Source organism: Paraburkholderia sp. EG287B (assembly GCF_040965595.1).
Classification (GTDB): domain Bacteria; phylum Pseudomonadota; class Gammaproteobacteria; order Burkholderiales; family Burkholderiaceae; genus Paraburkholderia.
Map to the genome: position 1 here is coordinate 1 of NZ_JBFRCG010000033.1, position 57,671 is coordinate 57,671.

At 64.1% G+C, this 57,671-nt stretch carries 49 protein-coding genes, 1 rRNA gene and 2 pseudogenes (1 of these 52 running past the window's edge); 37 read left to right on the plus strand and 15 right to left on the minus strand.

Annotation, left to right across the window (positions count from 1 at the left end):
- Positions 1–114, plus strand: a 5S ribosomal RNA gene (rrf, locus tag AB4Y40_RS39020).
- A gap of 228 nt (positions 115–342) precedes the next feature.
- On the opposite strand, the gene AB4Y40_RS39025 is transcribed toward rrf, so the two are convergent.
- The 3 genes from AB4Y40_RS39025 to AB4Y40_RS39035 all read right to left on the minus strand — a co-directional run bounded on the left by AB4Y40_RS39025 (position 343) and on the right by AB4Y40_RS39035 (position 1,989).
- The gene (locus AB4Y40_RS39025) at positions 343–1,185 is read right to left on the minus strand and encodes a GGDEF domain-containing protein (RefSeq protein ID WP_368692396.1); all 843 of its coding nucleotides are present in this window, start codon (positions 1,183–1,185) and stop codon (positions 343–345) included.
- Between the two features lie 3 nt (positions 1,186–1,188).
- Positions 1,189–1,338 (minus strand): hypothetical protein, encoded by a 150-nt coding sequence (locus AB4Y40_RS39030; protein WP_368692397.1) that lies wholly within the window; start codon positions 1,336–1,338, stop codon positions 1,189–1,191.
- 93 nt (positions 1,339–1,431) lie between these two features.
- On the minus strand, positions 1,432–1,989 hold the full coding sequence (locus AB4Y40_RS39035) for a hypothetical protein (RefSeq protein ID WP_368692398.1): 558 nt from the start codon (positions 1,987–1,989) through the stop codon (positions 1,432–1,434).
- Between the two features lie 413 nt (positions 1,990–2,402).
- On the opposite strand from AB4Y40_RS39035, the gene AB4Y40_RS39040 reads away from it, so the two are divergent.
- Positions 2,403–2,609 carry a transporter substrate-binding domain-containing protein gene (locus AB4Y40_RS39040; protein WP_368692455.1) on the plus strand — a complete coding sequence of 69 codons (207 nt, stop codon included), beginning with the start codon at positions 2,403–2,405 and terminating at the stop codon, positions 2,607–2,609.
- Between the two features lie 100 nt (positions 2,610–2,709).
- Here AB4Y40_RS39040 and fdxA read toward each other — a convergent pair whose 3' ends face one another.
- Together fdxA and AB4Y40_RS39050 are read right to left on the minus strand one after the other, a co-directional pair.
- Positions 2,710–3,048 (minus strand): ferredoxin FdxA, encoded by a 339-nt coding sequence (gene fdxA, locus AB4Y40_RS39045; RefSeq protein WP_368692399.1) that lies wholly within the window; start codon positions 3,046–3,048, stop codon positions 2,710–2,712.
- Positions 3,049–3,079: 31 nt separating this feature from the next.
- Entirely contained in the window at positions 3,080–4,486 is a 1,407-nt protein-coding gene (locus AB4Y40_RS39050; RefSeq protein ID WP_368692400.1) for a KamA family radical SAM protein, read from the minus strand.
- Between the two features lie 281 nt (positions 4,487–4,767).
- Here AB4Y40_RS39050 and AB4Y40_RS39055 point away from each other — a divergent pair, with 281 nt between their 5' ends.
- On the plus strand, positions 4,768–5,652 hold the full coding sequence (locus AB4Y40_RS39055) for a LysR family transcriptional regulator (RefSeq protein WP_368692401.1): 885 nt from the start codon (positions 4,768–4,770) through the stop codon (positions 5,650–5,652).
- Between the two features lie 33 nt (positions 5,653–5,685).
- Here AB4Y40_RS39055 and AB4Y40_RS39060 read toward each other — a convergent pair.
- A pseudogene (locus tag AB4Y40_RS39060) lies at positions 5,686–5,997 on the minus strand (cytosine permease); the annotation flags it as partial.
- A 45-nt stretch (positions 5,998–6,042) separates the two neighbouring features.
- On the opposite strand from AB4Y40_RS39060, the gene AB4Y40_RS39065 reads away from it, so the two are divergent.
- The 8 genes from AB4Y40_RS39065 (at position 6,043) to AB4Y40_RS39100 (ending at position 13,122) form a co-directional block, all read left to right on the plus strand.
- Positions 6,043–7,788: a recombinase family protein gene (locus AB4Y40_RS39065; RefSeq protein WP_368692402.1), complete on the plus strand. Its 1,746-nt coding sequence runs from the start codon at positions 6,043–6,045 to the stop codon at positions 7,786–7,788.
- The gene (locus AB4Y40_RS39070; protein WP_368692403.1) at positions 7,785–8,309 is read left to right on the plus strand and encodes a helix-turn-helix transcriptional regulator; all 525 of its coding nucleotides are present in this window, start codon (positions 7,785–7,787) and stop codon (positions 8,307–8,309) included. Before AB4Y40_RS39065 ends, AB4Y40_RS39070 begins: the two co-directional genes overlap by 4 nt.
- Positions 8,310–8,430: 121 nt before the next feature.
- Positions 8,431–9,780 (plus strand): hypothetical protein, encoded by a 1,350-nt coding sequence (locus AB4Y40_RS39075; RefSeq protein WP_368692404.1) that lies wholly within the window; start codon positions 8,431–8,433, stop codon positions 9,778–9,780.
- Positions 9,781–9,789: 9 nt separating this feature from the next.
- A complete protein-coding gene (locus tag AB4Y40_RS39080; protein WP_368692405.1) occupies positions 9,790–10,167 on the plus strand; it encodes a hypothetical protein in 378 nt (125 codons plus the stop codon).
- 79 nt (positions 10,168–10,246) lie between these two features.
- Positions 10,247–10,552, plus strand: a complete 306-nt coding sequence (locus AB4Y40_RS39085) for a hypothetical protein (RefSeq protein ID WP_368692406.1) — start codon at positions 10,247–10,249, stop codon at positions 10,550–10,552.
- The gene (locus AB4Y40_RS39090) at positions 10,527–11,210 is read left to right on the plus strand and encodes an HK97 family phage prohead protease (RefSeq protein WP_368692407.1); all 684 of its coding nucleotides are present in this window, start codon (positions 10,527–10,529) and stop codon (positions 11,208–11,210) included. The genes AB4Y40_RS39085 and AB4Y40_RS39090 overlap by 26 nt, the downstream gene beginning before the upstream one ends.
- 8 nt (positions 11,211–11,218) lie before the next feature.
- A complete protein-coding gene (locus AB4Y40_RS39095; RefSeq protein ID WP_368692408.1) occupies positions 11,219–12,379 on the plus strand; it encodes a phage major capsid protein in 1,161 nt (386 codons plus the stop codon).
- 170 nt (positions 12,380–12,549) lie between these two features.
- Positions 12,550–13,122, plus strand: a complete 573-nt coding sequence (locus AB4Y40_RS39100; RefSeq protein WP_368692409.1) for a phage terminase small subunit P27 family — start codon at positions 12,550–12,552, stop codon at positions 13,120–13,122.
- 495 nt (positions 13,123–13,617) lie between these two features.
- On the opposite strand, the pseudogene AB4Y40_RS39105 reads toward AB4Y40_RS39100, so the two are convergent.
- The 4 genes and pseudogenes from AB4Y40_RS39105 to AB4Y40_RS39120 form a co-directional block, all read right to left on the minus strand.
- A pseudogene (locus AB4Y40_RS39105) lies at positions 13,618–14,742 on the minus strand (cytosine permease); the annotation flags it as partial.
- Positions 14,743–14,870: 128 nt separating this feature from the next.
- Positions 14,871–16,487, minus strand: coding sequence for a phospholipase D family protein (locus AB4Y40_RS39110; protein WP_368692410.1), 1,617 nt, complete (start codon positions 16,485–16,487; stop codon positions 14,871–14,873).
- Between the two features lie 166 nt (positions 16,488–16,653).
- Positions 16,654–16,959 carry a hypothetical protein gene (locus tag AB4Y40_RS39115; RefSeq protein ID WP_368692411.1) on the minus strand — a complete coding sequence of 102 codons (306 nt, stop codon included), beginning with the start codon at positions 16,957–16,959 and terminating at the stop codon, positions 16,654–16,656.
- Positions 16,960–17,212: 253 nt separating this feature from the next.
- Positions 17,213–18,076, minus strand: a complete 864-nt coding sequence (locus AB4Y40_RS39120; protein WP_368692412.1) for a LysR substrate-binding domain-containing protein — start codon at positions 18,074–18,076, stop codon at positions 17,213–17,215.
- 154 nt (positions 18,077–18,230) lie between these two features.
- On the opposite strand from AB4Y40_RS39120, the gene AB4Y40_RS39125 reads away from it, so the two are divergent.
- From AB4Y40_RS39125 to AB4Y40_RS39135, 3 genes are all read left to right on the plus strand, one after another.
- Entirely contained in the window at positions 18,231–19,868 is a 1,638-nt protein-coding gene (locus AB4Y40_RS39125; protein ID WP_368692413.1) for a gamma-glutamyltransferase family protein, read from the plus strand.
- Between the two features lie 100 nt (positions 19,869–19,968).
- Entirely contained in the window at positions 19,969–21,297 is a 1,329-nt protein-coding gene (locus AB4Y40_RS39130; RefSeq protein ID WP_368692414.1) for an MFS transporter, read from the plus strand.
- A 108-nt stretch (positions 21,298–21,405) separates the two neighbouring features.
- Complete coding sequence (locus AB4Y40_RS39135) at positions 21,406–21,756, plus strand: hypothetical protein (RefSeq protein ID WP_368692415.1); 351 nt, start codon at positions 21,406–21,408, stop codon at positions 21,754–21,756.
- Positions 21,757–21,801: 45 nt separating this feature from the next.
- Here the strand turns inward: AB4Y40_RS39135 and AB4Y40_RS39140 are convergent, their stop codons facing one another.
- Complete coding sequence (locus AB4Y40_RS39140) at positions 21,802–22,761, minus strand: D-2-hydroxyacid dehydrogenase (protein WP_368692416.1); 960 nt, start codon at positions 22,759–22,761, stop codon at positions 21,802–21,804.
- Positions 22,762–23,159: 398 nt separating this feature from the next.
- Between AB4Y40_RS39140 and AB4Y40_RS39145 the strand changes: the two genes are divergently transcribed.
- From AB4Y40_RS39145 to AB4Y40_RS39160, 4 genes are all read left to right on the plus strand, one after another.
- On the plus strand, positions 23,160–24,350 hold the full coding sequence (locus AB4Y40_RS39145) for a CaiB/BaiF CoA transferase family protein (RefSeq protein WP_368692417.1): 1,191 nt from the start codon (positions 23,160–23,162) through the stop codon (positions 24,348–24,350).
- A gap of 15 nt (positions 24,351–24,365) precedes the next feature.
- Positions 24,366–25,343, plus strand: a complete 978-nt coding sequence (locus AB4Y40_RS39150; protein WP_368692418.1) for a hydroxymethylglutaryl-CoA lyase — start codon at positions 24,366–24,368, stop codon at positions 25,341–25,343.
- A gap of 13 nt (positions 25,344–25,356) precedes the next feature.
- A complete protein-coding gene (locus AB4Y40_RS39155) occupies positions 25,357–25,749 on the plus strand; it encodes a VOC family protein (protein WP_368692419.1) in 393 nt (130 codons plus the stop codon).
- 183 nt (positions 25,750–25,932) lie between these two features.
- Positions 25,933–26,838, plus strand: a complete 906-nt coding sequence (locus tag AB4Y40_RS39160; protein WP_368692420.1) for a LysR family transcriptional regulator — start codon at positions 25,933–25,935, stop codon at positions 26,836–26,838.
- A gap of 69 nt (positions 26,839–26,907) precedes the next feature.
- Here AB4Y40_RS39160 and AB4Y40_RS39165 read toward each other — a convergent pair whose 3' ends face one another.
- Positions 26,908–28,353, minus strand: a complete 1,446-nt coding sequence (locus AB4Y40_RS39165) for an MFS transporter (RefSeq protein WP_368692421.1) — start codon at positions 28,351–28,353, stop codon at positions 26,908–26,910.
- Between the two features lie 239 nt (positions 28,354–28,592).
- Positions 28,593–29,444 (minus strand): hypothetical protein, encoded by an 852-nt coding sequence (locus AB4Y40_RS39170; RefSeq protein ID WP_368692422.1) that lies wholly within the window; start codon positions 29,442–29,444, stop codon positions 28,593–28,595.
- Positions 29,445–29,964: 520 nt separating this feature from the next.
- On the opposite strand from AB4Y40_RS39170, the gene AB4Y40_RS39175 reads away from it, so the two are divergent.
- From AB4Y40_RS39175 to AB4Y40_RS39210, 8 genes are all read left to right on the plus strand, one after another.
- Positions 29,965–31,533, plus strand: a complete 1,569-nt coding sequence (locus AB4Y40_RS39175; protein WP_368692423.1) for a multicopper oxidase domain-containing protein — start codon at positions 29,965–29,967, stop codon at positions 31,531–31,533.
- 180 nt (positions 31,534–31,713) lie between these two features.
- Positions 31,714–33,234, plus strand: coding sequence for a multicopper oxidase domain-containing protein (locus AB4Y40_RS39180; protein WP_368692456.1), 1,521 nt, complete (start codon positions 31,714–31,716; stop codon positions 33,232–33,234).
- A 17-nt stretch (positions 33,235–33,251) separates the two neighbouring features.
- Positions 33,252–41,528, plus strand: a complete 8,277-nt coding sequence (locus AB4Y40_RS39185) for an Ig-like domain-containing protein (RefSeq protein WP_368692424.1) — start codon at positions 33,252–33,254, stop codon at positions 41,526–41,528.
- Entirely contained in the window at positions 41,525–42,019 is a 495-nt protein-coding gene (locus AB4Y40_RS39190; RefSeq protein ID WP_368692425.1) for a hypothetical protein, read from the plus strand. Before AB4Y40_RS39185 ends, AB4Y40_RS39190 begins: the two co-directional genes overlap by 4 nt.
- 43 nt (positions 42,020–42,062) lie before the next feature.
- Complete coding sequence (locus AB4Y40_RS39195) at positions 42,063–42,989, plus strand: outer membrane lipoprotein-sorting protein (protein ID WP_368692426.1); 927 nt, start codon at positions 42,063–42,065, stop codon at positions 42,987–42,989.
- A 30-nt stretch (positions 42,990–43,019) separates the two neighbouring features.
- Positions 43,020–43,856, plus strand: coding sequence for a hypothetical protein (locus tag AB4Y40_RS39200; protein ID WP_368692427.1), 837 nt, complete (start codon positions 43,020–43,022; stop codon positions 43,854–43,856).
- Positions 43,857–43,858: 2 nt separating this feature from the next.
- Positions 43,859–45,571, plus strand: a complete 1,713-nt coding sequence (locus AB4Y40_RS39205; protein WP_368692428.1) for a c-type cytochrome — start codon at positions 43,859–43,861, stop codon at positions 45,569–45,571.
- A 69-nt stretch (positions 45,572–45,640) separates the two neighbouring features.
- On the plus strand, positions 45,641–46,150 hold the full coding sequence (locus tag AB4Y40_RS39210; RefSeq protein ID WP_368692429.1) for a DUF1269 domain-containing protein: 510 nt from the start codon (positions 45,641–45,643) through the stop codon (positions 46,148–46,150).
- Between the two features lie 158 nt (positions 46,151–46,308).
- Here AB4Y40_RS39210 and AB4Y40_RS39215 read toward each other — a convergent pair whose 3' ends face one another.
- Entirely contained in the window at positions 46,309–46,887 is a 579-nt protein-coding gene (locus tag AB4Y40_RS39215) for a lytic transglycosylase domain-containing protein (protein ID WP_368692457.1), read from the minus strand.
- A gap of 606 nt (positions 46,888–47,493) precedes the next feature.
- Here AB4Y40_RS39215 and AB4Y40_RS39220 point away from each other — a divergent pair.
- Positions 47,494–48,273 carry a response regulator gene (locus AB4Y40_RS39220; protein ID WP_368692430.1) on the plus strand — a complete coding sequence of 260 codons (780 nt, stop codon included), beginning with the start codon at positions 47,494–47,496 and terminating at the stop codon, positions 48,271–48,273.
- A 17-nt stretch (positions 48,274–48,290) separates the two neighbouring features.
- Here the strand turns inward: AB4Y40_RS39220 and AB4Y40_RS39225 are convergent, their stop codons facing one another.
- The gene (locus tag AB4Y40_RS39225) at positions 48,291–49,625 is read right to left on the minus strand and encodes an ATP-binding protein (RefSeq protein ID WP_368692431.1); all 1,335 of its coding nucleotides are present in this window, start codon (positions 49,623–49,625) and stop codon (positions 48,291–48,293) included.
- Between the two features lie 83 nt (positions 49,626–49,708).
- Here AB4Y40_RS39225 and AB4Y40_RS39230 point away from each other — a divergent pair, with 83 nt between their 5' ends.
- From AB4Y40_RS39230 to AB4Y40_RS39275, 10 genes are all read left to right on the plus strand, one after another.
- The gene (locus AB4Y40_RS39230) at positions 49,709–50,332 is read left to right on the plus strand and encodes an SCO family protein (protein ID WP_368692432.1); all 624 of its coding nucleotides are present in this window, start codon (positions 49,709–49,711) and stop codon (positions 50,330–50,332) included.
- A 30-nt stretch (positions 50,333–50,362) separates the two neighbouring features.
- A complete protein-coding gene (locus AB4Y40_RS39235) occupies positions 50,363–51,031 on the plus strand; it encodes a response regulator (protein ID WP_368692433.1) in 669 nt (222 codons plus the stop codon).
- A 187-nt stretch (positions 51,032–51,218) separates the two neighbouring features.
- Complete coding sequence (gene gspG, locus AB4Y40_RS39240; protein ID WP_368692434.1) at positions 51,219–51,680, plus strand: type II secretion system major pseudopilin GspG; 462 nt, start codon at positions 51,219–51,221, stop codon at positions 51,678–51,680.
- 41 nt (positions 51,681–51,721) lie between these two features.
- Entirely contained in the window at positions 51,722–52,924 is a 1,203-nt protein-coding gene (locus AB4Y40_RS39245; RefSeq protein WP_368692435.1) for a type II secretion system F family protein, read from the plus strand.
- A gap of 18 nt (positions 52,925–52,942) precedes the next feature.
- Positions 52,943–54,667: a GspE/PulE family protein gene (locus AB4Y40_RS39250; RefSeq protein ID WP_368692436.1), complete on the plus strand. Its 1,725-nt coding sequence runs from the start codon at positions 52,943–52,945 to the stop codon at positions 54,665–54,667.
- A complete protein-coding gene (locus AB4Y40_RS39255) occupies positions 54,648–55,538 on the plus strand; it encodes a hypothetical protein (protein WP_368692437.1) in 891 nt (296 codons plus the stop codon). The genes AB4Y40_RS39250 and AB4Y40_RS39255 overlap by 20 nt, the downstream gene beginning before the upstream one ends.
- Entirely contained in the window at positions 55,535–56,065 is a 531-nt protein-coding gene (locus AB4Y40_RS39260; RefSeq protein ID WP_368692438.1) for a hypothetical protein, read from the plus strand. Before AB4Y40_RS39255 ends, AB4Y40_RS39260 begins: the two co-directional genes overlap by 4 nt.
- Positions 56,062–56,628, plus strand: coding sequence for a hypothetical protein (locus AB4Y40_RS39265; protein ID WP_368692439.1), 567 nt, complete (start codon positions 56,062–56,064; stop codon positions 56,626–56,628). The genes AB4Y40_RS39260 and AB4Y40_RS39265 overlap by 4 nt, the downstream gene beginning before the upstream one ends.
- Positions 56,625–57,224, plus strand: a complete 600-nt coding sequence (locus AB4Y40_RS39270; RefSeq protein ID WP_368692440.1) for a hypothetical protein — start codon at positions 56,625–56,627, stop codon at positions 57,222–57,224. Before AB4Y40_RS39265 ends, AB4Y40_RS39270 begins: the two co-directional genes overlap by 4 nt.
- A protein-coding gene (locus AB4Y40_RS39275) for a secretin N-terminal domain-containing protein (RefSeq protein ID WP_368692441.1) crosses the window boundary here: on the plus strand, positions 57,225–57,671 show its 5' portion. It continues 1,809 nt past the right edge of the window; 447 of the gene's 2,256 nt are visible here — the first part of the coding sequence; its start codon is at positions 57,225–57,227; its stop codon lies beyond the right edge, outside the window. It abuts the gene before it with no gap.

Here is a 57,671-nt window from a genome sequence, read left to right on the forward strand (position 1 = left end):
CCTGATGACCATAGCGAGCTGGTCCCACCCCTTCCCATCCCGAACAGGACCGTGAAACAGCTCCACGCCGATGATAGTGCGGATTGCCCGTGTGAAAGTAGGTAATCGTCAGGCTCCTTATGCAGTAACGTCCAGAACCCCGGTGGCTCCGAAAGAGCACCGGGGTTCTGGCGTTTGGGCGTCGCGAATCCTGGTTTTACGCGCGACCGAAGACGGCCGAAATCCTGGTTTCGAAGCTTCGTGAGAGTGTTGCCACGGCTATCGGAGCGGACCAGCCGATCGGCTGACCGTCCTTTGTTTCGGGGTGAGAGGAGAAAATTCGCCGACTGCGCTATTTGCGATTCACTTGCTATCTCCGCCTGTCGCACGTAGCTGGCTTGCAGAACCTGATGGCGCGCGCGATTTCGTTTCCGTGGATCCGGCGGGAGCCGACGTGGAGACGTGGACACGGTTACGTCCCGCGCTCTTGGCCGCATAAAGCGCCGCATCGGCGCGCTCGTGGGCTGGCACAAGGTTATCTTCGCCGTCGTGATAGGACGCGATGCCAATGCTCACGGTTTGCGAAATGGTTTGTCCAGCCTCCACGACGATCGGCGTATTCTGGATGCAAACGCGAATTCGTTCGGCGACCGTTTGAGCCTGCTCTGCTGTCGTGTCGGGCAGGATGGCGGCGAATTCCTCGCCGCCGACGCGAGCCGCCAAATCCTCCGCGCGCAGCGCACCTTTGAGGACACGCGCCACGGCAGTCAGAACGTAATCCCCAGTTGCGTGACCGTACGTGTCGTTCACGCGCTTGAAGTAGTCCAGATCCAGTGCCAGCACCGATAGCGGCCTGTGCTGTTCCCGTGCATGGGCAACCGCCTGTGCAGCGGTCCTCGCAAAACTGCGGCGGTTCGCGAGTCCTGTGAGCGAGTCCACTTCGGCTTCGGTGCGTAGCTGAGTGAGTTGCTGCTGCTGGTGACTAACGTCGACGAGTGTGAGCAGCAGTGCATCGGATTCATCGGCTCGCACGCCAAGGGGGAGTCGCGTGCTGTGCAGCAGCATATGCCGGGGTCCGTCGCGCGTGAGCATCGCGACCGCCTCATTCTGACTAACCGTCTGTGTCTCAGCCCATGCTGTGGGGTCCACAAACAGTCGTGCAAACGGTTGTCCCTTGCCGACGACCGCACCGAATGCATCCAGCATGGCTTAATTGGCAACCAGAACCTTACCGGTGTCGGCTGCTACCACGACGACGGGCGTGGGCATGCTCTTCACAATGGATGCAATCAGGAAGAGGTGACGCTCACGGCGCACGAGCAGCACGGCGCTCGCCAGCAAGACCAGGACCGTGGCCATACCAGCGAGGTTGAAGTACAAACTTTGGCGGACGCTCGTGCGGTATTCATTGACCGCAAGGCGGACATCAAGTGTCCAGTAGGTTCCGATGGTTCAGAGAGGAATCCTGCGCGTGGCCACCAACTCCTGTGCGCCGTCCAGACGCGAGCGCAGATAGCGGGTCGTTGGTGTGGGGCCGGTCGTCGCCGCGCCGTCGATCAACTTCTGTCCTGGCGGCATCGTGTGGTCGGCCGGGTAGCGTGCGACGACGCGGTCTGCACCGTCGCGCAACAGGACGAAAGTTCCTGCCGGCAAATCCATGCCTGCGAGCGGTTGCTGTTCGACGTTGATCACCTGGACGATTACCGCGTCGAGTTCGCCTGCCCGGCTACGATGGCCCTTTGCGAATATGACCACCTCCTCTTGTCCCCGCGCAGCAGGTTCAGTGACCGCGGCGGATGGGGCATTCCGCACACGCGCCAACAGGGAGTCAAGGCCAGGCACCTCGTTGTCGACACTCGCACGCGACCCGGCGAGTAGCCGGCCGTCTGGCGCGAAGACAGCAATGAATACATCACCGAGCGCGGGACGCATGGCCAGTGCCAGTTGCGCGAGCTGGACGTCGGTGAGCGTCCGGCTACCCAGCATGCTCTCAATCTGGGCCACAGACACGCTCACGTCCTGAAAGCGGTCCTGGATGCGTGTTGCGATTAGAGAGGCTTGGGCGTTCAGCCGCTGCGCGGCGAGGGCATCCGCGTCCCTGAGGTCGTGCCACGACCGCCACGAATTAATTAAGATATCCAGGGTACTTCCTGATCGGGTTCTTGCCGGAGAGTATGAAGTTTCCTAACGAACCCCAGTCGCCATTTGGGATTTGTTTCGGTTGAAACGACGGCGCGCCTTCCAAATTAGTCGGCTGGACGTGTTCGTTCTATCGGACCAAGGTCCGATACGTATCCAAAGAGCAGGCGGTTCCGCAGGGGCTAGCGTATGCAGCGAAACAACCTGCTCGAGAATCCTTGTCGTTGACGGGTCCAGCTTACGAGCGGAACTTCGCCCTTGACCATGACTGGCCGCACGCGGGAGTGGAGCCGACGCTTCAATACTGCACTGCCAGGCCTGGCACCGGTGAACTCGCCGTCGTCGGGCCGATCTTCCGGCCGGAGCGAATTGGCATTGCCGTAGCCAACGGCAGTCCACTGCGCAAGACGATCAACGAGACGCTACTCGCCATGTACGAGGATGGAACCTACGAGCGAACATATGGCAAGTGGTTTTCGCCAGGGAAGTGAGAGCCGGCGTACTGCTAACGGGAACTGCGGTCATAGGCTCCTGACCATCGAACGGAAGAGTTGGCGACCGTGCAGGAATCGGTCGCCATCTCCAGCCCCGCTAACTCATGACGCGTTCCCTCGCGAGATGCTGCAACTTGGGGCGAACATCCCTCCAGTCCTCCGCATCCGGCAGCGCGGGTTGTTTGGCGGTGATCGCAGGCCACTGCTTGGCCAATGCGATATTGAGGTCGACAAACTGGCGCTGGCTGTCGTCGATCTCGTCGGCCGATACGATGGCATCAATCGGGCACTCCGGCGCGCAAACGCCACAATCAATGCACTCGTCAGGGTCGATCACGAGAAAGTTCGGACCCTCGCGGAAGCAATCGGTCGGGCATACTTCGACGCAATCGGTGTATCTGCATCGGATGCAGGCTTCCGTTACCACGTAGGCCATGGGATCTCCTGGAAACGTATGTGAAAGACATTCATGCTTCGGCCGCGACGGCGCGCTGGCTCTCGTCTGAAGATCCCGGGATATAGCGTCCGGAATGCCGCGCGACCAGTTGCAGTGTCTTGCGCGGCGCGTCGTGGTCGTTTTCGAAGAAGAACTTCGTTTCGCCGAAAGCGGGTACGAGATCGTCAAGCCAGGTTGCCGTGGGATCGAACCGGGCGTAGAAGGGACGACGCACCCAGTCAGGATTGCGTGCCTGCAGGAACTGCAGGGCAAACACCTTTTCGCCACCGATCGTGACAATTCCGTCTACGACGACCTTGCCGGGGAAGGCGCTCATCGAGGGGCCGCGAACCGTGCGCGCCAGACCCGATACCGACTGATATGCGGCCTGGAAAACTTCGTAGGCTCGCGCCAGTGGCAACTGGAAATAGTGGCTGGGTCCGGTATCCCGCTCGACAAACATGTAGTAGGGAATAGCGCCCAGACGAACGCCTGTCGTCCACAACTCAGCCCAGCCTTTTGGATCTTCGTTGATGTGACGGATGAGCGGCGCCTGCATGCGCAGCGTGGCGCCCGATGAAACGATCCGTTTGACCGCGCGCTGCGCAATGGGAGTCCGCAACTCGGCCGGATGATTGTAGTGGCCCATGATCGCGAGATTCTTGCCCGACGCAACGACCTTTTCGAACAGGCGCAACAGATCGTCGGAGTCCTTGTCGGTCACGAATCGCTGAGGCCAGTAGGCGACAGATTTGGTGCCGATGCGAATGTTCTGGATATGCGAAAGCTCCGGCACAAGCAGCGGCTCGATATAGCCGGCGAGCGAACGCGTGTTCATGATGAGCGGGTCGCCGCCGGTGATCAGAACATCGGTGACCTCGGGATGCAGCTTGAGATAGGCGACGAGTTCGTTCGACTCCCTGGCGTCGAACTTGAGATCGTCCATGCCGACAAATTGCGGCCAGCGGAAACAGAAGGTGCAGTATGCATGACATGTCTGGCCTGCGCTCGGGAAGAAGAGCACCGTCTCCTTGTACTTGTGCTGCAGTCCACGCACCGGCTGCCCGTCTATGAAGGGGACGTTATGCGTCAACTGGCCGGCTGGATGCGGGTTCATGGACAAGCGGATCTGGCGCACCGATTCTTCGATAGCTGCCTCGTTCTTCTTGACCAATACCAGGTCTCTCAAGTTTGCATAGTCGGAAGGCGAAAGCATGTCCTCATGGGGAAACGTGAGCCGATAGATGGGATCGTCCGGAACATTGGTCCAGTCGATCAATTCATCCATGACGTACTGATTCGTGCGAAACGGCATGACACGGGAGACCACCTGTACAGCTTCCCGGAGCGCTTCAGGAAGCGTCTGCCATTGCGGAGCCTGGCTGATCGTCTGCCGGGTATAAGGTTTGAACTTTGCAGGAAGAGAATCGGAGGCCATGGATCGTTCCTTCAGTGGTAGGATGTATTGATACGGAATACTGAATGACATTCGAGGAATGCCGGAATCTGGTGATCCGCGCGGTCGTAATGCGTCCGCCATACGCGGGAGCGATTTTCACTTCCGGGTTGACGCGGCGATCCTGCGGGAATCCACAGGTAGCGGCGATAACCAGGGGAGCACATGGAGACATTGTTGCTACGTGGTTCGCGCCATGCAAACGATATAAACTCGCAACGTTGTGCGTTTGAGGAAGGAACGTGAGAAGAAAGATTCCGGGTATGGAAGCGCTGATCGCATTCGAGGCGGCGGCGAGGCACCTGAGCTTTACCCGTAGTGCAGACGAATTGGCGCTGACCCAAAGCGCAGTGGGGCGGCAGGTGGCGGCGCTCGAGGAGTATTTGGGCGTGCCGCTTTTCAATCGCGTCAAGAAACGGCTGAGCCTGACCGAGATTGGCGAAATCTACGCCCGGCAGGTGCGTGACAACCTTGCAAGGATGGAGCGCGACACGCTGGCCGCCATGGCGCACCGTGAGGCCGGCGGCATCCTTGAACTCGCAGTGATTCCGACATTCGCCACGCGCTGGCTGATTCCGCGTCTCCCGCTCTTCTATGCAGAGCACAAGCACGTGACGGTGAATCTGGCGACCCGGGCAGAGCCGTTCCTCTTCACCGATACCCTGTTCGACGCGGCCATTCACTTTGGCGACCCTGTCTGGCCTGGCTCGATTGCCAGGTACCTTTTCGGGGAGGAGATGACGCCTGTATGCAGTCCGCAGCTGCTAAAGGGAAGGGTGTCGCTGGAACCCCGTGAAGTGTCGGAGTTCACGCTGCTGCATCAGTCGGCGCGGCCGGACGCGTGGCGGCATTGGTTCGCACAGGCCGGCATTCACGACGCCGATTGCATGCAAGGCCAGCGTTACGAACTGTTTTCGATGCTGGTGGAAGCGGCGCGCGCAGGGCTGGGAATCGCGCTCGTGCCGCGCTTCTTTGTTTCGCACGAGCTAGCCATTGGCGAATTGCTCCTGCCTTGCAAGCTTTCGCTAACCAGCGACAAGGGATACTACCTGGTTTATCCCGAGCAAAAGCAGCATTCGCCTCAACTGCAGGGATTCGAGGCATGGCTCCTCGCCGAGGCGAGCAGATACGTCCAACTCGGTTCGTAATCCGGGCTTCGGCGGCGCGCTGCGCCGCACGGGTCAATCCTGCTCGACCGGCAGGATCAGACGTTCCGGAATGACCGGCGGCGTGAGGCGCATGGCGGCGTAGTAGAGCACGCCAGGCACGATCAGGCCGAGAATCCACGAGATGTCCGTGCCGCCGAGTGCGTCGACGAAGGGGCCCGTATAGAAGCTCGTCGAGATGAACGGCATCTGCACCAGCACGCCGAGCACGTAGATGCCGATCGCCTTGGCGTTCCAGCGGCCGTAGCGGCCATCGGGGTTCGAGAGCGCCGGCACGTCGTAGCGCGAGCGCGTGAAGCAGTAGAAGTCCACCAGGTTGCTGGCACTTCGCGAATATAATGAAGTTTTTCCCCGTTGAAGCAGGGCCAGACCATGAGCGCCAAACCCAAAGCCGCGAGCGTGCCGCGCCACGCCGCGCGTTGCTACTCCTACATCCGATTCAGCACGCCTGCCCAGGCCGAAGGCTCCAGCCTTGCACGGCAGTTGCGATACGCGAGCGACTACGCGAAAAAGCACGGGCTTGTGCTCGATGAATCGCTCCGAATGTTCGATGCGGGCAAGTCGGCCTTTCATGGTCGGCACGTCAAGCAGGGCGGTGCGCTTCACGAATTCCTGAAGCGCATTGAGGCGGGCATGGTTGAGCCTGGCAGTGTGCTTGTGCTCGAATCCTGGGACCGCTTCTCGCGTCAGACACCGATGGCGGCTTTCCGCCTGCTCTCGGAGATCATCGAAGCGGGCATATCGGTTGTGACTGCAACGAATGGCAAGCGATGGGACAAGGAGAGCATGACGAAAGATGAATGGTCACTGCTCGAAGTGATTGTCGACATGAGCCGCGCACACAAGGAAAGCTCGCGCAAGTCCGAACTCATCAAGGGGGCCATCCGCGAAAAGTGCGAAGGCTGGCTCAAGGGTGAATACAAGGGCAAGGTTGGCGGTGTGCAGACCGATCCGAACTGGGTCAAGTGGGACGATGACGCGCAACGCTTTGTGCTCGATGAAGAGCGCGCCGAACCCATGCGCCGCATGATCCACTACTACATGGCCGGGTATGGCTCGATCAGGATCACCGAAGCACTGGCCGAAGAAGGGCTCGCGATCAGCGAGAAGTATCCAACATCGCGCGTGCGGCAGATCATCACTTCGCCTGCGCTCAAGGGCGTGAAAACGATAAACGTTGATGGCGCAACATTCTCGCTCGAAGGCTACTATCCCGCGCTACTGAGCGCCGACAGATACGATGAGCTTCAGCTAGTCGTGAGCAAGCGCAGTTTCCGCCAAGGCCTCAAGGGTGAAGTGCCGGGCATCATCACAGGCCAGAAGATCACCTACTGCGGATACTGCGGCACGCTGATGGCCGGACAGAACATCAAGGCAAGCGCGCCACGCGCGAAGCCGCGTGCGGACGGACTGCCGAACCAGAGACGCCTGCGCTGCTATCGCTACTACTTTTTCGGTGAGCGTTGCCCTGGCGGCGATAGCTGCATGGTTGCGCCGATCGAGCATGCCATCCTTGAATACTGCTCGGATCAGTTCAACCTGAGTGCGCTGCTCGAAGGCAATGATGAGCCCGATCCCCTCATGAAGTCGCTCGCGGCGGCACGCAAGCGCGTTGCGGCCACCGAAGCCAAGCTCGCGAAGATCACGCGCGCATTGCTGGCCGATGAAGGCGATGCACCGCAGACATTCGTGAAGCTCACGCGCGAGCTTGAGAGCGAGAAGCGCGGGCATGAGCAGGAAGTGCAACGGCTGGAGCGCGAGGTCGGTGTGCAAACCCGCGTGCGGCCATCAACGGCAAAGGAGTGGAAGCGGATCAAGAGCAGTGCGCTCGCATTGCACTTCGCAGGTCGGATGACCGCGCGACGGCTCTTCAGCGAAGCATTCGAACGCGTTGAGATTTTCATGCACAACTTCAACGGCGCGCTTGTGGGATACAAGGGCGATACAAGCGGCATGATTGCGTTGCACTTGCTTTCGAAGCGCGGGGTATCGCGGCTCCTGCTGATCGATCGTCTGAGCGGAGCGCTTGTCCAGGGCTTCGATGTGAACCGCGCGAAGCTCGAAAAATTGCGCGTGCCACTGGCAGAGCACGCGGCAAAACAGCGAGCCGCCGCGTGAGCGATCACGACACTTGCACGACGAATGCCCCTCGCCGAATGCCCCTCACGGGGCATTTTTTTCGTCCGTCGCACGCCGTTGCCCTGCCGTTTTCATTTTTATGCACCGAAAAATTTGAACCCGTCGCGTGCAGGCAAAGCCCGGAATATCAACGGTTGCATAGCGGTTTGCCCCTCTCGTTTTTGCGCCTCAACGATAAGTGCATCGGTCGGGCATTGTGCGGCGCTCTTGCGTTGCTCAAGAGAGCGCCTAGACTTGCCGATGTTTGCTGGAGCTTTCTGAGGAGGACGGCGATGCCCAACCACGATCAAATCTTTCTCGATGCCAAGGAGCGCTTGCTTCGCCTTCGCGAAGTGCGCGCACGCACGGGACTCAGCACAACCACAATTTATGTGCGCATGAAGCAGGGTGAATTCCCGCGCTCGGTGGATATCGGTGGCACGCGCGTCGCGTGGCGAGAAACGCAGGTCGACGCCTGGATTCAAGCGCGAATTGATGCTTCGGCAGAAACCGAAGCTTGAGGAGAAACATCATGAAGGCAAAGAAGGGCCCGCGCGAAGCGGGCACCGAGAACATCAACGACGAAAGGCTTGACAAGCCTACGGCAGACAGGACCGCTGCGCAAGCAATCGGAGAATTATCGTGAGCGCCGGTCGCCCCGTAAGCGCGGACAACCCGAGCGCGCGCCGCGCCGCCGAACTCGCGCTCGACGCCTGGCCGTTCCCCGATAGCAGGCAGGCAGTGGCGCGCGTGCTCGTGGCCTACATCAAGGATGACGGCTGCATGGTCTGGCCGTCTGCCCTGCGCCTCGCGCACCGCGCAGGCGTGAGCGAGGACACCGTGCAACGTGCGCTCGCTGAGTTCGACCGCAAAGGGCTCACCGTGCGCATGCGCGACTTCGAGTTTCCCGCGAACGATCCCGATGACGATGGCAAGCCGCGACGCCGCATCGCCCGCCGCGTGGACATGCACCGGCTTCACGACATCTATCCCGAGAATATCGGCTGGAATGCGTTTCTCGAACGCGGTCGTGCAAAGCAGCAAAAGCGTGACCGCAAGCGGCGGTTCACCGCATCACGCGGCAATCCACCGGACGCGTCGATTACCGCACCGGGCGGTAATCCATCGCACGCGCAAGGCTTGCCGGAAGCCTTCGGATTACCGCAGACGGATGGTCGGGTTACCGCAAATGGCGCGCCGGATTACCGCACGGGTGCGCCGGATTACTGCACGGAGGGTGACGGGTTACCGCATGAAACCCATCGGATTGCCGCACCATGCAGTACGAGCGTTTTAGAGCGTTTACCGGAGCGTATAGAGCAGCGTTCGGGTGAGCGAGAAAGAGCGGCCCTCATCGCCGGTCGCGCTAGCGCGCGCCGCGATGTTTATGGATTGATAGCCCGCTTGGCCGAAGAGTCACCGCAAGTGCGCGAGCGGGTAGCGGCGCTTGCTTTGCCGTTTGTCGAAGCTTTTGGCGTTCCCCCAAAGCCGTTGATGATAAGTCGCATGCTTAACCGGCTTCAGTTGATGGCCGCCGAACGATGCCAACCTTCATTGATGATCAAGGCGGTAGAGATCGCCAAGCCGAAGCTCGACGGAACGTACGCATGCCCGTGGGTTTTGATTGAGCGAACGCTCACAGAACTCATCGCTGAACTCAACGCGAAGCGGCACGACGGCGTTAGCGTCGATGCGATGATGAGCGCGTATCAAGCGCTCTGCCGCGATGGGTTGTGCAGTCCGATGGACAACCAGAATGACCGCAGGAAGATGCGCACTGCGCTTGCAGCCTTGATCGAGCGTGGCGCAACGGAGGAAACCATGCGCGATGCGGTGCCGCTCGCGAAAGCGACGCTACGCGTTGGGCAGAATCCACGCGGGCCGACGCTCGTTCGCGCAATGCGCACGATCATGGAGAAGAGCGGCGAGCCTTTTTTTAGCAAGCCCGTCCACGCGGCATTCGTGGCACCGGGCAACGAGACAAGGCACTAGGAGGCGGCCATGATGACAAGCATTCCCAATGAACCGCCTGCGCTGCGCTTTGCGTGCTCGCTTCTCGTTTTCGTGCAGGAGCATCACGGAGCGGTGCCATACGCTGGCGATGCGAGCGGTGTGCGCGACTATGTGGCCGGATGCTTCGGCAATCTGAGCGCGTTGATGAACGATGCCCGTGCGCTGGAGCGCTTCGGGCTCTTCACGCTGGAGCTTTGCCAAGCGCATAGCAGTCTCACGGCGGCACAGGGCAGGCATGAACGGCGCACGAAAGCCGGTCGGCGGCGCGCAGCCTGTGCAGGCTTGCGCATGCTTGTGGGCATGCTCGATGGTTTCGAACTCGCAAGCACCGAAACGGCAACCACGGCGGCGCACGCGATCAACTGACTTGCCACGCGGGCCGTGAAGCGCTAATTTTCGCTGCATGCGCACCAGGTTTCATGATGGTTTGTCATTGGAGCGAGCGATGAATGAAGCGGCGCAGTTTTACGGCAACGCACTGCGAACGAGTGGCGAAGTGATCGAATTTGTGTGCACCGCGCTCGATGAAGAAACGGCTGAAATTGTTGCCGCTGCGGTTGAGGACGGCTTTCGGCTCGCAGTGCTTAGTGATCCAACCGGGCTGATTGTCATGCTGATCGATCAGCGATCAGGGGAATTCGGCCCGCTCATCGCGAGCGTGAATGGTCGCACGGGCCGCGAAACCATCTATGGCCTGCGCCGCCCGCGCGCACAGGAGGAACGCCATGAGCGAGAACCGGTTTGCCGATGATGGCCTTTCGCATGGTGCACTCATCGGCAACAACATCGAAGTCAAGTTTGATGCCGCGAAGAGCGGCGCATTCACTGGCTACGCATCCGTCTTTGACAACGTCGATAGCTGGGGCGATGTGGTGCGCCGTGGCGCGTTTGCCGAATCCATCGCATCACGCAGGCAGGTGCCGCTCCTGTTCAATCACTGGATGGACAACCTGCTGGGCAAGGCCGTGAATCTCGCCGAAGATGATATCGGCCTGCACTTTGATGGCCGCATGACGGCGGGCGTTCTACTGAGCGATGACACCATGCGGCACATGAAGGCCGGTGCGCTCGATGGCGTGAGCATTGGTTTTCGCGTGCAGCCAGGAGGCGCAAGGCTCGATGGCGAGTTGCGCGAGCTTACGCGCGTGGATGTTGTGGAAATTTCATTGGTGATCGCGCCAGCGAACAAACTCGCGCGCGTAGATCAATCGAGTTTGAAGTCTCTTTCGAGTGTGCGTCAACTTGAGACGGTCCTGCGGGATGCCGGACTGAGCCGCGATGACGCACGCACTTTCATTGCAAGCCTGAAGATGAGCCTGCACTCTGATCCGTGGGAAGCGGAAAACGAAGATGCTCTCCTCGGCGCTTTGCGGCAACCCGCGCGCGTGCGCGTGCCGCATCTCATGTGAGGATCATCATGCCTGTCACCCTTGAAGAAGTGCGCACCGCGCTTGCCGAGCGCGATGCACACATTGAAGCCCTGCTGACGAAAGCGGGCACCGATATCGCGGCACTCAACGGCAAGCTCAACGATCAGGGCACAAGCCTGATCGATCTCGGACAGAAGCTCGCTGGCCTGGGCGAAGGCGGCATCGTGCGCGGCAGTGATGCCCGCTCAATGGCCACGCTCATTCTCAAACACGATGCGCTCACAACGTTCCGTGCTGGCGCACGCACCGTGCGTGCCGATGTGCCAGACCTCGATGTGAAGGCCGCACTGCTCTCGACCATCGCCGATGCGGGCAACGGCTATCCGGTATTGCCGCAACAGGTTTTGCCTGCGCCGCTCAGGCCGCCGCGCCTGTGGGCCGCGCTCGCTTCGACGCCGACTGGTTCGAACGCGCTGCAGGTGATCGACATGAACCCGGAAGGCGGTGCGGCGGCGGCCCCTGAAGGCTCGACCAAGCCTGAGCTTGTCAACAAGCCATCGCCGCGCCTGGTCCCGGTCGATACCATCGCGGTACACAAAACGTTGAGTTGGCAACTGTTTGAGGATGCGCCTGCGCTCGAAGGCTTTCTACAAAGCGAGCTTCGCGAGTCGTGTAACGATGCAATGGACGCCGCGTGCGTGGCCGCGCTCGAAGCCAACTCGATCGAGTACACCCCTGCGGCAGGTGGCACCGTGATCGATGCCGTGCTCAACGTGATCGGCGCAATGTACGGGGCGGGAGGCAATGGCATCGTGGTTGGGCTGAACCCGCTTGACTGGATCGGCATGCTCACCGCGAAAGACTCATCCGGCGCATACCTGGTGAATCCGCTGCAGGGGCTCATCAATGGTGTTGCTGGCGCAACGATCGCACCCACCAACGCCGTGCCAGAAGGCGAGTTTGTTGCGGCGGCGAGTCCGGCAGGCGCATTCGTCGCGCTGCGTAGCGGCTTCAGCTTCGAGTGGAGCCGCGAGCACGCGAGTAACTTCACGTCGAACCTGATCACGTTCCTGATGGAGTTGCGAGCCGCGACCGTTGTGCAGCAGGTGAAGCTGGTCTATTCGGGCTCGCTCCTGCCCGCTGGCACCGGCACTGGCACCGGCACCGGCACGAAGGCTGCGGCACCGAAGCCCGCACCGAAAGTGTAAAGAGTCCGAAGTAAAGACTGCGCGCGCCTGCCGTCTCCCTGCAATGCTGCGGGCGGCAGGCGTGATCCACGGGCGACGGCTCCCGGCAGAAAGCCGTCGTGATGTAACTCCAGGCTCTGGCCGCGCTCTTCTCTCGCAACGGAGCGCGGCGCTTTTTTTGACGAAGGCGCATGGCAGGGGCGGATCAAAACCTTGAACTGTTTTTTTTGAAACACCTTCATGACACTTTTTCTCGCTGCGCGCCGAAATTTTCGAAGGGGATTGCCATGGGAAGGCCACGCAAATCCGTTGCGCTTCACGTTGTGAGCGACACTTTCCGCAAAACCAGGCACGGCACATCGCCACGCGAGCCGCGCAAAGTGCCTGAGCCGCCAGCATGGCTTGATGCCACCGCTCGCACCGAATGGAGGCGCGTGGCGCGCTTGCTCGCGTCCATGGGCGTGATCACACCGCTCGATCGCGGCGCACTGGCCGCACTTTGCATGGCCTTCTCGCGCATGACGCAGGCCGAGCGCGCGCTTGCGCATGCCGCCGCGCACGACAAGGTGAGTGGCGGCCTGGTCGCGCATGCGGTCAACGGCGTTGCGTTTCAATCACCGCTTGTCGGCATTGCCAACCGCGCGGCGGCGCTTTACCTGAAGTGCGCGCGTGAATTTGGTTGCACGCCCGCATCACGCGCGAGCATCGGAATGCCCGATCCGTCGCTACCCGAAAAAGGCGATCGCACCGAAGGGTATTTCTGACACGCAACGCCAGGCGCAAAACGTCGAAGCCGAGCGCACGGCCACAGACATTCGCGTGCGGGCATAGAAACAGGCAGGCAAACTGTTGCATGCGATGCCAAAAGCCACGCCGAGCGGCAGCAATCAATACGCGAAAAAAGAGGAAGTGTCGCGCAATCCGACACATGCACCACGGCTCACGGATATCGGCATCACGCGCGATCAATCATCACAGTGGAAAAAGCTTGCCGAAGTGCCGCGCACGAAACATTCGAAGCGGCCATTGCGGACAAAAGCGAACCCATCACCGCGCAACGAGCGACAGTGCAGGTAGCCGGATGCTCCAGAAGCGGCGGCATGGGGGAAGATTCAACGCTGGCGGCTCTCGCGACCCCTGGCTTGTACAACGAGACCCTGAAGCCGTGCGGCGGCTCACAGGGCCGCTATTCAGGCGAGAGCCGCAAAGCCTTGCTGGACTTGGGTTTGCACGGTGTTACTTTGGTGCACCGCAAGCTTGATCGCGCTCCACGGCGTGAAGAACGCGAGCAGAAACAGGATGAACGCCGTGAATTCCTTGAGAAACGAGTGGCGGCCCGCGAGCGCGACGAGCGTCGAGACGCCCACCATGCCGATGATGTAGACGAAACGGTGGCGCGTGGAGATCGCGCGCTTCGCGCGAAACGCGCTCACGATCGTCGCCATCGACATGAAGCTGCCGTAGGCGTTGAGCGTGGTGACGGTGAGCTTGCCGAAGGCGATGCTGAAGTAGAGCATCGCGGCGACCGCGCCGCTCGCGCCGAGGCTCACGATATACGCCACCTCGTGGTGCGCGAACGCATGGCCCGCGAGCGCGGCCGCAAACACGCCGAACACCATCGCCGCCTGCGCGCCGATCACCGAGCCGAGGCCGACGGCGAGGAACGTGCGCACGGGCGAAGTCGAGTGCGGCAGATAGCGCGAATAGTCGGCGACGTAGGGGCCGAATGCGATCTGCCACGAAGCCGAAAGCGACATGGAAAGCAGGAAGCTCGCGATCGAAAAGTGGCGATTGGCCAGCAGCGCGCCGATATCGTGGTGCGCAAACAGCTGCGCGAACATGAACACGAACGCGAGCACGCCGATCACGCTGGCAATGCGCCCGACGAAGTGAATCGAGCGATAGCCGAGCAGCGTCAGCACGACGATCAGCACGGCGAAAAGGCAGATGCCCGTCGTATCGGAAACGTCGAGCAGCTGCGCCGTGGCCTGGCCGGCGAGCACCGTGCCGCTCGCGGAAAAGCCGACGTACATGATGCAGACGAGCACGATCGGAATGGCCGCGCCGTAGACGCCGAATTGCACGCGGCTGGAGATCATCTGGGGCAGGCCGAGCTGCGGGCCTTGCGCGCCGTGCAGCGCCATGACCGTGCCGCCTATGAGTTGCCCCGTCAACAGCGCGAAGAGCGACCAGAAGACGTCGCCGCCAAGCACGACGGCGAGCGCGCCGGTAATGATCGCGGTGACCTGCAGATTCGCTGAAAGCCAGAGCGTGAACTGGCTGAACAGGCTGCCGTGGCGCTCCGCCTCGGGGATGTAATCGATCGAGCGCGTTTCCAGGATCTTGCGGCCATCGGTTTCGAGGTTGGCGACGGATTCAGGCATGGCCACGGACGGCTCCGAACATTGGGGGGAAATACGGGGCGCCCGCGAGCTGCGGACGATGGGAATGTCCGCATGATGTTGTATAGACAACTTCGGAGAAATTGGGGATAACCCTGTCGATGCGTGGCTTACAAAAGCCACTCAATAGGCAGGATGGAGAAGAACCAGACGCTCAGCCGCTGGTTCCATGTGGTGTTGGGCTCGGTGTCGTAGCGGATGACCGTGTCGTCGGAAAGGCGCGTCCAGTAGAGCTTGCCGTTCTCGTCGAGGTGCGCCTGCCAGGCGAGCTGCGGCACGCGCGTCCAGAACGCTTTTTCGATCTGGATGGCGAGCACGGGGCTGTCGATCACGAGCCCGAGTTCGGTGTTGAGGTTGGCCGAGCGCGGATCGAAATTCACCGAGCCGACGAAGACGCGCTCCGCATCCACGGCGAAGGTCTTGGCGTGCAGGCTCGAGCCCGTGCTGCCGAACGGTCCGCTGCCTGCGCCTTTGCCCGCGGCTTTGTCCGAGCCCTTGCTCGCGCCCGCCGCGCGCCGCAGCTCGAACAGCTCCACGCCGCCTTCGAGCAGCGCCACGCGGCGCCGCGCGTAGCCGGAATGGACGGCGGACACATCGGTGGCTTCGAGCGAGTTCGTCAGCACGCGCACGGTCACGCCCTGGGCGGCGAGCTGGGTGAAGTATTGCGTGCCCACCTCGCCCGGCACGAAGTAAGGCGAGACCAGATCGAGTTCGCGGTGCGGATCGCCGACGATCTCGTGGAGCTGACTGAGGATGAGCGACTCCTTGGGCGCCGTGCCCAGCGCTTTCGCGGGGTCGTCGCTGACCAGTTGCGTCTTCGCCCATTCGAGCGGCAGCGTGCCGTCCAGCAGGCGGCGCACGTCGGTGGTCTTGCGCAGCGCTTCGATGTATTCCGCCGCGGACGGGTCGGTGCGCGCGGCAAGCGCCGCGCGATCGAGCGTGGCGAGTGCGTCGGGCGCCGTGTACGGCAGGATTTGCGACGCGGGGAATGACGACGCGCTGGCCCAGTAGCGGTCGAAGTCGTTTGCGACATCGGTGGCGGCGGGGCCGATCGCGAGCACGTCGAGGTCGGCGAACACGACGCCGTCAGTTGCGCCGAAATATTCGTCGCCGATATTGCGGCCGCCAAGAATGGTCGCCACGCCGTCAGCCGTGAGCGACTTGTTGTGCATGCGCCGGTTCAGCCGCGAGAAGTCGGTGAGAAAGCCGACGGCCTTGGGTTGGCGCGTGACGAACGGATTGAAGAGCCGAACCTCGATGTTGGGATGCCCGTTGAGCGCCGCGAGCGTGGGGTCGAGCGAGGACGGAATGCCGTTGTCGTCGAGCAGCAGGCGCACGCGCACGCCGCGGTCGGCAGCCTCGCGCAGTTCTTCGAGCAACAGCGTGCCGGTGAGATCGTTGCGCCAGATGTAGTACTGGACGTCCAGCGTACGCTGGGCGTTGCGCACGAGCGCCACGCGCGAGGCGAAGGCGTCGAGCGGATTCGCGAGCGGGTCGATGCCGGTGAAGTCGGGATGGGTGGCGAGTTCGGCCGCTACGGCTTTGCCGAGTTGTGTCGATCGCGCTTCGGCTGACGTGAGCGCCGTGGTTTGCGTGCGCTCGCCGAGCGGGGGTAATTGCTGACACGCGGCGAGACCTGTGGCGAGCGCGATTGCGCATAGCGGCAACGCCTTGGCGCACAGTTTTTGCAACCCGTCTGCAGCCAGCGCGATGAGCGATCTTTGCATGGAGCGTTCGCTTTTCCGTGTCGATCCCGCTTCGAGGCGCGAAGCGGGGGGCTTCGCGAGTGAGCGTGCAACGACGTTAGCTTACGCGATTGGCGTGGCGGGCACCACGTCAGGCGTACAAGCCCAGCGCCCTGGGCCCAGGAGCGAACGCGTGGGTGGCGCGAGCTTAGTGCGCGTCGAGCGCGGCTTGCGCGCGGGCGCGGGAGTCTTGCGCCGACTGGTTGCGCTCGGCCCTGGCGTCACGCGCTTCCTGGTTGAAGGTCTGGCGCGCCTCCGCTGTGCGGGCGCGCTGTTGCCGGTTGGCCTCGCGAACTTCCATGCGCTTTTGAACGATCGGGTCGTTATGCGTCACCGTGGTGGCGGGCTGGCCTTGCTGGCTTGCCGGCGCGGGGGTCTGTGCAAACACCTGGCCCGCAAACAGGGCGCTGGCCACGATGGCGACGACGGCAACGGTGCGAGTTCTGACTTTCATGAGTTTCTCTCCGGCAAATAACTTTGGGTTGCTAATTAATTCTCGGGCTCGGGTAAGAGCGGGAGCGGGGCCTGTCGAGCGATCAGAGGCGGGTGGCCTCGTCTGCTCTTGTTTTCTGAGTTTTCATTTTACTTTCGAGTTGAGGCAGGTCAACCCGCGAGAGGCTCTAGCGACATGGCCGTGCGGCCGCGAAGCGCCTATTCATAGGCTATTGAGGAATTTGCACGACAGATGGTCGCAGTTTCGCGTTCTGTCACCGACGCAGCATGTCTGCAATCGTTTGTGTGAGCAGCGTCTGCTTGTGTGCTTTCCGATGAATCATCCCCACCGTGCGGATGAATGACCGCCCGGGGAGCGGCACGAGCCGCAGATGCGGATCGCTCTGCCATTTGCCGCCTTGCAGAACGGGCAACACGCTCACGCCCACATCGTTGCGCACCAGCGAGACGATCGTTTCGATCGAGTTCAGCTCCAGATATTCGAGCGGTTCGATGCCTAGCTCGCGCAACGCGTGGTCGATCACGACGCCCGTCGGCACGCGCCGGTCGAAGCGCAGAAAGCCCCGCTCGCGCAGGATGCGGCGCGCGTCGTCGCCGGGCGTCGCGCGGCTCGTCACGAGCATGAGCGGCTCTTCGTAGAGCGGCGACCACGCGAGCGACTCGTGTAGCGAACCGTCTGCACTGCCAACCACGACGGCGAGGTCCACATCGCCGTCTTCCACCATGCGCGCCAGTTCGTTCGAGCGCGCCGAGGTGAGGCGTACTTCGAGTTCCGGATGGCCCGTTTTCAGATGCGCGACGGCCAGCGAAAGCGCGCCGATCACCGACACCACCGCGCCGATGATGATCGAGCCGCGCATCGTGTCGCCCGCGCTGGCGGGCAGCTCGTCGATCAGCGCAAGAATGTGCTCGACCTTCGCGCAGATCTCGCGGCCTTCGCGCGTGAGCGCGACCTGGCGCGCGCGGCGGTCGAAGATCTGCCGCCCGAGCGCTTCTTCGAGCCCGCGCATCTGCAGGCTCACGGCCGCCTGGGTGAGCGCCGTTTTTTCCGCCGCCGTGGCGAACGACCCGCTGCGCGCGACGGCCTGCAAGGTGCGCAGCATGCGTAGAGTTAGCATGTAAATAAAACTTAAGTGTCGAGAATAAAATATTAATATTTTTTTGACTGATCCTTCAAGATAATCGATAGGTCGATATGAGCCGTGCGCGCCGCAACTGAGTGCGGCCGTGCGCGTGCCGCTGCTTTCGTTCATTACCGGAATCCGGACTTCCATGACGCGCTTCAACTGGCAAAACCCCTATCCGACGCCGCGCCTGCCGGTGTTCGCCCGCAATATCGTTTCGACATCGCATCCGCTTGCCGCGCAGGCCGGGCTGCGCATGCTCTGGAAAGGCGGGAATGCCGTCGACGCCGCCATCGCCGCCGCCGCCGCCATCGCCGTGGTCGAGCCGGTATCGAACGGGCTTGGCAGCGACTGCTTCGCGCTCGTCTGGGACGGCGCGAAGCTGCACGGCCTGAACGCGTCGGGCAATGCGCCGGCCGCGTGGAGCGTCGATTATTTCCGCCGCAAATACGGCGAGGAAAACGGCCTCGCGAAGCAGCCCAAACGCGGCTGGGACACGGTGACCGTGCCCGGCGTGATCGCAGGCTGGGAAGCGCTGCATGCGAAGTTCGGCAAGCTGCCGTTCGCGGACCTGATGGAGCCGGCCATCGAGATCGCGGAGCGCGGCCATGCGGTGGCGACCATCGTCACGCGCAAGTGGCAGGCGGCGATTCCCGAATTGCACAATCAGCCGGGTTTTGCCGACACCTTCATGCCGCGCGGCCGCGCGCCCGAAGTGAGCGAGCGCGTGTGCTTCCCCGGCCATGCCGCCACGCTGCGGCGCCTGGCGGAACGCGGTCCGCGCGATTACTACGAAGGCGAACTCGCCGGGCGCATCGCCGCGTTTGCGCGCGAAGGCGGCGCGGCGCTCACGTTGGACGACCTGCGCAACTATCGCCCGGAATGGGTCGAGCCGATCGGCAAGAATTATCGCGGCTACACGGTGCACGAGATTCCGCCGAACGGGCAGGGCATCGCCGCGCTGATCGCGCTCGGCATACTCGAGCAGTTCGACATGGGCTCGCTCGCGCTCGACAGCCTCGAATCGCAGCATCTGCAGATCGAGGCCATGAAGCTCGCGTTCGCCGACGTCTATCGCTACGTTGCCGATCCGCGTTCGATGGAAGTCACGCCCGAGCAGATGCTCGACGACGCCTATCTGAAAGAGCGCGCGAAGCTGATCGACCCGAAGCGCGCCACGCACTTCGATTTCGGCATGCCGCGCTCGGGCGGCACGATCTATCTCTCCGCCGTGGACGAGCGCGGCATGATGGTGAGCTTCATCCAGTCCAACTACATGGGCTTCGGTTCGGGCGTGGTCGTGCCGGGCACGGGTATCGCGCTGCAGAACCGCGGCTGCGGTTTTTCGATGGACCCGGCGTCACCCAACGTCGTGGCAGGCGGCAAGCGCCCGTTCCACACCATCATTCCGGCGTTCCTCACGCAGCAGGTGGACGGCCGCCAGGAGGCGGTGATGAGCTTCGGAGTGATGGGCGGCGACATGCAGCCGCAAGGGCATCTGCAGTCGGTCGTGCGCATGCTCGACTACGGCCAGCAGCCGCAGGCCGCGTGCGATGCGCCGCGCTGGAAGGTCAACCGCGACTTCACGCTCGATATCGAGTCGACCTTCAATCCGCAGACGGCGCGTGCGCTGCAAGGACTTGGCCACGAGATCAAGGGCATCGACGATCCATACATGGACTTCGGCTCGGGCCAGTTCATCTGGAAGCTCGATCGCAACGATCCCGAGCGCGGTTATGTGGCCGCGAGCGATACGCGCCGCGACGGGCTCGCCGCGGGCTTCTAGGCGGCAAACCGGCAAGCAGTATTGGACGCGAGCGGGAAAACCCCCGCTCGCGGTTCACGACGAACAATGAGTAGACCAAATAAAAACGGAGGAGACTGACATGGAGACCGGTTCATCGGTAACGGGCGCGCCGCTCAGCCGCGGCATGGTGCGCCGCATCGTGTTCTCCTCGTCGATCGGCAATGCGCTGGAGTGGTTCGACTTTCTCGTCTACGGCTACTTCGCGCCGATCATCGCGAAGCAGTTCTTTCCCGTGCACGACGAATGGCTTTCCACGCTGCTGGCGGTCGGCACCTTCGGCATCTCTTTTCTCATGCGTCCGCTCGGCGCAATCGTGCTGGGCGTCTACGGTGACCGCAAGGGGCGCAAGGCCGCGCTTACGCTCGCCATTGCGCTCATGATGGCGGGCACGCTCGCCATGGCGGTCATGCCGCCGTATGCGTCGATCGGCATCGCCGCGCCGCTCCTGATCCTGCTCGCGCGCCTCGTGCAGGGCTTCGCGGTGGGTGGCGAGTTCGGTAGCGCGACAGCGTTCATGGTCGAGCACAGCCCTGCGAAGCGCGGCTACTACGCGAGCTGGCAGTTCGCGAGCCAGGGCGCGGCCGCGATTCTCGCGGCGTCGTTCGGCGGCGTGCTCGCATGGTGGCTGCCGCCCGAGCAGCTGCAGGCGTGGGGCTGGCGCGTGCCGTTCTTCTTCGGGCTCGTGCTCGGGCCCGTGGGCTGGTACATCCGCTCGCATCTGGACGAGACGCCCGAATTCGTCGCGAACCAGCAAGCGCGCAGCGAAGCGGATGCGCGCGCAACGAATGAGCCGGGGCTCGGGCGCCAATGGGTGAACCTGGTGCTCGCGGTGGGCATCGTTGCGCAGTCCACCGTCGGCGTGTACATCCTCCAGCTCTACATGCCGATGTACGCGGTGAAGCAGCTCCACATGGCGGCGGCAACCTCGTTCGGCGTGGTCGTGCTCAACGGCGGCCTGCAGTTCGCGCTTTCGCCGGTGATGGGCGCGCTCTCGGACCGCATCGGCCGCATCCGCATCATGCTGACCACGTCGATCCTGCTCGCGGCGCTCACATATCCCATGTTCGCGCTGCTGCAGCGGCACCCCACGCTCGGCTGGCTGCTCGTGCTCCAGGGCGCGGCGGGCATCTTCAAGGCCGCCTATTCGGGCCCGATGCCCGCGTTGATGTCGGAGATCTTTCCCGTGCGCGTGCGCTCGGCGGGGCTTTCCATCGCGTATAGCCTTGGTGTGACGCTCTTCGGCGGCTTCGCACCGACGATTGCCGAAGTGCTGATTCACGCGACGGGCGATACGCTCGCGCCCGCGTATTACGTCTCGCTTGCCGCCGTGATCTCGGGCGTTTCGCTCGCGATCGTCGGCTGGCGGACGATGCGGCAGGCTTCGATGAGCACCACGCTCGCGAGCTGAAATTCGGAAGTCCGAACTGACCCGATTGTTCTTGCGCCCGCAGAATCGCTCCTTAAAACAGGGCGTGAATGCGGGCGCGGTGTTTTTGCACGACGTGTTCGCGACTTCGTGTGGACCTCGCTGAAGCGTCACGAAAGTGGTGATATAGTCGCCCCCTCACCGCCGTCCGGCGGGGCGAGCATTACGTTTTGTCAGGTTTTGGGAGAGTATATGGCAGTCGAATATCGTGGCTTTCGAGTCACTGTCGATGCGAAAGCAGACGCGACGGACACGCAATGGCTGTGCCGCGCGGTTATGGAAGGTGTCGACGCACAAGTGGAAACGGCCAGGCTGCCTTCCGTGGAGCTTGCCATTCCCAAGCTGAAGATCGATGTGCTGATGGCGCTCAGCGTGGTTGAGCAAACGGCGAAGCAGGCCGTCGACGAATGGTGGCACGCCAGGCAGCCGGAAATGGCCTGATGTTTCAGGCGCGGGCAACCCCGCTGCGGTTGCCGCGCCTCGCGCTCAACGCGCACTAACCAGATTGCGCGGCTTGCCTTCGCAAAACGCCGCAATGTTTTCGACGAGTTGATCCGCAAGCGCCTGCATGGCTTCATCGCTCGCCCACGCAACGTGGGGTGTGAGGATGAAAGCCGGATGCGAGACGACGGCCTGAAACGGATGATCGGCAGGCAACGGTTCCTGCGTCACGACATCGAAACCCGCGCCTGAAATCGCGCCGTTTTGCAGGGCGTCCACCAACGCCGCTTCGTTCACGAGTCCCCCACGTGCCGTGTTGATCAGCAAGGGCCGCCGCTTCATGCGCGCGAATGCCGTGGCGTCGATCAGATCCCGTGTTTCCACGGTGAGTGGACAGTGCAGCGTGATGATGTCGCTGTCTTCGAGCAGCGTTTCGAGCGGCACGTAGCCCGCTTTCGCGTCGTTGCGCGTTTTGCGCGCGGCGAACAGCACGCGCAGGCCCAGCGCGCGTCCCATTTGCGCAACGGCTTGTCCCAGTGCGCCGTCCCCGATGACGCCAAGCGTCGAACCCGCGAGATTGCGGATCGGAAAATCAAAGAAGCAGAACTGTCCCGCTTCGAGCCAGCGGCCCGCGCGCACGGCGTCGCGATACGCGGCCAGGCTGCGGCGCAGCGCGAATATCAATGCGAACGTATGCTCCGGCACGCTGTTGCCGGCGTAGTCACGCACGTTGCTCACGACGATGCCGCGCGCCGCGCAGGCGCGCAGATCGACGTTGTCCGTGCCCGTGGCGGCGACGGCGACCATGCGCAGGCGGGGCGCGGCAGCCAGCGCTTCGGCGCCGATGCGCGCCTTGTTCGTGATGACGATGTCGGCGTTGCGAATGCGCGCGGCGACCTCCTCGGGCGCGGTGCGCTCGAAGGTTTCCAGGGTGTGGTCGAACGGCAGCGGACGAAGCCGCGTCTGGGGCGCGAGCGTCGCGCGATCGAGAAAAACGACGTGCATGATGTCTGGCCTGAGCGAAAGAGGGGCAGTACTTCCATTGTCGCGCACTGGGCGCCGGGCTGGCTTGCTCGATCCGCCAGCTGGGTTTCCGGTGAGGAAATTCGCAGCGACGCGGCGCCATAGGGGCTCGCGCAGCCTTTCCATTTGCTCAAGCCAGATTGAGCAAGCATCGATTATCAAAGGGTGCGGTCCGGTTCATCATGTCTCCCATAGTTAGTCGCAGACAGTCCGAAATAACCCCTTTCATGGGACCAGAGTAAGGAGCTTTGCATGGGATCAGAGTCAGGAGCTTTGCATGGGATCAGAGTAAGCGCTAAAGCGCTAACTCTGATCGACAGCCAAAGCGCTAACTCTGATCGACAGCTTTGCCCCACCTCTGGTCGACAGGAGACACAGCCATGCCACGACCACTCGAAGGTATCCGCGTTCTGGAGCTCGGACAGCTCATCGCGGGTCCGTTTGCTGGGCGCATGCTCGCCGAATTCGGCGCGAGCGTCATCAAGGTGGAGCCGCCCGGCGTGGGCGATCCGTTGCGCAAGTGGCGCCTGCTGCACGACGGCACGTCGGTCTGGTGGGCTGCCCAGTCGCGCAACAAGGACTCCATCACGCTCGATCTGCGCACGCCCGAAGGGCAGGACGTGATTCGCCGTCTCGTCTCGGAAACCGATGTGCTGATCGAAAATTTCCGCCCCGGCACGCTCGAAGGCTGGGGCCTCGGCTGGGACGAGCTCAGCGCGATCAATCCCGGCCTCATCATGCTGCGCGTTTCGGGCTACGGACAGACGGGCCCGTACCGCGACCGACCCGGTTTCGGCGTGGTCGCCGAAGCGATGGGCGGCCTGCGCCACCTGAGCGGGGAGCCCGAGCGCACGCCGGTGCGCGTGGGCATCTCGATCGGCGATTCACTCTCCGCGCTGCATGGCGTGATCGGCATCCTGCTGGCGCTGCGCCACCGCGAGCAGCAGGGCGGACGGGGCCAGGTCGTGGACGTCGCGCTCTACGAGTCGGTCTTCAACATGATGGAAAGCCTGTTGCCCGAGTATTCGGTGTTCGGCGCCGTGCGCCAGCCGGCGGGCAGCAGCCTGCCCGGCATCGCGCCGAGCAACGCCTACCGCTGCAGCGACGGCAAGTACGCGCTGATCGCAGGCAACGGCGACAGCATCTATCGCCGCCTGATGGAGCTGATCGGCCGCGCGGACCTGGGCAACGATCCGGCGCTCGCGCAGAACGACGGACGCGTCGCGCAGGTCGAGCGCATCGACGCTGCGATCGGCGCATGGACCGCGCGACACACGCTCGACCAGGTGCTCGCGGCGCTCAACGAAGCGCGCATTCCGGCGGGCCGCATCTACGACGTCGCGGACATCGCGGCCGATCCGCATTACCACGCCCGCGGGATGATCGTGGACGACACCTTGCCCGACGGCACGGCGGTGCAGGTGCCGGGCGTGGTGCCCAAACTGTGCGGCACGCCCGGCACGATCGAGCGCAGCGCGCCGACGCTCGGCGAGCATACCGACACGGTGCTGGAATCGATAGGCGTGGACGCCGCAACGCGCGAAGCATGGCGCGCGCGCGGCGTGATCTGAACGGAGAACGGCAAGATGACGACTGGAAATAAGGACAACTTCAAGGGCAAGGTGCTGTATCTGAACGAAGTCGCGACGCGCGACGGCTTCCAGAACGAAGCCGCCTTCATCGACACCGACGACAAGATCGCGCTGATCGACCGCCTGAGCGCCTGCGGCTACGCGAAGATCGAAGCGACCTCGTTCACGTCGCCCAAAGCGATTCCCGCGCTGCGCGACGCCGAGGCGGTGATGCATGGCATCGAGCGCGTGCCGGGCGTCGTCTATACGGTGCTCGTGCCGAACGTGCGCGGCGCCGAACGCGCGCTGTCGTGCAACGTCAATGAAGTGAACCTCGTGATGTCGGTGAGCGAGACCCACAATCGCACCAACCTGCGCATGACGCGCGAGCAGTCGTTCGCACAGTTGCGCGACGTGATCGACGCGGTGCGCGGCACGGGCGTGGCGATCAATGTTTCGCTCTCCACAGCAATGGGCTGCCCGATGGAAGGCGACGTGCCCGTGGAGGACGTGCTCGGCTGGATGCAGCGGTTCGCCGAACTGGGCGTGCAGGGCGTCACGCTTTGCGATACCACCGGCATGGCGCATCCCGCACAGGTACGTGCGTTGTGCGAAAGCGCCGCGCAGGCGTTCGGCGCGCTCGAATTGACGCTGCACTTCCACAACACGCGCGGCATGGCGCTCGCCAACACGCTTGCGGCGCTCGATGCGGGCATCGTGCGCTTCGACGCCTCGCTCGGCGGTCTGGGCGGTTGTCCGTACGCGCCGGGTGCGAGCGGCAACGTGTGCACGGAAGAACTCGTGCACATGCTCGAACTCGACGGCTACGACACCGGTGTCAATCTCGCCGCCGTGCTCGATGCCGCCGCGCTGTTGCCCGGCCTGATCGGCCACGACGTGCCCAGCCAGATTCTCAAGGCCGGCCGCCGTCTCGACCTGCATCCGGTGCCGGAACAGGCGCAAGGCATGCCCGTACAACGGGCGCTCGCATGACAAGGAGTGAAGCATGGCGTTGATCGACCACCTCGACCATCTGGTGCTGACCTGCGTGGACCCCGAGGCCACGAAGCACTTCTATACGGAAGTGTTGCAGATGCAACTGGAGACCTTCGGCGCGGGGCGGCTCGCGTTTCGCTTCGGCAACCAGAAGATCAATCTGCATGTGCGTGGCGCGGAATTCGAGCCCAAGGCGCATGTGCCGGTGCCGGGCGCGCTCGATCTGTGCTTCATCGCCGCGGTACCGCTCGATGCGGTGATCGCGCATCTCGCGCAGAAGCACTGGCCGATCGTCGAAGGTCCGGTCGAGCGCACCGGCGCGACGCAGAAGATCCGTTCTGTCTATGTGCGCGACCCGGATCTGAATCTCATCGAAATTTCCGAGCTGATCCAGGCCGGTTGATCCCTCTCGCCAGTTTTCGCCGTTGAGCCGGGGGGCGCCGGTTCGGCGGCGAGCGCCGGCCCGCGTGGCCGGCACGCGGACGTGCATCGCAGCACGTCCGCCTCTCCATCCCCCGATCCGCACTTCCTCCCAGGCCCGCGATGCAGGACAATCGTCTCTCGCGCCGGCTTTGCCCCATTCATCATGGTCAATCCACTTCACTTCGATCTGCAGTCGCTGCGGGTCTTTCTGCTCGTCGCGGAACATGGCAGCCTCACCAAGGCCGCCGAGCACGGGCAGCTCACGCTTTCGGCGGTCAGCAAGCGCATTGCCGAACTCGAAAGCGTGACCGACTGCGCCTTGTTCATCCGCCGCGCGCGCGGCGTGGATCTCACGCCCGCGGGGCATGCGCTGCTGGAGCACGCCACGCGCGTGGTCGATCAGGTCAATCGCATGGCCACGGAGATGAGCGATTACGCCGCCGGTGTGCGCGGGCACGTGCGCATGTGGGCGAATACGTCGGCGATCGTGCAGTTTTTGCCTGTCGATCTCGCCTCTTTCCTGAACGAGCATCCGGGCATCAAGGTCAGTCTCGAAGAGCGGCTGAGCCACGAAATCGTCGAAGCGCTGGGCACAGGCAAGGCCGACCTCGGCGTGTTCGCCGACAATGTGCCCGCGCCCGGCATCGAGCGGCGGCTCTATCGCCGCGACGAACTCGTGCTGCTCGTGCCGCGCAGTCATCACTTTGCGCAACTCGAGGTGATCCGCTTCGCCGATACGCTCGATGAGGACTACGTGGGCCTGAGCGATGGCAGCTCGCTGCTCGCGCGCATGACGGACGCGGCATTTGCCATCGAGCGATCGCTGAAGCTGCGCATCCAGGCCTCGAACTTCGACGGCGTGTTCCGCATGATCGAAGCGGGACTGGGTATCGGCGTGCTGCCGCGCGACGCGGTGAGCGACGAGCGCGGCAAGGCCGGCGTCGTGAAGGTCAAGCTGGCGGACACGTGGGCGACGCGCACGCTCTGGATCGGCATGAAGGCGGATAGCGCGCCGAGCTCGGACATCGTGAGCCTGTTCGACTACATGTCGGCGCGCGCGGCGCAATGAAAATCGGGGCGGCCCCGCATGATGCGGCAGCCGCCCCGATGATCAAGGGACGCTCGAGGGATCGGGCGGTCAGACCGGATTGATCTCGTCCTGGCTGCGCCGCGTGGTGAGGGGCCCGAGCGCACGCAGGGTCACGGCGACGATGGCCAGCGCGGCGGAGATCACGCCGAACATCGCGATCGGGCCGTGCTGCGTGAGCACCGGCAACAGGATGAAGGGCAGGGCGCTGCTCATGATGCGCGAGAGCGAATAGGTGCTGCCGATCGCCGTCGAGCGCACGCTGGCGGGGAAAATTTCGGCCTGGTACACGTGGTAGGCGTTGCTGAACACATTCGACGCACAGGTCGTCAGCACGCCGAAGCAAACGATCAGCGCGGCCTGTCCCGAGTACGCGAAGCCAAGACCAAAAATGCCGATGGAGATCAGCGAGGCGATCACGAGCGTGCGGCGCTCGATCCAATTGAGCAGCGGCACGGAAAGCAGCGAGCCGATCGGGTAGCCGAGGAACGAGAGGGCGACGAACAGCGTGCTGCCCGTCACGTCGATGCCGCGGCTCTTCACGACGACGCCCGCGAGCGTGCCGAAGCCGTAGTAGCCGAAGGCCTGGAACAGGTGAAACACGACGAGCATGACATAGCGCTTGTCGTAGGGCGCGCGCCGCAGCACGGCAATGCGCTCCGAGAGGCGCAGCGGATGCTGGCGCGTTTGCGGCTCGGCGAAGCGCTTCGGCATCGGTACGCCGGCGCTTTGCACGTAGCGGCCCAGCATCGCATAGGCTTCGTCGGCGCGGCCTTGCGCCAGCAGCCAGCGCGGGCTTTCAGGCAGGCGATGCTGCACGGCCAGCACGAACAGGGCGCCGAGGCTGCCGATGGCGAGAATGATGCGCCATCCCGCAATGCCGGCAGGATGGATCGGATTGAGCCAAACGGCGAGGAAGCCGACCAGCGGCACCGCGACGTACGAGGTGGTATAGGCCCACGCGGCCATCCGGCCGCGTTTCTCCTTCGGCAGGATCTCCGAAAGGAAACTATCGGCCACCGGATAGATCGCGCCGACGCCCACGCCGGTCAGAAAGCGGCACACCACCAGCATGGTGGCGTTCACGGAAAACGCGGCGAGCAGCGAGAACGCGCTGTACCACACGAGCGTGAACAGGAAGGCGCGCCGGCGGCCGATGCGGTCGGCGAGACTGCCGAGGAACAGCGAGCCGAAAAACATGCCGACGAAGGCCGAGGCCAGCAAGAGCTTGAACGCGAGGCTGTGCGCATCGAGCCCGTATTCGTTCTGCAGCGCGGAGCCGATCGAGCTGACGAGAAAGATCTCGTACATGTCGAAGAAGAGGCCGATGCCGATCACCCACACCACGAAGCGGTGCAGCGCGCCCACGGGCATGTCGTCCATGAAGCTGCTGAGCGTGACGCCCTGAGGGCTTGGCAACGGGGCTTCCGCGGTGAGCGGGCAGCGTGGCGCTTCGCCCGGCGCGCTGCCGCCCAGGTCGAGGGGATGGCTGTTCATGCTGTCTCCAGTATTGTCGATGCCGCGTCACGAGCCGCGGTCGGGGCGCAACTCCGTACGAACGGTACGGAACCGGCGTGATGGCAAGTGTGGGAGATTTTCGCGAGCGCGAAAATTGAGGAAGGGTGAAGCGTGCTTTCCCGTGGGGAAAGGCTAAGGCGGGGCGGCGCGTTCGAGCCGCGCTTTTGCGCCCGAAATGCGTCCAGCTTTGCGTTTGCGAGCGCGAGGCAGGCGCCGGGTCAGATCTGCAGCCGCTCGAGCACTTCAAGGAAGAGCAGCACGGCAATGAGGATGCCGATCCACCTGACCGTCAGTCTGAGGTTGAGGAGCGTCGGTCCCAGCGAGCTCACGGCTTCCGCGACGACCTTCGCCGCTCCCTGCGGGTCGCCGCTCGCCGCCGAGCCACGCAATGACGCCGTTGCAAAGTCGATCCGCAGGTGGGTGACATAGCCGGTCGCTATGTTCGGCCATTCGATCGTGTCGTCGCTTTCACTGGGACGGAGAAAGAGCCGGGGCTGGCGTGCCGGCTCGGCCGCGGGATCTTCGGACGTATAGAGGTGCCGCATTGCCAGACCCAGCTCTACCGCGCCAAGCTGGCCGTCGGAGATCGCCTTCGCGAGCACCTGCAGGCAGGCGGGGGGAATGTGGCACGCGAGCCACCATTGATCGGGCTCTCCGGTCTCGTCGTCGGCGGGATTGAAGCCCAGCCGGGCGGTGCCGAGCGCCACATCGGACATCGAGTTGCCCAGTTCGTCTTCCAGCGCGCGCAGGCCAAGCCGGTCGGCCGTGCTGACGTCGCGGGCTTCGAAGCTCACCTGAAGCATGCGCGTCGCCAGCTGGGGAAGGCCAATGATCGCAAGCTCCTGGCCGTCGAGATGCGCCACGCCGTGGAGCGACGTGGACAGGACCGGCTGCCGGTCCTGATCCAGCGGCTCGACGAGTTGCTGCGCCACCTGAAGCTGTTCCAGCTTCAACCACATCGACATGGTGGGGTAGTAGGTCCGCTTCGCGCTTTCCAGTTCGACGACTTCAAGAGCGTGATCTGTGCGTTCGACGAGATTCACCACCGCTCTCTTTTCCAGAAAATCCATGTCCCACTCCCGCCGCTAAGTCCGCCAAGTCCCTCGCCGGCATGAGACCAGGAGGTGAGTGCCGTCCGTCTGACTGCGTGATCGAGAAGCGTCCGCGGTATTCGCATTTTCGCGTGACGTGAATACGGGGGATTGTACCCATCGGAAAGTTCGCCGCTATATGCCACAGGGCACATAAGAACGACATTTCAATCCTCTGATGGATTCGAAGAACCACGTCGATCTGAAATGCTAATGAAAGCAATGGCGCTGCGCGAGCGGTCCGCTTCCATGCCGGAATCTCGGCATGACGGGTCGCTTGTGTGGGCCAGGACACACTCCATCGCCCGTCAGCAACGCGACCGCGCAACGCGATGGGTTTGCCCTACTGCAAGTGTAGGGAGGTGACCCATCGCAGGCTCCGCTGCCCATATCCAGAATCCACATACGGGTCAGTGTGATGATCGCATCAGCCCGCAACTGCAGTTGAGCGTGACGTTCAGCGCCTGACGCGCTGCTTGACCCCAAGGACGGAGGTCATATGTTCAGCATCCGCATGTGTCGCAATAGCGTGGCAGCCCTGCTGTGCATGATGTTTGCGATCCCCTCATTTTCCCAGTCGTTTATGGTTCAATGCCCGCCGACCACGCCCTCCCATCCGACGGCGCTGGCGGCGGGCGCCGGCGAACCGCCGTACACGGGACCGTCCTTCACGGGCCAGACCTCGGCATCGACGGGTGTCGTCAACGGCGCCATCAAGTGCCAGCAGATTTCGGGTGGCGACGGTTACGCGACGATGGCCAATGGCGTGCAGACCTATCTGTTCGCGTTCGGGCCGCTGTCCGGTCTCGCCGACATCAAGGCGGGCCTGCCCGGCACGCAGTTCGCCTCGGTGTTCAACACCGTCGGCGATCCGAGAACCGACCCGACCTACAACGGCGCGGTCGGTCTCACGCCCGATCCGGAATCGACGCCGCCCGGCCAGCTCACGGGCCATGTCGACCCGCGGCCGATCATGGACATCGGCGTGATGAACGGCAACGAGCCCGCGCCGATGATGGCGATCGACGAGGACGACGAGTTCTTCCTCACGCTCACGAACGTCGGCATGATCATGCGCCCCGACCTGTTCGAGAAGCACACGGTGCACTTCCACGGCTATCCGAATGCCTCGTCGTTCTATGACGGCGTGCCGGACGCTTCGGTCGCGATCAACATCGGCGCGAGCTTCACGTATTACTACCTCGCGCCGGATGCGGGTACCTACTTCTGGCACTGCCACATCACGCCGCCGGAGCACCTGCAGATGGGCATGGTCGGGCAGATCTTCGTGCGTCCGCGTCAGAACCGGGTCCCCGCAGGCCAGTCGCTCTACCAGTCGCTGGTGCTGCAGCAGCAGGATCTGCGCACGCGGTGCGGCACCGACATTCTGTGCACGACGCCGCTGCCGCCGCAAAACGGCGTGCTGCACGTGAACAATCTGAGCGGGACGCCCACGCTCTACGCGTACAACGACGGCGACGGCTCGACCGCCTACGACGTCGAGTACCCGGTGCAGATTCACGGCTTCGATCCGAACTTCCACTTCGTCGGCATGACGTTCAATCCGGAGCCCTTCACCGACATGAAAGACAAGTTCTTCATGCTCAATGGCCGCAGCTATCCGGACACCGTCAATCCGAATCCGCTTTCGACGCCGGCGTCGGACGGCGTGCCGCGCTTCTCGCAACCGCTGCCGTCGCTGATCAATATCCCCGTCGGCGGCAAGGTGCTGCTGCGCATCTCCGATCTCGACGTCACCGAATATCAGACGCTCGCCTCGCTCGGCATTCCGATGCACGTGGTCGCGGTCAATGCGCGGCTGCTGCGCGACATGGCCGGCAACGACATGACCTACTACACGAACTCGATCACGCTCGGCGGCGGGGAGTCGCTCGACCTGATCCTCGACGCCAGCGACACGACGAAGTATCAGTCCGGGCAGGTCTTCTACCTGTACACGCCGAATCTGGATCATCTGGCGAACGACCAGGAAAACTTCGGAGGCCTGATGACTGAGGTGCACATCTGCAGGTCGGTGGATCCGAAGACGAAGGTCTGCACGCTATGAAACGCTTCATGCACGCGATAAAGACGGTTCATGGCTGCCCAGCCATGGACCCGGCCAGGAAGTCCTGCACCTAGGAGAAGAGCCGTGGGACACATCACTTACCGCATAGGGATCGCGACCCTCGCGCGCCTCGGACGGCTTGCACGGTTCGGCGTGGCGGCGCTCGCGGCGCTCTTCTGCATGCAGGTGCATGCGGCTGCGCCTGGCATCACGGGCACGCATTTCGACCTGCGCGCCGAGGCGAGCCGCATCACCCAGCCGGACGGCAATAGCGTCTATTCGTGGGGCTACGGCTGCAACTCCGCGCCGGCCGGATTCTCGCCGCCCAACATTGCCGGTGCGAATTGCCCGACCATGCAGATTCCCGGCCCCACGCTGATCGTCAACCAGGGCGACATCGTCACGGTGACGCTCACCAACAATCTGCCGGCGGCGGCGGGCAATACGTCTATTCTCTTTCCCGGGTTCGACGTCTGCATGGGGACGATCGACCCGACGACGCGGCTCTGCTCCGGCACGCCGACGGGCGTGCAGGGCCTGCTCACGCGTGAGGCGTCCCACACCGTCACGGTCACCTACAGCTTCATCGCCGCCACACCGGGCACGCACGCTTACTACAGCGGCACGCAGGGCGATCTGCAGATCGAAATGGGCCTGTATGGCGCGGTCATCGTGCTGCCGACGTCGACGCCCGGCACGCTCGCCGTGCCGACCGGCTGCAACCCGATCCAGGGCACGCGCAAGCTGCTCGACGGCCAGCCAGACTTCCGCAATGCCGCGGCGGCCTACAACCACAGCGCGGCGTGCTACGACCGCGAGTATCTGTTTCAGTTCTCCGAAATGGATCCGCGCATTCACGCACAGGCGGAGCAGCAGGCCAGCAACGCCTGCACGAGTCCGACCGGCTGCATGACGGTCGAAACGGAGCCTTATCACCCGGCGTACTACATGGTGAACGGACGCTCGATGCCGGACGACATGGACCCGAACTACGCGGCGCAATATCCGAATCAGCCATACAACGGCAACCCGCACATGCACCCCGGCGAGCTGGTGCTGCTGCGGATCATCGGCACGGGCCGCTGGCAGCATCCGTTCCACGAGCACGGCAATCACGTGCGCGTGCTCGCGCGCGACGGCAACATGCTGCTCGCCAAGACGGACGCGACCAAGGTCGCCGGCCCGCTGCTGTTCACGACCACGACGACACCGGGCCTTGCGATGGACGGGATCTTCTACTGGACGGGCAAGGGGTTGAACTGGGACGTCTATGGGCACTATCCCGGCGACGGCAGCGTCTGCATCCCGGATGCAAACGGCTACTACACGCAGGATCCGACGGCGCCGAACTATTACGAGTGGTGCGCGGATCACAACAAGGCGCTCGAAACCCATCCGTTCGGCAAGGTGGGGAGCGGCGGCCCGGTGACGTTGCCCGACTCGCACGTGCTGACCAACGGCTTCTGGTACGGCGGCAGCCCCTATCTCGGCCCCGATGCGACCATGCGTGCAACCTCGCCCACGGGTACGACGCCGCCAAGCGGTACGTCGGTGAATCCGCCGCAAACGGAAGCCGGCTTTGCATTCATGTGGCACTCGCACAATGAGCGCGAGATCACCACGAACAACATCTTTCCTGGCGGAATGATGATGATGATGCTCGTTGATCCGCAAGCGTTCCTGATCGACGAATCGAACTAGAGGCGGGGAGAACGGCGATGAGATCCACCACACTCAAGGCAAATCTGTTAGGTATGCTTAAGGCGTCGATTGCCGCTTCCGTATTGTTGAGCGCGAGCGGGATGGCATTCGCCCAGGCATCCGTCACGCTCACTGCGAAGGCCACCACGGCCGTGATGCCCGATGGGCAGGCGGTGCCGATGTGGGGTTACAGCTGCACAGCGGCCGGTGCGCCGGCCACGTGTACGGCGGCGAACCCCGGGGCAGGGGCGAACTGGTCGCCCGTCGTCATCACGGTGCCGCCAGGGCCGCTCACGATCAATCTCGCCAACAGCCTGCCCGGCGCCGTGCCGACCTCGCTCGTGATCGTCGGGCAGCTGGGCGGCGGTCTGGGCACGTCGGCGACGAGCATGCCGAGCCCGACGCACCCCACCCAGACCGCGACCACCTGGCCGACCGCCGCCGCCGCGCCCGGCGGTGCGACCTTCACGCCGCCGACGCAAACGGCCCGCGTGCAGTCGTTCGCGACCGAAGTGGCGCACGGCAGCACCACCGCGCTCACGTGGAGCAACCTGAACCCGGGCACCTACCTGATCGAGTCGGGCACGCACCCGTCGATCCAGGGGCCGATGGGGCTGTATGGCGTGCTGGTGGTGAGAACGGCGGCGAACGGCACGACGCCCGCGCAGGCGTATCCGGGCATCAGCTACGACACCGACGTGCCGCTCGTGCTCAGCGAAATCGATCCGGTCCAGAACACCGCGGTCGCCGCCGCGGTCGCGACGCCGGGCTTCAGCGAAACCCTGTCCTGGTCCGGGCAGCCGGGCGGCTGCGGCGATTCGAAGTCGACTGCGTTCGGCACCTGCTATCCGCCCACGGTGAACTACGATCCGCGCTACTACCTGATCAACGGCGTCTCGTTCGACCGCACCAATCCGGGCGCTTCGACCTTCGCGGCGACGAGCGCCGCGACCACCGGGCCGGTGATGCTTCGCTTCGTCAACGCGGGGCTGCGCATGCACGTGCCGGCCGTGGTCGGCGCGCAAACGGGCGCCACGCCGGTCTCCGGCTTCGCGTTGATCGCCGAGGACGGCAACGTGCTGCCCGGCAATCCGCGGATTCAGTCGGAAGTGTTCATGGCGGCCGGCAAGACCTACGACGCGCTGGTCAACATGCCGGCGGCAGCCGCTTCCGCGCTGCCGGTGTTCGATCGCGAACTGAGCCTGTCGACGAACAACGCGCGTGACGGCGGCATGCAGGGTTACATCAGCGTGAACAACTCCACCGCGGCGTCCGCTGCCGCGGTGGCGAACGCTTCGGTCACCGGTTCCACCTATTTCTTCGTACCCGGCAAGACGCTGACCGTGTCCGACCCGGCGCGAGGCGTGGCGGCGAAGGACGCCAACGTCTATGGCGTGCAGGTGAAGACGCCACCGACTGGCGGCTCGCTCACGCTGAACCCGGACGGCACGTTCGTCTACACGCCGAGTCAAGGCACGACGGCCGACAGTTTCGTGTACCAGGCGAACGGCAATCCGAACGCCGCGGCGACGGTGACGCTCACCGCGTGCACGACGGGCAACGGATGTCAGTCCGGACCGCCCACGGCCGGTAACGCCGCCTATACGAGCAACATTGCCTCGCGGCTGCAGATCTCCGAGCCTGGTGTGCTCACTTACGCCAGCGATCCGAATGGCCTGCAGCTCACCGCGACGCTGGTCGGCACCCCTTCGGGCGGCTCCGTCACGCTGAATCCGGACGGCTCGTTCACGGCGAGCCCGGCAACAGCGCCAATGGGCAGCGCGGCATCCGCCAGCGTGACGTTCCAGTATCAGGCAGTGAATGCGCAGAACACCGCGAGCAACACGGCGACCGTGACGGTGACGTTCAAGGGCGGCAGCGGACTCGTCGTCAACGTGCTCGATGCGCCGAGCACGCAGCCGGGCAAGACGCCGGTGAAGATCAGCGACTACCGCTGGATCATCGAGGAAGATCGCACCTTCCAGATCGATCCGGCATGCCAGGTGAATTCGCCCACGCGTCCGGCTACGTGTCCGCCGCTGCCGGTGCCGAGCCTCGGCGCGAACTTCCATACGAGCTACATGCCGGTGGTGGCGGCGGGCTGTGTCGGCGTCGCCGCGTGCGAGGCGGGGCAGACGGTCTACGACCCGGTCAGCCAGACCCACCTGCCGGCGGTGTGCGACGTCGGCAACGGCGTGTGCCGGACCACGGCGGCGCAGCAGGTGCCGGTGGATCCGTCGCAGGTGGCGCTCGATCCGAAGAAGCGCTATTACATTTCGATCCTGCCGGGCAACGCGTACAACTCGTTCACGAACGGCGGCGGCGTTCCGCAGCCGGTCGACCCGACCAACCCCTCAGGCGCGCAGCGGCAGTTCGACATTTCCAAAGACTGTCCGGGCGTCGCGAACTTCGCGCCGGGCACGGGCAAGTGCGGCAACGGCATGGGCGGCGCGCCGATCGCGGCCGGCCAGACGTCGGTCAACGTGTTGCTGGAGGAGTCGCCATTCCCGACAGCGAAGGTTTCCGTGTTCGTGTTCGAGGACGACGCGCCGCTGAACGGCGAAGTGGACGTGAGCGGCGGCACCGACACCTTCGGCTCGGCCCGCGAGCCGGGACTCGGCGGCTTCGAGATCAAGCTGTGGGACGACGCGGGCGGCAGCGGCCAGCCGACCGGACAGATGACCTACGACATGTTCAACATGCCGCTGTCCAACTCGCTGCAAGGCACGATCGATCCGGTCAGCGGGCTCAACGCGTGCCCGATTTCGACATCGACCGATGGCCTCGTCGGCATGATCCCGACCTGCCCGAAATACGAGTCGGATGGCAAGACGCTGTCGCCGCTCGTCGGACAGGCCATCATCGCGAACCTGATGCCGGGTAGGTACGGCGTCATCGCGACGCCCGCTGCTGACCGCATCGCGCGAGGCGAGGAGTGGCTGCAGACGAACACGCTGGACGGCGAGAAGGCCCACGACTCGTTCATCAAGATCGGCGGCCCCGCGTACTTCCAGGAATTCGGCCCGGCGGGCTTCCACGTGTCGATCGGCTTTGCGAATCCGAAGATCATCAACGCGCGGCTGCCTTTGCTGTGCGCCACCTCGAGCTGCAACAACGGGCTCAAGGGGCGCGTGACGAACCTGCACTACAGCCGTCCGCCTGACGAGCACCTGTATGGCAGCCAGTCGCGCAAGCCGTTGAGCTTCACGCAATGCTACGTGAGCGTGGGCGATCCGGACGGTGAAGACTACGCGTTCACCAAGTGCAACGCGGACGGCACGTTCAGTTTCACGGGCCTGCCTGCCGGCATCACTCGAATCACCGTGTTCGACCAGTGGAACGACCAGATCGTCGACGGGCTCGCATCGGCCGTGACGCTCGGCGGCGGCACGGTGACCGACGCGGGCGATATCGCGGTGCTTCAGTGGCAAACGAATCTCTATACGCGGACGTTCCTCGACACGAACGGCAACGGCGTGGGAGATCCGAGCAAGCCGGGCCTCGCGCTGCTGCCGACCAACATCCGTTTCCGCGACGGCAGTTATTCGGATTTCAACGTCACCGACGGGAACGGCTATGCGTCGTTCAACGAAGAGTTCCCGCTGTTCAACTGGTATGTCGTCGATACCGACCTGACGCGCTTCAAGCAGACAGGGGTGCACGTCGTCTATGACGCGGGCGGTCCGCCCGACGGCACGCCGGGCGGCGGCACATCGACCATTGCCGCGAACTTCGCGAACACGCAGGAATCGGTGCATCTGCCGACGAACCTGCGGGTGCCGGGCGCGGTGTACTGCAACGACGCGGACTGCAACGACCGTTCGGGCTCGAATCCCTCGACCGGCCGCGTCGATCCGCCGTGGGTGACCACAATGGGCTGGCAGGGCTTCTCGGGGCAGAACTCGTTCATCGAGTTCGGCAAGACGCAGTACGGGGCGAACGAGAACGGCGGGATCCGTGGCGAAGTCGTCTACGCTTCGACGCGCCCGTTCGACGATCCCACCTTGCTGGTTCACACGAAGTGGACGCCCGACGTGCCGAACGTCACGGTGAACCTGTACCAGGAAGGCGTGGCGGCGGACGGCTCGACGAGCCTGAAGCTCGTCGACACGACGAAGACAGCGAGCTGGGACGACTGGGCCCAGGGCTTCCGTTCGGACGGCGTGCCGAACATGAACTGTCCGGGCCAGAGCACCACCGATCCGTACTTCTACACGCTGCGGAACACGCCGAACTGGCTCGACCCGCAGCAGCGTGCGCTGCCGAATAATGCGCAGTTCAAGTGCTATGACGGCATGCACGTGTTCAACCAGGTACAACCGGCGCCATTCGACGGGATGTATCAGTTCCCGAGCGTGACGGGCCGCGATCCGCATAGCGGCCTGCCGACCGGCACCAACTGCACGATCTGCGGCGCGAATCCGACGAAGGACGGCACGCAGATGCTGCCGCCCGGCAAGTATGTGGTCGAGATCATCGTGCCGCCGGGCTACGAACTGGTGAAGGAGGAGGACAAGAACATCCTGATCGGCGACAACTATATCGCGCCGGTCACCCAGCAGTTCGGCGGGATCGGCGACGTCTTCATTCTGCCCGACCAGGCGGCGATGAATTCCACCTACAACCGGAACAACGCGCAGAACATGACCTCGAATCTCGGTTCGACCCCGCACGCCGAAGGCGACACCGGGTCCATCGAACGCTTCTGGCCGTGCGTCGGCGAGCTGCGGATCGTGCCGGACTACATCAGCCTGTTCCCGGGCTCGCAGGAAGTCTCGCCGTTCGCGGGGGCTTCGAGGAACCTGTGCGACCGCAAGGAGGTGGAGCTGACCGACCAGAGCGCGGTGCAGGCGAAGTTCTGGATCTTCAGCTCGACGCACGTTGCTGCCCACTACACCGGCTTCATGCTGGACGACTTCTCGTCGGAGTTCGACCCGTATTCGCCGCAGTTCGGCGAGAAGTTCGCAGTGCCAAACGTGCCGGTGTCATTCAAGGACTTCGCGGGCAACGAAATCTCGCGCACCTATTCGGATCAGTGGGGCATCTTCAACGGGCTGACCTACTCGACCTGGCAAGTCAACCCGCCGAACCCGACGGGCTACGCGCCAACGATGATGGTCGCCTGCATGAACGATCCGTACATGCCCGACCCGGCGCATTCCGGCCAGACCATCAAGGACCCGCTCTATAACCCGGCATACAGCCAGTTCTGCTACGAGATTCCGTTCATGCCCGGACAGACGCAGTACATGGACACGCCGGTCGTGCCCGTCTCGGCCTTCGCGGACGGCTATAACCAGGTCGACTGTGCCTATCCGGACGGCACGCCGGGCATTGCCTCGGTGACCGGCGACGCGATTGCGGGCAATACGTCCGCGGGCAGCAACGGCGGCGCGGGCCCGTGGGTCAGCTCACCGCTGAAGACGCTGACGATCACCTCGGTCGGCACGCAGCAGGTGCCGAACCACGCCTACACGGGTCCGAGTGCCACCGGCGCGCCGTTCAACCAGAAGTTCATCACGCGCAACTACGGTTTCGGCCAGCAACGGGGCGTCGTGACGATCGCGGGCATCCCGGCGCCGGTGACATCGTGGAGCGACGCGAAGATCACCGTGGTCGTGCCGCCTCTGCTCGGTCCCGATGCGGCCTGCACGATCCAGCAGCGCGGCGTGACGACGCCGACCCAGTGCGGCCAGCTCGTCGTCACCGCAGCCAGCGGCAAGCGCTCGATCGATGCGGTCACCGTGACGATCGGCGGCAAGGCGCCCACCTTCGTGGGTGGCGAGAACACCGCGGGCAATGCGATCCAGACCGCGATCGACCATGCCGCTCCGGGCGACATGATCGTCGTCGGTCCGGGCACCTACAAGGAGATGCTGCTCATGTGGAAGCCGGTGCGGCTGCAGGGCGTGGGTGCAACGTCCGTGACCGTGGACGCGAACCCGCATCCGTCGGGCAAGCTCGACCCGTGGCGCAGGCAGGTAGGGTGCCTGTTCGGCGACGCGCTGAACGGCGGGCTGATCTCGGCGAGCAACCCGTACGATCCGACCGGCGCATATAGTTGCCTCGCCTCGATGCAGCGCAAGATCGACGGGATCCCGTTCGAGCCGACGTCCGGCTGGGATTTCAACCTCAACGGCAACCTCGCGGAGACGCTGATCGAGCCGACGCTGATGGGCGCGTACGAAGGCGCGGCCATTACCGTGCTCGGCAAGGGCGTGAAGGACGTGCTGGTGGGCGGGGTGCTGACCCAGGATCAGAATTGCGTCGCGAACGGCATCTGCACGCCGCTCACCAACAGCGCCGCGGACTGCAATACCTATCAGAGCAACTTCCTGTGCAACCCGTCGCGCATCGACGGCATGTCGTTCACGAACAGCTCGCAAGGCGGCGGCGGTATCTACCTGCATGGCTGGAACCACTACACGGAGGTATCGAACAATCGCGTCTTCTCCAACGCGGGAACGCTCACGGGCGGCATCATCGTCGGCCAGGTCGAAGTGCCCGACGGCAACATCGCGGCGAACAACGCGACCCAGCTGCCGTTCGAGTACAACGTCCACGTGAACGTGCACAACAACCAGGTCACGTCGAACGCTTCGTATGGCGACGAAATCAATTCGACCACGCCGTCTTCGGCCGGAGGGGTGACGTTCTGCTCGGGCGCCGACTACTACAAGTTCAACTACAACTGGGTATGCGGCAATATCAGCAGCGGTGACGGCGGCGGTGTCGCGCACTTCGGCTTCAGCTACAACGGCGACCTGTCGCACAACTGGATCCTGTTCAATCAGAGCAACAACCCGACGCTGCCGACGTACGGCGGCGGGCTGATCGTCCAGGGTGTGCCGCCCGACGGCACTTTCTGCGAGAACGCGGCCACCGACGTCGACTGCGCGCCGCAGCTCTCGGACGGCGCGGGCCCGGACATCACGATCGACGGCAACCTGATCGTCGGCAACACGGCGGAAAGCGGCAAGGGCGGCGGCTTGCGCCTGCAGAACGTCAACGGCACCGACGTGCAACGGAGTCCGAACGACAGCTCCCGGTGGTATCGCGTGAAGGTGACGAACAACATCATCGCGAACAACGTGGCGGGCTGGGCGGGCGGCGGCGTGTCGCTGCAGGATGCCGTGGCGGTGAGCTTCATCAATAACACGGTCATCTCCAACGACACGACGGCGACGGCCGGTGTGCTGTTCAACACGGCCGCCGCGACCCAGGCCAATGTCGGGCCGCCGAACTGCACGACCTCGGGTTCGGAAACGACGTGCCAGCCGACCACGACGTCGCAGTACGAGCCGGCCGGGCTCGAGACCGCGCGCCACACGCAGAACCTGGTGGCGGCATTCACCCGGCCGAACGTGAAGTGCCCGGCAGGCCACCCGGACTGCACAACGTTCTCGAACCCGGTGCTCACGAATGACCTGTTCTGGCAGAACCGCACGTTCTACATCACGGTGGGAGGACTGGATCCGGGCATCGCCGGGCTGCAGAACGTGGTCACGCTGAATCCGTCGCTGAATCAGGCCGGGCACGCCACGGGCTATTGCGATCCGAAGGCGGTCTACTGGGACATCGGCGCGTTCGGCGACACCGGCGCCGCCAACCATGGTTCCGGTCTGACGATGAACCCGCGGTACTCGATCCTGACCGACGCCGGCGACTATCCGAACGCGAACAACAGCGGCTCGAATCCGGGTGTCGTGCATCAGTACTGCAACGGTGCGCGTGTGCCGCCGGAGGCGGGTGGCATCGGCATCACGGTGCCCCCGGGCATTGCGGACACGGTGCTGCCGAATCCGTTGTTCAGCCTGCTGCCGTCGGCGACGCCGGACGAGGGCAACAACTGGATCAACATGTCGTACGGTCCGCTGTCGCTGTTCAACGAGGCGAGCACGGGCACGCAACTCAACACGCTGCTCGGCAACTACACGATTCCGGGGACCTCGCCGGCGGTCAACCATGCCACGGCAGCGGGTGCGCCGAATCGCGACATCTTCGGCACGCCGCGGCCGCAGCTGGGTGGCTACGACATCGGAGCCGTCGAGTTCGTGAGGCCCGGCGTGTTCGCCTCGCAGCCGTATCCGCTCGCGCTTGGCGTCAACGATCCGGTGACGCTGCTCGGATTGCTGCAGGGGATCTTGCCGAACGCCGCGAACGCCGGAGGGCTGCCCGGCACCGGAGGCGCACAGGGCAACCAGGGCAATCAGGGCCAGCCTGCGTTGCCGGTGGGCACGCCGCCCGCAGTCACGACGCCGGCGGGTCTGAAGACACTGGGAGCGTTGCCATGAGCCAGCGTCGCGACCGGTCGCCGCGGGCCGTGCTGCTGGCCGGCAGTATCTGCCTCGCCGCCGCCTCGCTTCAGCCGGCGGTGGGCGAGGCCGGTGCGAGCGCGGCGGCGAAGCAGTCGCCGTACTCGCCGGCGAGCCTGCCGCAGCGCGCGAAGGGCTACTACGAAATGATGCAGGGCATCGATCACCTGAGCGTGCGCCGCACGGCGTCGGGCAACCTGATCCGCTTCAGCTATCGCGTGACGGACCCGGTGGCCGCGCGGCCGCTCGGCGAAAAGACCGCGACGGCCGTGATGTTCGGGCGCACGAGCCATGCGTTGCTCGAAATCCCGGTAATGGACAAGGTCGGCGCGCTGCGCCAGAGCGGTCCGCTGGAAACCGGTCAGGAGTACTGGATGGTGTTCTCGAACAAGGGCGGTCTGATCAAGGCCGGGGAGCGCGTCGACGTATTCGTGGGGTCGTTCCACATCGACGGGCTGATAGTCGAATGATGGCGCACGCGCTTTTCGTGCGCAGATGAAGAGGAGATAACTCATGAACCGCTTTCTTTCGCTGGCGATCCGGACCGCGTCGGCAGTGACGCTCGTGGCAAGCGCTCCCATGGCGTTCGCGGGGTCGTCTGCGGCGAGCGCCCAGACCGCAGGGGCGGCGCACATGGGCGCGGCGCAGATCGTCGAGCGCAACGTTGCGGCGCGCGGCGGCCTGCAGGCGTGGCACGCGGTCAACGCGATGACGATGTCGGGGCAGCTCGAAGCGGGCGGCACGAAGAACACCAGGCTACCTTTCACGATGACGCTCAAGCGCCCGCGCAAGAGCCGCATCGAGGTCCGCTTCAACGACCAGACGGCATTCCAGGTCTATGACGGCGCGCAGGGCTGGAAGGTCAGGCCGTTCCTCGGCCGCAACGAAGTCGAGCCCTACACGCCCGCGGAGGCCAAGGCGGCCGCATCGTGGGCCGAACTGGACGGTCCGCTCATGGACTATGCGGCGAAGGGCACGCGCATCGACGTGCTCGGCATGGAAATGGTCGAGGGCCACCGCGCGTATGTGCTCAAGTTGACGATGAAAGACGGCACGTCGCGCCGCGTATGGATCGATGCGGCCAGCTTTCTCGAACTGAAGGTCGACGGCGATGCGCGCAAGCTCGACGGCAAGATGCACAACGTCGCCATCTTCTATCGCGACTACCGCAAGGAGGGCGGCCTCGTCATGCCGCATACGATCGAAACGGTGGTCGTCGGCGCAAGAGGCACGCACAAGCTGACCATCGATAAGGTCGCGCTGAATCCGCAGGCAGACGACGCGCTCTTTGCCAAGCCGCAGCTCACGGTGTCGAAAGTCACGCACCCCACACCGGTCGTCAGCGCGAACCCGGGCCCGAGCCCGCGTCCGGCGACGAGCGCGAACCCAGGCGCAAATGCCGGTGCGCATCCGGGCCCGCGCCAGAGCGCAAGCCACTAGCCGCTGGGTGCCCCCATGAGGTTGACGGCCATGAAACCAGTCGCAGCTTGGGTGCTCGCCGGCAGCGTTGCGGCGGTCGTGTTCGCGGGCGAGCAGATCCCCGCGCATGATCTGAGTGCCGATGAGATCGTCGAGAAGAACGTCGAGGCGAGAGGCGGCCTCGACGCCTGGCGCAAGGTCCAGACCATGATCTGGTCCGGTCACGTGGATAGCGCCAATGCGCCCGCGCCGGACCTGCCGTTCGTCCTCGCCATGAAACGCCCCAACAAGACACGCTTCGAGGTCACCGTGTACAACCAGAAGTCCGTGCGGGTATTCGACGGCAAACAAGGCTGGAAACTGGGCCCCAACGGCATGGGCAGCGCGACGCCGCGGCCGTACTCGATGGACGAGGCGAGCTCCGCGCGCGACGAGCAGGTGATCGACGGGCTCCTGATCGACCATGCAGCGAAGGGCGTCACCGTCACCCTCGAGGGCAAGGATCAGGTGGGCGGGCGCGATGCGTATCGTCTTGCCGCGAAGCTGCCTTCCGGTGTGATCCGCCACGTGTGGATCGACGCTCAAACGTTTCTCGACGTGCAGGTCGACCACCAGGTGCGCACGCCGCGTGGCCAGACGGTCGTCGTGGAGGTGAGTTACAGCGACTTCAGGAGCGTCGAGGGGCTGCAGATACCGCTCGAGATCGAGAGCGGGGCAGCGACATCCGACAAAAAGGACAAGCTGACGATCGACAAGGTGTCGCTCAACCCGGCGCTGGACGATGGCATCTTCACGAGGCCAGCGCCGCCGCAGATGCACCGCAAATCGGTTTCGATCGACGTCGATGCCTCGCCGGCGCTGCCTGGCGCCGGACATCCGTCGCCCTGATCATGAAGCGCGCGGCAAGCAGGCCGGGAGGCCGCGCACGGGCACCGTCGCGGGCGGCGCGATGGTTGGCTCCATGCGCGTTGCTCGTCGCGCTGATCGTGCCTGTGCGCGAGGCGCGTTGCGCGCCTGCCGCCGAGCCGGTCGCGACGGCGAGTGCCGGGCAGGCCATCTATCAGCAGGGCGTACTGGGTTCGGGCGCAGCGCTCGAGGCGATGCACGACGGGGGTGTGCACCTGCAAGGCGCAGCCGCAGCCTGTATGAACTGTCATCGCCGCAGTGGGCTGGGTTCGAGGGAAGGCAACAGCAGCATCCCGCCGATCAGCTGGCGCTACCTCGTCGAGCCACGCACTCAAACGCCGGAGGATGGCGACTTGCCGTACGTTCCCGGAATGCGCGCCGAACGTGAACCGTACACGGAGGCGACGGTCGCGCGAGCCATACGCGAAGGCATCGACTCCGAAGGCAAGCCGCTCAGCAGCCTGATGCCGCAGTACGCGCTGAACGACGCCGACATGCAGGCGCTGATCGGCTATCTGAAACAGCTCGATCGGCGCAGGCCGACGGGCGTCACCGATACCGTGCTGCACTTCGCGACGATCATCACCCCCGATGCGGACCCGGTGAAACGCGCGGGCATGCTCGATGTCCTCACGCATTATTTCGCCGACAAAAACGTCTTTCCGCTCGGCGCGGTGCCGCCGTTGCGTTCGTCGCGCAAGATGATGTTCATGGTGAATCGGCGCTGGGAACTGCACGTGTGGGAGCTCAAAGGTCCGCCGGACACGTGGCGCGGGCAACTCACGCAGTTTCTGGCCCGGCAGCCCGTGTTCGCCGTGCTGTCGGGTCTCGGTGGCAAGAACTGGGCGCCGATTCACGACTTCTGCGAAGAGGAGGCCGTGCCGTGCCTCTTTCCCAACGTGGAAGTGCCGGTCGAAAACGATCGCGACTTCTATTCCGTGTACTTCTCGAAGGGCGTGCTGCTCGAGTCGGAGCTGATTGGGGCGCGCATCGTCGATGAAGCCGGCGCGCCGCCCGTGCTGGAGACGAAAGAGGTAAAGGTGACGACGCGCGTCTGGCAGGTCTACCGCACGGGAGACAACGGCGAACGCGGCGCGCAGTCGCTCGCCACGGCATTGGCAGCGCACGGCATCGTGGTCTCGAACCACGCGCTCGCCCCCGGCGAGGGCGTTGCCGGTGCGCTGCGTGGCATACCGCGCTCGGACGTGCTCGTGCTGTGGCTGCGTCCGCCCGATATTGCGGCGCTCGCGCGAATCCCTCCAGCGACGCATACGGTGTTCATGTCGGGCCTCATGGGCGGCCTGGATAGCACCCCCCTGCCGGCGAGCTGGCGTGGCGTCACGCGCCTTGCGTACCCGTTCGATTTGCCGGAAGGGCGGCGCGTGCGCGTCGACTACGCGTTCGGCTGGTTCTCGATCAGACAGATACCGATGGTGGCGCCCCAGGTGCAGGCGGACACCTACCTTGCCTGCGGTCTGCTCGCCGAGACCCTGAGCCATATGGTCGATGCGTTCGTGAGGGACTATCTGGTGGAGCGGATTCAGGACATGCTCGAACGCCGCATCCTGACGGGCTACTATCCGCGCCTGACGCTGGCGCCGGGGCAGACGTTCGCATCCAAGGGCGGCTATATCGTCCGCTTTGCCGGGCCGGACCACATCAAGCTCGTCGCCGACGGGGACTGGATCGTGCCGTGAGATCGATGGCGTATTGCGGGAGCGTGTCGTGCATCTGCACACTTTCGACGGAAAGCGGGAATAGCTCAAATGCGACGCGTCTATTTTTTGCTGCCCAGCGCACAGCGCGCGCGAGCGGTCGCCAGCGAACTGCTGTTGCATCAGGTCGAGTGGCGGCATATGCATGTCATCGCCAACGAGAATGTGTCGCTCGACGGCTTGCCGCAGGCATCGCTCGCGCAACGCAGCGATCTGCTCGCTTCGCTGGCGCGAGGCGCGGCAGTGGGCTGTGCGACCGGGCTGGTGGTGGCGCTGATTGCGCTTGTCTGTCCGCCCGAAGACGTCCGGATCGCCGGCGGCACGGTGGCGATCCTCGCACTTTCAGGCGCAGGTTTCGGCGCCGCGGTAGCGGCGATGGTCGGCGTCGAGATGCGCAATACGCGCTTGAAACGCTTCGAAGAAGCGATCCTCCGCGGCGAGCTTTTGATGATGATCGACGTCCCGAAGGAGCGCGTGGAAGAGATCGAGGACATGATCGAGCTTCACCATGCACTGGCGCACGGCGAGGGATCGGACAAGACCATTGCCTTGTTTCGGTGACGTGTGCCCGCACGCGGTAGACAACGGAGGGAGAGCGTAGGACGCAGCACCCCTGCAAGGGTTCGCGTTCTACGTCGCAGAGGGCGTCCGGCCGACTGAACTGGTCCCCAGTCGGCCGGTTCGCTATGCAGGCCGTCGGGTGGCGCGCAAGCCGGCGATCAACTGGCCGCGAGAAGCTGCTTGTAGCGCGCCAGCACGCGCGGCACGTACAGACGTGTTTCCGGCAGCGACGGCACGCGATAGCCGGCGCGAATCACCGCGTTCTCACCGGCGTTGTAGGCGGCCAGCGTGAGTTCTACATCGTCCTTGAACAGATCGAGAAGGAAGCGCAGATAGCGGGCGCCGGCCAGCACGTTGTCTCGTGGATTGAACATGTCGCCCTGCGAGAATCGCGCAGCGGTTTCCGGCATCAACTGCATCAGTCCCAGCGCGCCCTTGTCCGAAACCGCCTTCGGGTTGTATCCCGACTCGATGTCGATCACCGCGCGAAGCAGTTCGGGTTGAACGCGAAAGGAGCGGCTCGCTTCGTCGATCACGTCCGCGTACAACGGGGAGTCGGCGCCGCCCGGTGACTTGCGCGACCGGCGCCTCGCGCCTGGTTCGCCCGGCGGTTCGCCCGCGACGATCACCTTCAATCCTGGCTTGCCGCGCACATTCGTCAGAACGATGGCGCCGTTGGTGTCGACCGTGCCAAAAATTTGCGCGCACGCCGTTCCCGGCAACACCGCACCGAGCATCGCGAATGCGGCAATGATCGCGTTTCCGAAGCGGGATGACGGTTGGCAATGCATCGTTGTTTTCTCCTGCACCTGAATTGTGGTGGAAGAAAAAACGGCTCGGCAATGGGGCACCTCCCTACACTTTGTGACGCGAGAGAGCGGCCAAAAAGCCCATTGCAAAAACTTAACATTAGAAACAAACGGTAATAGACGGTAATCAACGGCGGCCAATCGGCCGTCATGCGCAGTGCCTTATTTCTTCTCACTGGATGCAAATATCATCGGTTAATTTTCATCCAATGATAAAAAAGAACGGATTTCCTGCTAGCCATTGTGATGGCTAATCTTCTGGAGATTTCAAAAGAGTTCGAATTTGAAACATTTTTCGGCGCTTGATGCACTGCCGAAATGCCTCGAAAAGTGGAGATGCGCGCCGTTGCTCGCTCTGCGCGAAGTGGCGTGAACCTTGCGAAGGGCAGGCGCACACACAGTAATCCAAAAATAACATAAGGCTAACAGTTAGGAATTCGAATGTAAATAGTGAAAGCTTTGTGGAAGGGAAGAATTTCGTCAAATCGTTAATGCGGTTATGACGGCCCAGGGCACGGGCACGGGAGACAAGACGTGTATACCAAATGTCGCGTTGTAATCGCAGAGGATCACGATCTGCTGCGAAATGGTCTACGTTCGATGCTGTGTGCGCAAGCCGACTACGACGTCGTCGGCGAAGCGCGCGACGGCAAGGAAGCCTGCCAGCAGGCGATGACGCTCGCCCCTCATCTGATCCTGATGGATCTGTCGATGCGGGGGATGAACGGCATCGACGCCAGCGCGACAATCAAACGGCGCTCGCCGGGCATCCGGATCATCGCGCTCACGGTGCATCAAAGCGAGGAGTACGTGCGGGAAGCGCTGCGTGCCGGCGTCGACGGCTACGTGCTGAAGGACGTCTCGTTCGAAGAGTTGCTGGTCGCGATGCACTCGGTCATGCAGGGCAAAAAGCATCTGAGTGCGGACGTCTATGGGTATATGGTCGACTCGTTCGTCAGCGGCCGCGAAGCGCCCGCACCGAAGCATGCCTGGGACGTGCTGACGGCGCGCGAGCGCAGCGTGCTGAAGCTGATCGCGGAAGGGCGCACCAACCGGCAGGTCGGACAATATCTGAACCTGAGTCCGAAGACGATCGAGAAGTATCGCGCGAGCATGATGCACAAGCTTCATATCGCCAACCTGACCGAACTGGTGCTCGTTGCGATGAGCATGGGTTTGCTGACCTCGCTCGCCGCCAAATGCGCCGAGCCGGACGTGAGCGACGAGCATTTGCCGGAACGCACCGATCCGGCGCCGGGCTCGGGGCCAAGCGGCGAAGCGCCCGAATACCGGCTGGGCGAGACGGGAACCTGAATGCGGCGAGGGCGGCGCTAGCGCGTCCAGGTCGCGCAGACGAGCGTCCCGGTCGCCGCGGACGACTCGATCGAAAACGCGCCGCCGTGCGTTTCTACGCGGTGCTGCATGCCGATGAGCCCCAATCCTGTTGTATACGCTTCGTCCGTGGCGAACGGATGGTTCTCGTAGCCAATGCCGTTGTCCCGAATCGTCAGCACCAGACGCACCGCATCGCCGCGCAGGCTGAGGGAGATCTCGGTTGCCTCGGCATGCTTGACGGCGTTGTTCAGCGCCTCCTGAGCGACTCTGAACATGTCTGCTTTCAGATGCTCGGGCACGTCCTTGTCGGCGACATCGCAGTCGAACACGACCGACATCGCCTCCGTGCCGCGTTCGATGCGCCGGCACAGCGAACCCAATGCCGCGGGCAGCCCCAGTTTATCGAGCATGAGCGGCCTCAGTTCGCCGCATATCTGCCGCACGTCGCCGATCGTTTCGCGGATCCTGAACACGGTCGAATCCAGCAGCTGCACCGCATCGTCGACCTGCCCGCGACGGATGCGCATCAGCGCGTCCTCGGTCATCAGCTTGACGAGGGTGAGCGCCTGGCCGAGGCCGTCGTGCAACTCCGAAGCGAGACGCTGGCGTTCTTTCTGCTGACCGATCATCAGATACGTCTGGCATAACCGCTCGCTCGCGTCGAGCCGCTCGGCGGGGTCGGCAGCCCCGGGTTCGATGATCAGCGGTTCTTCGAAAAGCGTCAGCAAGACGCCCGAATCCATCGCCTTCGTGGGCACCCATTGCTGATGCAGTGCAAGCCGCGTCGGGTGACCGGTCCGGCCGGTGAGCACGGCGCTGAAGGAATGAAACTCGCGAACTACGCTGGCGGACAATTCGTCTGCCAGCGCGGCATGAGCGTCGTCGGGCGCAAGGTCGACGAGGCCCTTGCCGGCGAGTTCGGCGCTCGAATAGCCGAGCAGTGCGGCCGCGCTGCGGTTGGCCGACACGAAGGTCCCATCGGGCGTGACAATCGCGAGCGCCGCGCCACGTGCGTCGGTGACGACGCCGGCGTCGGGTTGGCTGGCGCAGGCCGCACTACGAAGCTTGCGCATTGCGTCGATCAGATCGAGCAATCTTACCTGCGGTCCCCCTGGCTGAATCGCATCCATTGGAGCTCCCCGATGCGTCGACATAATCCGATCGTAAGAATACCGGGATTTTAGGCCGTGAGCGATGTGAGCGGCAACGGGGAATATGGGGGCTCGTAGTGTGGGGACTCCCCCATTGCAGGGTGCGGGTTTTCCATCAAGCGGGCATACCCTACCGTCGTTTGGGGTCCCTCCACCCATGACGCTCACTGGCAAATTCATGACACTGGGCTCGCAAGGGAGTGAAAGCGCCGCGACCTGCGCATCGCGAGAAGCGACCTTTCTCCTCATTTCTGGAGACCGGTATGAACAGGACTGCAAAGTTAAGGCTCGGGGTGCTGGCGGGCATCGCACTCGCGGCAACCGCGGCATGGAGCGCACCGGCCGACGATGCCGCTGCCGATCCTCACATGCATCATCACATGATGGCGGGCATGACGACGCGCACGACCGAGCAATACACGCTGCCTTCGGTCGACCTCGTGCGCGATGACGGCAAGACCGTTTCGCTCGTCGACGAGTTGAACGATGGCCGTCCGGTGATCGTGACCTTCATCTATACCACCTGCACGACGATCTGCCCGATGACCAGCCAAACGCTCGAGCAATTTCAGAACGATCTGGGCAGCGACCGGGACAAGGTCCATATCGTCTCGATCTCGATCGATCCGGAAGAGGACACGCCTGCGCGTCTGAAGGCCTATGCGGCCAGGTTCGAAGCCGGCCCCGAGTGGCAGCACTATACCGGCACGGTCGAGGCGAGCATCGCGGCGCAGCGCGCGTTCAACGTCTATCGGGGCGACAAGATGAATCACACGCCGGTCGCCTTCCTGCGCGCCGCGCCGGGCAAGCCCTGGCTGCGCATCGACGGCTTCGCCACGCCGTCGGAGCTGCTCGCCGCCTATCACGATGTCGTCGCTTCCAACTAGGTCTGCAGCGTCCCGCAAGGAGCGACGAAATTGGAAAAAAGACATCGTGTGCTGATTGCCGAGGACCAGCATTTATTGCGCAGCGGCCTTTGCCGCATGGTTTCCGAACTGGACGACTACTGCATCGTCGGCGAGGCGGCCGGCGGGCTCGAAGCCCATCGCCTCGCGAGAGAGACGCTGCCCGACCTGATCCTGATGGATCTGACGATGCCCGGCGGCAGCGGCTTCGAAGCGATCGCCGCGATCAAGCGCGAGTTTCAGCGCGTCCGGATCATCGTCCTTACCGTGCACTGGAGCGAAGACCATGTGCGGGAGGCGTTCGCCGCGGGCGCCGACGGCTACGTGGTCAAAGACGCGTCGTTCGATCAACTGGTGCGGGAAATGCGCTTCGTGATGCAGGGCAAGCCCGCGGCCGGCGCGAACCGGATCAGCGGCGGGGCGCACGGATCGCAGGAGGACTTCGCCCACAAGGCGCAGCTGTGGAACGCGTTGACGGGCCGCGAACGCACGGTGTTGCGGCTCGTGGTGGAAGGGCACACCAACCGTCAGGTCGGCGAGTGCCTGAGTCTCAGCCCCAAGACCATCGAAAAGCATCGCGCGAACCTGATGCGCAAGCTCGGCATCAGGAACCTGAACGGCCTCGTGCGCATTGCGATCGACATGGGCGTGCTGTCGTTGCCCGACGACGAGCATGTGTGAAATCCCTCCAGACGGGATCGTGCAACTGGAGGGTCTTTACCCATGTCTTTGGACGGCACTCCCTACTTCTTGCCCGTATCGACCTGAACAAGAATGCATGCAACGGCTTCAGCGGCGCTGAAGCGGTGAGTCGATACAGGGGGGAGCCGTGCATAGCGAATCGACCTCTATCCAACGCGGTGTGCGGATGCCCGAGTCAGCGGCGCCGCGGCGTTGCGCCGGTTTTGCGGCACCGGCACGCACGTATGCGCGCCGCGGCTTCACGCTGCTCGAACTGCTCGTCGTGATGGTCATCATCGGCTTGCTGGCCGGTCTCGTGGCGCCCCGATATTTCGAACAGGTCGGCAAGTCGAACGTCAAGATCGCGCGAGCGCAGATCGTGTCGCTCGGCCAGGCGCTCGATCAATACCGGCTCGACGTCGGCGCCTATCCGACGACCGAAGAAGGCCTGGAGGCGCTGGTGGAGAAGCCGCAGAATGCCACGCGCTGGAGCGGGCCATATCTGCAGAAGGCGGTGCCCGTGGACCCGTGGGATCGCGCATACCAGTATCGTTCGCCGGGCGACCACGGCGATTACGACCTGTATTCGCTCGGCAAGAACGGACGCGGTGACGGCACGGGCGAGAACGTCACGATCTCGTCGTGGTAGGGGCGCGCGCCGCGGGTGAGTTGTCTGCAAGGAGAGTCGACGTGAAGTACGTGCTGCGTGTCTTCGATACGAATGGCTCGGTCCAGACGCTTCGCCTCGACAGCGAAACGCCCGCGGCGGCCACGGCACTCGCGCGTTCCCGCGGTCTGCGCGTCGTCTCGGTGCGCGCCGAGGGCGGCCGGCGGCGGCAACGTGCGAACCGGCTGGGGCTTCCCGGCGGCCGGTTCAACGTCGAACTCTTTGCGCGCGAGCTCGCCGCGCTGCTCGATGCGGGCGTAGGTGTCGTCGACGCGTTGCGCACGCTTGGCGGCAACGAGCGCCGCGAGGCGTCGGCGCAAGTGTATCGCGACCTCCTGCGCCAGCTCGAGGAAGGGCACTCGCTGTCCGCGGCGCTCGAGCACGCAAGCCATATCTTCCCGCTGGTGCTGGTGGCGTGCGTGAAGGCGAGCGAGCAGACCGGCGGCCTCGCCGACAGCCTCACACGCTACTCGCGCAACAGCGCGACGCTCCACGAACTGCGTGCACGCGTGGTGTCCGCGGCGATCTATCCGACGGTCCTGCTGTTCGTCGGCGCGGCGGTCGTCCTGTTCCTGCTCGGTTTCGTGGTGCCGCGCTTCGCGAGCCTGCTCGAACACAGCGGGCGCGAGCTGCCCTTGCTGTCGCGCATGCTGATGGCCTGGGGCGGGTTGGTGCACGCGCACGGGTCCGGGCTGTCCGTGAGCGTCGCGGTGCTGGCCGTGGCGACGGGCTTCGCATTGCGCCGCCCGTTCGTGCGCAACTGGATCGCCGACCGCATGCTGGCGCTGCCCGGTATCGGACAACACTTCCGCGTGTTTCGCCAGTCGCAGTTCTATCGCACGACGGCCATGCTCGTCGACGGCGGCATTCCCGCCGTGAAGGCCTTCGACCTCGCGCAGGGCCTGGTCGGACGAGCGGACCAGACGGCGCTCGCGGGTGCACTGCACCAGGTGCGCAACGGCGCGAAGGTTTCGGACGCGTTTCAGGAGGCGGGGCTCGCCAACGCGATCGCGTACCGCCTGTTGACGGTCGCGGAGAAGACGGGTGGTCTCGGCCCCGTGCTCGACCGCATCGCGGCGTTCCAGGAGGCGCAGGTGTCGCGCACGATCGATCTGATTTCGCGCTTGATCGAGCCCGCCATGATGATCTTCATCGGCGTGGTGATAGGCGGGATCGTGGTGCTGATGTACATGCCGATTTTCGAAATTGCCTCGAGCATTCAGTAGACCGAATTGGGGAAGCACGTGGATACCCTCATCGCCCAGCCGGATGGCACACCAGCCGAAGCGCGCGCAGACCTGCGCGACGCACTGAGAGCGCTGGGCGAGCGGCATGGTTCCGGCATTCGCGCGCTCGAGGAGTTGATGGCGCAAACCTCGCTCAGCGCGGAAGAACTGCGCGTGCAACTGGCCGCGCTGTTCCGCATGAAGTCGATCGCCATGCGCGAGCTGAATCGGCTCGAACCGGACTTCGAAGTGATTTCGTTTGTCGAAGCGGCGACTCGCCTGTGCGTCTGCTTCCACGATCCCGATGCCAGCCACGCGCGGCTGTTCGCGATTGCCGATCCGCTCGATGCGCGCACGCGCGGCTGGGTCGAGCACCGGATGCGCGCGCAGCCGGGCGTGCCGTATAGCTGGGCGCTCGCGAGCGCGGGAGACATCAACGCGTATCTGACCGTGCGCGAAAAGGACGTGCGCGCGATGGACTCGCTCGCGTTCGACGACCCGGTCCAGAACACGGTCGATCCAGCCTCGCTGGCGTTGACGCTGCAGGGCATCAGCAGCGACGACAGTCCTGTGGTCAGACTGCTCAACTCGACGATCTACGACGCGCTCAAGATGATGGCGAGCGACATTCACCTCGAATGCCGCGCGAACGGGCTGATGATCAAGTGCCGCGTGGACGGCGTGCTCGCCGTGGTCGGCCGTGCCGAGGGCCGCGATGTCGCGGACCAGGTGCTCTCGCGCGTGAAGGTGATCTCCGAGCTCGACATCGCCGAGCGGCGCGTGCCGCAGGATGGCCGTTTCAAGGCGCAGTACGCGGGGCGTGAAATCGACTTCCGCGTGTCGATCATGCCGAACCAGTTCGGCGAGGACGCGGTGCTGCGGATCCTCGACCGCTATCAGCTTTCGCAGTCGGCGGGCGGCCTGACGCTCGAGGCGCTCGGCTTTCAGGAGGCCGATACGCGCTTCATGCGCAAGCTCGCGTCGATGCCGTACGGCATGCTGCTCGTCACGGGGCCGACCGGCAGCGGCAAGACGACGACGCTCTACGCGATCCTCACGGAAATCAACAACGGTCTCGAGAAGATCGTGACGATCGAGGATCCGGTCGAATACCAGCTGGGCGAAATCCTGCAGATCCCGGTCAACGAGGCGAAAGGGCTCACGTTCGCCCGCGGGCTGCGCTCGATTCTGCGGCACGACCCGGACAAGATCATGGTCGGGGAAATCCGCGATCCGGAAACGGCGCAGATCGCCGTGCAGGCCGCATTGACCGGGCACCAGGTGTTCACGACCGTGCACGCGAACAACGTGTTCGACGTGATCGGCCGTTTCACCAACATGGAGGTCGATCCGTACAGCTTCGTCTCCGCGCTCAATGGCGTGGTGGCGCAGCGCCTGTTGCGGCAATGCTGCCCGGACTGCGTGACCGAAGACCGGGTGGACACGGAAACGCTCATCCGCTCGGGCATCGACCCGGACGCGGCGGGCAGCTACCTCTTTCGCCGCGGCGCCGGCTGCGGCGCATGCCGCGGCAGCGGCTATCGCGGACGGCGCGCGATCGCCGAGGCCCTGCGCATGAACGACGAGCTGCGGCAACTGCTGTCGGAGCGCGCGCCGCTCGGTCACATCAAGGCCGCAGCGATGCGCTACGGCATGCAGACACTGCGCGTCGCCGCGATCGAACTGGTGAAGCGCGGCGAAACGACTCTCGAGGAGATCAATCGTGTCACGATGGTCGAATAGTCCCGTTGCGATCGGAGTCGGCACACGCGAGATCGTCGTCGGCGTACGCGCGCCCGGACTCTGGCGCCCGCGCAAGCACCTGCCGCCTGCGGAGCCGGCCAGCTTCACGATCCCTGATGACCAGTACGGCACAGAGACGGGCTTGCTCGACGCGCTGCGCGCGGCGCTCGTCGCCACGCCCGGCGCCGATGCCGGTGATGCGGATGAACCGGCGCGCCGCGAGGCGAAGCCGGCGACGCGCAACGCACACGTGGTGCTGGACGACTTCTGGGGCATCCACGCGATATTGCGCGGCGACTTTCGCACGCTGCGAGCGCGCGAGCTCGAAGAAGTCGCGCTGGCCCATTTCACCGACACCTATGGGGTCGACGGCGCAACGCTGCTGGTGCGCTTCTGCGTGCAGCAGGGCGGACGCGCGCTGTTCGCGAGCGCCATGTCCCGCGCGCTTCATGACGGCATTCATGAAGTCGGTGCGTCCGGACATGTGCGGATTGCGCGCCTGAAACTGGGTCTGCCCGAAATGCTCAATTGCATCGACGTGGCGGCGGGCGGCGACGCACTGCTGATGTTCGTCGCCGAGGAGTTGATGCAGGCCGTCATGATCGAGCGGCGCGGCTGGGCCGCCTACGATGCGCAGCGCCTGTTTCCCGGCGATGCGGCCAATGCGTCCCGGCTTGCCGAACTGGCCGAGCAGCTGTTCGAACGCTCGGCGACGCGAGCGGGCCTCAAGCGGGAGGACTGCACGATCTATCTGTTCGGCAACGACACCGACTTGGCGCCGTTCGAGGCGCGTTTTGCGGCCGCGATACGGCCGGCCCAGCCGGCGACGGACAACTCGCCCGCGCGCCGGCTGATGGAGTATGCGCAATGATCCAGGTCCTCGACATCGACTTCGGCAGGCGGCGCGCACGCAGTGGGACGAGCGGCCTGATCCTGCTGTGCGTCGCGGCTCTGCTGCTGCTCGGATGCGGTGCGCGGCTCTGGCGTGCGTATGCCGAGAACGATCGCGTGCAGGCGCAACTCGACGCCGTGCGGCACCGGACGTTCGCGCAGCGACACGCGGTAACGCCGCCGCTCACACCGGCTGCCAGGCAGGCGGAAAAGCAGAGCCTGTCGATCCTTCGCGAACTGACCGTACCGTGGCAGGACCTCTTTTCGATCGTGGAAGATTATCCGGACCATGACGTCGCGCTGATCGGCATCGACCAGAACCCCGCGCAGAGCCAGATTCGTATCACCGCCGAAGCGAAGAATACCGACGCGATGATCGCGTACCTGAAGTATCTGCAGACGAGCGTGCTGCTGCGCGAAGCGGTGCTCAACGACCATCTGGTCGAGAACAACGTGCCGGGCAAGCCGGTTCGTTTCCAGATCACCGCCGTCTGGAGGAAGTCATGAATGCGGATCTGTTGCGCGACCGGCTGCTGACACTGCGATTCGAGCTGCGGCGTCTGTTCGGCCTGGCTGGATTAATCGGTATCCTGATGATTGGTGCCGCGGCCCTCATGTGTGCCGAGATTGCCAGCGTGGAAGCCGATACGAAGGAGATGCAGACCCCGGGGCATGTCGTCGAGGCGGCAAAGACGCGCCATGCAGTCGGCAAGCACGATGCGGAGGCCGACGCAGTAGCGCTCGCGGCCTTGCCAGAACTGTTCCCGCACTTTTCGCAAAGTGCGGATGATATCGCGTCCATATTCGAGCAGGCGCGCGGCAGCAACCTGACACTCGGGTCTGCCGAGTACCAGGTGAGCACGGATGCGGGCGCGCGCTACACGCGCTATCAGGTGATGCTGCCGGTCAAGGATCAGTACAGCGCGATCCGGCATTTTCTCGCCTTGGTGCTCAACAACGTGCCGAATGCAGCGCTGCGGGAAATCCACGTGGAACGTCCCGCGGTGGACGGCAATATTCTCGATGCGCGGGTGCGCTTCGAACTCATTTACCGGAGCGCCCAGCCATGAAACCCGCTCTGCCCATGCGTGTGCTGCTGGTGATTTGCGCAATCGCGGCCGCCGGGGCAGGGTATCGCGTGCTGGTCGCGGCACGCCAGATGCCGGCGCAGGCCGCCGCGCTCGACAGTCCGCATCGCAACGACACGCACGCGCGGCCGGATGCCAGGCGCCACACGCACGCGTCCGAGGCGGCCGCGAAGGCTGCGGGACCGGCGACCGCGTCTGCGGCGCAGGCCTCGGCGACGTCGGCGGCCCATGCGAAGCTCGTCTCGTTGCGCACGCCGCTTTCCCTCGAATCGGCCCACGATCCCTTCACGGCGTCTTCGTGGCTTCCGCCGCCGCCCGTCGAAGTGCCGGCCGCGCCGGTGCAGCCCCCGCCGCCCACCGCGCCTCCCGTGCCGTTCGCCTACGTGGGGCAGCTCGATGCCAAGGCGGCGAAGCCGCAGGTCTTTCTCAGCAACGGAGACCAGTTGCTGATCGTGTCGCCGGGCGACCTGATCGACAACCAGTACCGCGTCGAGTCGGTGTCGGAGTCCGACGTCGTGCTGACCTATTTACCGCTGCACGAAAGACAGGTGGTCGCCATTCCACGAGAGGACAAGTAAATGAAAACCTCACGCACTCGGGGTGCGGGCCGCGACTCAGGCAGCGGCCCGGCAACACGCCTCGCGCCAGTCATCCGGTTCCCTGTTCCGTGCCCGGACGCGATGCGGGTCGCGAGACGACGCGCGCTTGCCGTCGCCGTGTCCGTGCTCGCCTTTAGCGGCTGCATGCACGTCCCGAACGTTCATGACGATCCGACCGACGCCCAGGCGAAGGTCGACTATCTGAACCAGCGCAACGCCCAGGTCAACACGCTGCTCGACCAGGCCGATCAGTACCGCAAGAACTATCAGTTTGACGAAGCGATCCGCAATCTCTTCCAGGCGTACGACATCGATCCGACCAACGAGCGCATCCGCAAGATCGGCTTGCAGATCGATCAGGACCGCAAGGACCTGGCCATTCTGCAGGAGGCCGAACGCATGATGAAGCGCGGCGCGTATGCGCAG

Coding starts and splice junctions, on each gene's coding strand:
- fdxA (WP_368692399.1), bottom strand. CDS start 3,048: ATGGCCTACGTGGTAACGGAAGCCTGCATCCGATGCAGATACACCGAT.
- AB4Y40_RS39120 (WP_368692412.1), bottom strand. CDS start 18,076: ATGCTAACTCTACGCATGCTGCGCACCTTGCAGGCCGTCGCGCGCAGC.
- AB4Y40_RS39055 (WP_368692401.1), top strand. CDS start 4,768: ATGGAAGCGCTGATCGCATTCGAGGCGGCGGCGAGGCACCTGAGCTTT.
- AB4Y40_RS39140 (WP_368692416.1), bottom strand. CDS start 22,761: ATGCACGTCGTTTTTCTCGATCGCGCGACGCTCGCGCCCCAGACGCGG.
- AB4Y40_RS39175 (WP_368692423.1), top strand. CDS start 29,965: ATGTTCAGCATCCGCATGTGTCGCAATAGCGTGGCAGCCCTGCTGTGC.
- AB4Y40_RS39095 (WP_368692408.1), top strand. CDS start 11,219: ATGCCTGTCACCCTTGAAGAAGTGCGCACCGCGCTTGCCGAGCGCGAT.
- AB4Y40_RS39225 (WP_368692431.1), bottom strand. CDS start 49,625: ATGAATTTGCCAGTGAGCGTCATGGGTGGAGGGACCCCAAACGACGGT.
- gspG (WP_368692434.1), top strand. CDS start 51,219: ATGCCCGAGTCAGCGGCGCCGCGGCGTTGCGCCGGTTTTGCGGCACCG.
- AB4Y40_RS39180 (WP_368692456.1), top strand. CDS start 31,714: ATGCAGGTGCATGCGGCTGCGCCTGGCATCACGGGCACGCATTTCGAC.
- AB4Y40_RS39165 (WP_368692421.1), bottom strand. CDS start 28,353: ATGAACAGCCATCCCCTCGACCTGGGCGGCAGCGCGCCGGGCGAAGCG.
- AB4Y40_RS39265 (WP_368692439.1), top strand. CDS start 56,062: ATGAATGCGGATCTGTTGCGCGACCGGCTGCTGACACTGCGATTCGAG.
- AB4Y40_RS39110 (WP_368692410.1), bottom strand. CDS start 16,487: ATGCAAAGATCGCTCATCGCGCTGGCTGCAGACGGGTTGCAAAAACTG.
- AB4Y40_RS39145 (WP_368692417.1), top strand. CDS start 23,160: ATGCCACGACCACTCGAAGGTATCCGCGTTCTGGAGCTCGGACAGCTC.
- AB4Y40_RS39080 (WP_368692405.1), top strand. CDS start 9,790: ATGATGACAAGCATTCCCAATGAACCGCCTGCGCTGCGCTTTGCGTGC.
- AB4Y40_RS39125 (WP_368692413.1), top strand. CDS start 18,231: ATGACGCGCTTCAACTGGCAAAACCCCTATCCGACGCCGCGCCTGCCG.
- AB4Y40_RS39210 (WP_368692429.1), top strand. CDS start 45,641: ATGCGACGCGTCTATTTTTTGCTGCCCAGCGCACAGCGCGCGCGAGCG.
- AB4Y40_RS39195 (WP_368692426.1), top strand. CDS start 42,063: ATGAACCGCTTTCTTTCGCTGGCGATCCGGACCGCGTCGGCAGTGACG.
- AB4Y40_RS39190 (WP_368692425.1), top strand. CDS start 41,525: ATGAGCCAGCGTCGCGACCGGTCGCCGCGGGCCGTGCTGCTGGCCGGC.
- AB4Y40_RS39130 (WP_368692414.1), top strand. CDS start 19,969: ATGGAGACCGGTTCATCGGTAACGGGCGCGCCGCTCAGCCGCGGCATG.
- AB4Y40_RS39230 (WP_368692432.1), top strand. CDS start 49,709: ATGAACAGGACTGCAAAGTTAAGGCTCGGGGTGCTGGCGGGCATCGCA.
- AB4Y40_RS39260 (WP_368692438.1), top strand. CDS start 55,535: ATGATCCAGGTCCTCGACATCGACTTCGGCAGGCGGCGCGCACGCAGT.
- AB4Y40_RS39270 (WP_368692440.1), top strand. CDS start 56,625: ATGAAACCCGCTCTGCCCATGCGTGTGCTGCTGGTGATTTGCGCAATC.
- AB4Y40_RS39030 (WP_368692397.1), bottom strand. CDS start 1,338: ATGGCCACGGTCCTGGTCTTGCTGGCGAGCGCCGTGCTGCTCGTGCGC.
- AB4Y40_RS39185 (WP_368692424.1), top strand. CDS start 33,252: ATGAGATCCACCACACTCAAGGCAAATCTGTTAGGTATGCTTAAGGCG.
- AB4Y40_RS39150 (WP_368692418.1), top strand. CDS start 24,366: ATGACGACTGGAAATAAGGACAACTTCAAGGGCAAGGTGCTGTATCTG.
- AB4Y40_RS39115 (WP_368692411.1), bottom strand. CDS start 16,959: ATGAAAGTCAGAACTCGCACCGTTGCCGTCGTCGCCATCGTGGCCAGC.
- AB4Y40_RS39085 (WP_368692406.1), top strand. CDS start 10,247: ATGAATGAAGCGGCGCAGTTTTACGGCAACGCACTGCGAACGAGTGGC.
- AB4Y40_RS39170 (WP_368692422.1), bottom strand. CDS start 29,444: ATGGATTTTCTGGAAAAGAGAGCGGTGGTGAATCTCGTCGAACGCACA.
- AB4Y40_RS39200 (WP_368692427.1), top strand. CDS start 43,020: ATGAAACCAGTCGCAGCTTGGGTGCTCGCCGGCAGCGTTGCGGCGGTC.
- AB4Y40_RS39065 (WP_368692402.1), top strand. CDS start 6,043: ATGAGCGCCAAACCCAAAGCCGCGAGCGTGCCGCGCCACGCCGCGCGT.
- AB4Y40_RS39025 (WP_368692396.1), bottom strand. CDS start 1,185: ATGCTGGATGCATTCGGTGCGGTCGTCGGCAAGGGACAACCGTTTGCA.
- AB4Y40_RS39215 (WP_368692457.1), bottom strand. CDS start 46,887: ATGCTCGGTGCGGTGTTGCCGGGAACGGCGTGCGCGCAAATTTTTGGC.
- AB4Y40_RS39050 (WP_368692400.1), bottom strand. CDS start 4,486: ATGGCCTCCGATTCTCTTCCTGCAAAGTTCAAACCTTATACCCGGCAG.
- AB4Y40_RS39155 (WP_368692419.1), top strand. CDS start 25,357: ATGGCGTTGATCGACCACCTCGACCATCTGGTGCTGACCTGCGTGGAC.
- AB4Y40_RS39100 (WP_368692409.1), top strand. CDS start 12,550: ATGGCAGGGGCGGATCAAAACCTTGAACTGTTTTTTTTGAAACACCTT.
- AB4Y40_RS39160 (WP_368692420.1), top strand. CDS start 25,933: ATGGTCAATCCACTTCACTTCGATCTGCAGTCGCTGCGGGTCTTTCTG.
- AB4Y40_RS39090 (WP_368692407.1), top strand. CDS start 10,527: ATGAGCGAGAACCGGTTTGCCGATGATGGCCTTTCGCATGGTGCACTC.
- AB4Y40_RS39205 (WP_368692428.1), top strand. CDS start 43,859: ATGAAGCGCGCGGCAAGCAGGCCGGGAGGCCGCGCACGGGCACCGTCG.